The organism is Kitasatospora sp. NPDC058063, assembly GCF_042885395.1.
Classification (GTDB): Bacteria; Actinomycetota; Actinomycetes; order Streptomycetales; family Streptomycetaceae; genus Kitasatospora; species Kitasatospora lactacystinica.
Genome location: NZ_JBHVSD010000002.1, coordinates 57,672 through 113,654, shown reverse-complemented (window position 1 = coordinate 113,654; position 55,983 = coordinate 57,672). Strand labels below are relative to the sequence as shown.

Annotated in this window: 53 protein-coding genes and 1 pseudogene (2 of these 54 running past the window's edge); 19 read left to right on the top strand and 35 right to left on the bottom strand. The window is 74.0% G+C overall.

The genetic code is table 11. From position 1 onward, the window contains the following. Both ACFVUY_RS04260 and ACFVUY_RS04255 read right to left on the bottom strand, forming a co-directional pair. A protein-coding gene (locus tag ACFVUY_RS04260) for a leucyl/phenylalanyl-tRNA--protein transferase (RefSeq protein ID WP_387727219.1) crosses the window boundary here: on the bottom strand, positions 1-616 show its 5' portion. The gene continues 284 nt to the left of window position 1, outside the view; only the first 616 of its 900 coding nucleotides appear in the window; it begins with the start codon at positions 614-616; its stop codon lies beyond the left edge, outside the window. Continuing rightward, positions 613-3,978: an amino acid adenylation domain-containing protein gene (locus tag ACFVUY_RS04255; RefSeq protein WP_387727217.1), complete on the bottom strand. Its 3,366-nt coding sequence runs from the start codon at positions 3,976-3,978 to the stop codon at positions 613-615. The genes ACFVUY_RS04260 and ACFVUY_RS04255 overlap by 4 nt, the downstream gene beginning before the upstream one ends. A gap of 232 nt (positions 3,979-4,210) precedes the next feature. Here ACFVUY_RS04255 and ACFVUY_RS04250 point away from each other — a divergent pair, with 232 nt between their 5' ends. Beyond that, entirely contained in the window at positions 4,211-7,423 is a 3,213-nt protein-coding gene (locus tag ACFVUY_RS04250) for an EAL domain-containing protein (RefSeq protein WP_387727215.1), read from the top strand. Positions 7,424-7,439: 16 nt separating this feature from the next. Here ACFVUY_RS04250 and ACFVUY_RS04245 read toward each other — a convergent pair whose 3' ends face one another. Continuing rightward, entirely contained in the window at positions 7,440-7,673 is a 234-nt protein-coding gene (locus ACFVUY_RS04245) for a helix-turn-helix transcriptional regulator (RefSeq protein ID WP_359913507.1), read from the bottom strand. 100 nt (positions 7,674-7,773) lie between these two features. Next, the gene (locus tag ACFVUY_RS04240) at positions 7,774-8,085 is read right to left on the bottom strand and encodes an ArsR/SmtB family transcription factor (RefSeq protein WP_387689756.1); all 312 of its coding nucleotides are present in this window, start codon (positions 8,083-8,085) and stop codon (positions 7,774-7,776) included. Positions 8,086-8,218: 133 nt separating this feature from the next. Here ACFVUY_RS04240 and ACFVUY_RS04235 point away from each other — a divergent pair, with 133 nt between their 5' ends. Beyond that, on the top strand, positions 8,219-9,799 hold the full coding sequence (locus ACFVUY_RS04235; RefSeq protein ID WP_387727213.1) for an MFS transporter: 1,581 nt from the start codon (positions 8,219-8,221) through the stop codon (positions 9,797-9,799). Positions 9,800-9,964: 165 nt separating this feature from the next. On the opposite strand, the gene ACFVUY_RS04230 is transcribed toward ACFVUY_RS04235, so the two are convergent. From ACFVUY_RS04230 to ACFVUY_RS04220, 3 genes are all read right to left on the bottom strand, one after another. After that, entirely contained in the window at positions 9,965-11,770 is a 1,806-nt protein-coding gene (locus tag ACFVUY_RS04230; RefSeq protein ID WP_387727211.1) for a CocE/NonD family hydrolase C-terminal non-catalytic domain-containing protein, read from the bottom strand. Positions 11,771-11,963: 193 nt separating this feature from the next. Then, positions 11,964-13,190 carry a putative PEP-binding protein gene (locus ACFVUY_RS04225; protein ID WP_387727209.1) on the bottom strand — a complete coding sequence of 409 codons (1,227 nt, stop codon included), beginning with the start codon at positions 13,188-13,190 and terminating at the stop codon, positions 11,964-11,966. Further along, the gene (locus tag ACFVUY_RS04220; protein WP_387727207.1) at positions 13,191-15,179 is read right to left on the bottom strand and encodes an FAD/NAD(P)-binding protein; all 1,989 of its coding nucleotides are present in this window, start codon (positions 15,177-15,179) and stop codon (positions 13,191-13,193) included. Between the two features lie 225 nt (positions 15,180-15,404). Between ACFVUY_RS04220 and ACFVUY_RS04215 the strand changes: the two genes are divergently transcribed. From ACFVUY_RS04215 to ACFVUY_RS04205, 3 genes are all read left to right on the top strand, one after another. Continuing rightward, on the top strand, positions 15,405-16,079 hold the full coding sequence (locus tag ACFVUY_RS04215) for a CPCC family cysteine-rich protein (protein ID WP_387727205.1): 675 nt from the start codon (positions 15,405-15,407) through the stop codon (positions 16,077-16,079). A 240-nt stretch (positions 16,080-16,319) separates the two neighbouring features. Next, positions 16,320-17,417 carry a hypothetical protein gene (locus ACFVUY_RS04210; RefSeq protein WP_387727203.1) on the top strand — a complete coding sequence of 366 codons (1,098 nt, stop codon included), beginning with the start codon at positions 16,320-16,322 and terminating at the stop codon, positions 17,415-17,417. Between the two features lie 33 nt (positions 17,418-17,450). After that, entirely contained in the window at positions 17,451-18,317 is an 867-nt protein-coding gene (locus tag ACFVUY_RS04205; protein WP_387689768.1) for a DUF3592 domain-containing protein, read from the top strand. A 182-nt stretch (positions 18,318-18,499) separates the two neighbouring features. Here the strand turns inward: ACFVUY_RS04205 and ACFVUY_RS04200 are convergent, their stop codons facing one another. Further along, positions 18,500-18,883 carry a VOC family protein gene (locus tag ACFVUY_RS04200; protein ID WP_387689770.1) on the bottom strand — a complete coding sequence of 128 codons (384 nt, stop codon included), beginning with the start codon at positions 18,881-18,883 and terminating at the stop codon, positions 18,500-18,502. A gap of 174 nt (positions 18,884-19,057) precedes the next feature. Here ACFVUY_RS04200 and ACFVUY_RS04195 point away from each other — a divergent pair, with 174 nt between their 5' ends. Continuing rightward, positions 19,058-19,399 carry a hypothetical protein gene (locus ACFVUY_RS04195; protein ID WP_387689772.1) on the top strand — a complete coding sequence of 114 codons (342 nt, stop codon included), beginning with the start codon at positions 19,058-19,060 and terminating at the stop codon, positions 19,397-19,399. A gap of 166 nt (positions 19,400-19,565) precedes the next feature. Here ACFVUY_RS04195 and ACFVUY_RS04190 read toward each other — a convergent pair whose 3' ends face one another. The 5 genes and pseudogenes from ACFVUY_RS04190 to ACFVUY_RS04170 form a co-directional block, all read right to left on the bottom strand. Beyond that, positions 19,566-20,072: a DUF2199 domain-containing protein gene (locus tag ACFVUY_RS04190; protein ID WP_387727201.1), complete on the bottom strand. Its 507-nt coding sequence runs from the start codon at positions 20,070-20,072 to the stop codon at positions 19,566-19,568. Between the two features lie 131 nt (positions 20,073-20,203). Then, positions 20,204-20,545, bottom strand: a pseudogene (locus ACFVUY_RS04185) (GNAT family N-acetyltransferase); the annotation flags it as partial. Continuing rightward, positions 20,542-20,958: an arsenate reductase ArsC gene (locus tag ACFVUY_RS04180; protein ID WP_387727199.1), complete on the bottom strand. Its 417-nt coding sequence runs from the start codon at positions 20,956-20,958 to the stop codon at positions 20,542-20,544. The pseudogene ACFVUY_RS04185 and the gene ACFVUY_RS04180, both read right to left, overlap by 4 nt. Next, on the bottom strand, positions 20,951-22,069 hold the full coding sequence (gene arsB / locus ACFVUY_RS04175; protein ID WP_387727197.1) for an ACR3 family arsenite efflux transporter: 1,119 nt from the start codon (positions 22,067-22,069) through the stop codon (positions 20,951-20,953). The genes ACFVUY_RS04180 and arsB overlap by 8 nt, the downstream gene beginning before the upstream one ends. Continuing rightward, entirely contained in the window at positions 22,066-22,446 is a 381-nt protein-coding gene (locus ACFVUY_RS04170; protein ID WP_387727196.1) for an ArsR/SmtB family transcription factor, read from the bottom strand. Before ACFVUY_RS04170 ends, arsB begins: the two co-directional genes overlap by 4 nt. Before the next feature lie 133 nt (positions 22,447-22,579). Here ACFVUY_RS04170 and ACFVUY_RS04165 point away from each other — a divergent pair, with 133 nt between their 5' ends. The 3 genes from ACFVUY_RS04165 (at position 22,580) to ACFVUY_RS04155 (ending at position 25,136) form a co-directional block, all read left to right on the top strand. After that, the gene (locus tag ACFVUY_RS04165) at positions 22,580-23,017 is read left to right on the top strand and encodes an ArsI/CadI family heavy metal resistance metalloenzyme (protein ID WP_387727194.1); all 438 of its coding nucleotides are present in this window, start codon (positions 22,580-22,582) and stop codon (positions 23,015-23,017) included. Between the two features lie 382 nt (positions 23,018-23,399). Beyond that, positions 23,400-24,080, top strand: coding sequence for a ferredoxin (locus tag ACFVUY_RS04160; protein ID WP_387727192.1), 681 nt, complete (start codon positions 23,400-23,402; stop codon positions 24,078-24,080). Between the two features lie 204 nt (positions 24,081-24,284). Further along, positions 24,285-25,136, top strand: a complete 852-nt coding sequence (locus ACFVUY_RS04155; RefSeq protein ID WP_387727190.1) for a methyltransferase domain-containing protein — start codon at positions 24,285-24,287, stop codon at positions 25,134-25,136. Positions 25,137-25,456: 320 nt separating this feature from the next. Here the strand turns inward: ACFVUY_RS04155 and ACFVUY_RS04150 are convergent, their stop codons facing one another. Continuing rightward, positions 25,457-25,723, bottom strand: a complete 267-nt coding sequence (locus ACFVUY_RS04150) for a hypothetical protein (RefSeq protein ID WP_053111985.1) — start codon at positions 25,721-25,723, stop codon at positions 25,457-25,459. Between the two features lie 95 nt (positions 25,724-25,818). Then, entirely contained in the window at positions 25,819-26,172 is a 354-nt protein-coding gene (locus tag ACFVUY_RS04145) for a hypothetical protein (RefSeq protein ID WP_387727188.1), read from the bottom strand. Between the two features lie 314 nt (positions 26,173-26,486). Between ACFVUY_RS04145 and ACFVUY_RS04140 the strand changes: the two genes are divergently transcribed. Beyond that, positions 26,487-27,440 carry a phosphatidylinositol-specific phospholipase C domain-containing protein gene (locus ACFVUY_RS04140; protein WP_387727186.1) on the top strand — a complete coding sequence of 318 codons (954 nt, stop codon included), beginning with the start codon at positions 26,487-26,489 and terminating at the stop codon, positions 27,438-27,440. A gap of 354 nt (positions 27,441-27,794) precedes the next feature. Next, entirely contained in the window at positions 27,795-29,063 is a 1,269-nt protein-coding gene (locus ACFVUY_RS04135) for an alpha/beta hydrolase family protein (RefSeq protein WP_387727184.1), read from the top strand. Positions 29,064-29,138: 75 nt separating this feature from the next. On the opposite strand, the gene ACFVUY_RS04130 is transcribed toward ACFVUY_RS04135, so the two are convergent. Next, positions 29,139-29,546: a winged helix-turn-helix transcriptional regulator gene (locus ACFVUY_RS04130; protein WP_387727182.1), complete on the bottom strand. Its 408-nt coding sequence runs from the start codon at positions 29,544-29,546 to the stop codon at positions 29,139-29,141. Between the two features lie 24 nt (positions 29,547-29,570). On the opposite strand from ACFVUY_RS04130, the gene ACFVUY_RS04125 reads away from it, so the two are divergent. Beyond that, positions 29,571-29,972, top strand: coding sequence for a YybH family protein (locus tag ACFVUY_RS04125; protein ID WP_387727180.1), 402 nt, complete (start codon positions 29,571-29,573; stop codon positions 29,970-29,972). Between the two features lie 12 nt (positions 29,973-29,984). Here ACFVUY_RS04125 and ACFVUY_RS04120 read toward each other — a convergent pair whose 3' ends face one another. The 7 genes from ACFVUY_RS04120 to ACFVUY_RS04090 form a co-directional block, all read right to left on the bottom strand. Beyond that, positions 29,985-30,521 (bottom strand): hypothetical protein, encoded by a 537-nt coding sequence (locus tag ACFVUY_RS04120; protein WP_387689800.1) that lies wholly within the window; start codon positions 30,519-30,521, stop codon positions 29,985-29,987. A gap of 210 nt (positions 30,522-30,731) precedes the next feature. Further along, positions 30,732-31,034, bottom strand: coding sequence for a hypothetical protein (locus tag ACFVUY_RS04115; RefSeq protein WP_387727178.1), 303 nt, complete (start codon positions 31,032-31,034; stop codon positions 30,732-30,734). A gap of 92 nt (positions 31,035-31,126) precedes the next feature. After that, a complete protein-coding gene (locus ACFVUY_RS04110) occupies positions 31,127-31,522 on the bottom strand; it encodes a hypothetical protein (RefSeq protein WP_387727176.1) in 396 nt (131 codons plus the stop codon). 317 nt (positions 31,523-31,839) lie between these two features. Further along, positions 31,840-32,499, bottom strand: a complete 660-nt coding sequence (locus tag ACFVUY_RS04105) for a hypothetical protein (RefSeq protein WP_387727174.1) — start codon at positions 32,497-32,499, stop codon at positions 31,840-31,842. 169 nt (positions 32,500-32,668) lie between these two features. Further along, positions 32,669-33,409, bottom strand: coding sequence for a hypothetical protein (locus tag ACFVUY_RS04100; protein ID WP_387727172.1), 741 nt, complete (start codon positions 33,407-33,409; stop codon positions 32,669-32,671). Positions 33,410-33,498: 89 nt separating this feature from the next. Next, the gene (locus tag ACFVUY_RS04095) at positions 33,499-34,113 is read right to left on the bottom strand and encodes a PadR family transcriptional regulator (RefSeq protein ID WP_387727170.1); all 615 of its coding nucleotides are present in this window, start codon (positions 34,111-34,113) and stop codon (positions 33,499-33,501) included. A gap of 76 nt (positions 34,114-34,189) precedes the next feature. Beyond that, entirely contained in the window at positions 34,190-36,232 is a 2,043-nt protein-coding gene (locus tag ACFVUY_RS04090) for an FAD-dependent oxidoreductase (RefSeq protein ID WP_387727168.1), read from the bottom strand. Between the two features lie 352 nt (positions 36,233-36,584). Between ACFVUY_RS04090 and ACFVUY_RS04085 the strand changes: the two genes are divergently transcribed. Continuing rightward, positions 36,585-37,970, top strand: a complete 1,386-nt coding sequence (locus ACFVUY_RS04085) for an FAD-dependent monooxygenase (RefSeq protein ID WP_387727166.1) — start codon at positions 36,585-36,587, stop codon at positions 37,968-37,970. Here the strand turns inward: ACFVUY_RS04085 and ACFVUY_RS04080 are convergent. Both ACFVUY_RS04080 and ACFVUY_RS04075 read right to left on the bottom strand, forming a co-directional pair. After that, a complete protein-coding gene (locus tag ACFVUY_RS04080) occupies positions 37,952-38,527 on the bottom strand; it encodes a TerD family protein (RefSeq protein ID WP_387689824.1) in 576 nt (191 codons plus the stop codon). The two genes, ACFVUY_RS04085 and ACFVUY_RS04080, sit on opposite strands and share 19 nt — an antisense overlap. A 187-nt stretch (positions 38,528-38,714) precedes the next feature. Next, complete coding sequence (locus tag ACFVUY_RS04075) at positions 38,715-39,131, bottom strand: hypothetical protein (RefSeq protein WP_387689826.1); 417 nt, start codon at positions 39,129-39,131, stop codon at positions 38,715-38,717. Positions 39,132-39,259: 128 nt separating this feature from the next. On the opposite strand from ACFVUY_RS04075, the gene ACFVUY_RS04070 reads away from it, so the two are divergent. After that, the gene (locus ACFVUY_RS04070; protein WP_380352839.1) at positions 39,260-39,553 is read left to right on the top strand and encodes a hypothetical protein; all 294 of its coding nucleotides are present in this window, start codon (positions 39,260-39,262) and stop codon (positions 39,551-39,553) included. A gap of 140 nt (positions 39,554-39,693) precedes the next feature. After that, positions 39,694-40,104: a hypothetical protein gene (locus tag ACFVUY_RS04065; protein WP_387689828.1), complete on the top strand. Its 411-nt coding sequence runs from the start codon at positions 39,694-39,696 to the stop codon at positions 40,102-40,104. Between the two features lie 82 nt (positions 40,105-40,186). On the opposite strand, the gene ACFVUY_RS04060 is transcribed toward ACFVUY_RS04065, so the two are convergent. Beyond that, positions 40,187-41,782 (bottom strand): glycerol-3-phosphate dehydrogenase/oxidase, encoded by a 1,596-nt coding sequence (locus ACFVUY_RS04060; protein ID WP_387727164.1) that lies wholly within the window; start codon positions 41,780-41,782, stop codon positions 40,187-40,189. Continuing rightward, positions 41,779-42,387, bottom strand: coding sequence for a TetR/AcrR family transcriptional regulator (locus ACFVUY_RS04055; protein ID WP_387727162.1), 609 nt, complete (start codon positions 42,385-42,387; stop codon positions 41,779-41,781). Before ACFVUY_RS04055 ends, ACFVUY_RS04060 begins: the two co-directional genes overlap by 4 nt. A gap of 74 nt (positions 42,388-42,461) precedes the next feature. Between ACFVUY_RS04055 and ACFVUY_RS04050 the strand changes: the two genes are divergently transcribed. The 3 genes from ACFVUY_RS04050 to ACFVUY_RS04040 all read left to right on the top strand — a co-directional run bounded on the left by ACFVUY_RS04050 (position 42,462) and on the right by ACFVUY_RS04040 (position 45,270). Beyond that, on the top strand, positions 42,462-44,030 hold the full coding sequence (locus ACFVUY_RS04050) for an FAD-binding oxidoreductase (RefSeq protein ID WP_387727160.1): 1,569 nt from the start codon (positions 42,462-42,464) through the stop codon (positions 44,028-44,030). Next, on the top strand, positions 44,027-44,935 hold the full coding sequence (locus ACFVUY_RS04045; protein WP_359897648.1) for a diacylglycerol kinase: 909 nt from the start codon (positions 44,027-44,029) through the stop codon (positions 44,933-44,935). Before ACFVUY_RS04050 ends, ACFVUY_RS04045 begins: the two co-directional genes overlap by 4 nt. Before the next feature lie 71 nt (positions 44,936-45,006). Beyond that, on the top strand, positions 45,007-45,270 hold the full coding sequence (locus tag ACFVUY_RS04040; protein ID WP_387689835.1) for a hypothetical protein: 264 nt from the start codon (positions 45,007-45,009) through the stop codon (positions 45,268-45,270). A 47-nt stretch (positions 45,271-45,317) separates the two neighbouring features. Here ACFVUY_RS04040 and ACFVUY_RS04035 read toward each other — a convergent pair whose 3' ends face one another. Continuing rightward, positions 45,318-46,235, bottom strand: coding sequence for a DUF6891 domain-containing protein (locus tag ACFVUY_RS04035; RefSeq protein WP_387727158.1), 918 nt, complete (start codon positions 46,233-46,235; stop codon positions 45,318-45,320). Between the two features lie 198 nt (positions 46,236-46,433). Then, a complete protein-coding gene (locus ACFVUY_RS04030) occupies positions 46,434-47,054 on the bottom strand; it encodes a hypothetical protein (protein WP_387727156.1) in 621 nt (206 codons plus the stop codon). Between the two features lie 459 nt (positions 47,055-47,513). Here ACFVUY_RS04030 and ACFVUY_RS04025 point away from each other — a divergent pair, with 459 nt between their 5' ends. Then, positions 47,514-48,662 (top strand): Cmx/CmrA family chloramphenicol efflux MFS transporter, encoded by a 1,149-nt coding sequence (locus tag ACFVUY_RS04025; protein WP_387727154.1) that lies wholly within the window; start codon positions 47,514-47,516, stop codon positions 48,660-48,662. 44 nt (positions 48,663-48,706) lie between these two features. On the opposite strand, the gene ACFVUY_RS04020 is transcribed toward ACFVUY_RS04025, so the two are convergent. From ACFVUY_RS04020 to ACFVUY_RS03995, 6 genes are all read right to left on the bottom strand, one after another. Continuing rightward, on the bottom strand, positions 48,707-50,065 hold the full coding sequence (locus tag ACFVUY_RS04020) for a DUF2252 domain-containing protein (RefSeq protein ID WP_387727152.1): 1,359 nt from the start codon (positions 50,063-50,065) through the stop codon (positions 48,707-48,709). A gap of 109 nt (positions 50,066-50,174) precedes the next feature. Continuing rightward, positions 50,175-51,779: a multicopper oxidase family protein gene (locus ACFVUY_RS04015; RefSeq protein WP_387727150.1), complete on the bottom strand. Its 1,605-nt coding sequence runs from the start codon at positions 51,777-51,779 to the stop codon at positions 50,175-50,177. Then, positions 51,776-52,249: a hypothetical protein gene (locus ACFVUY_RS04010; RefSeq protein WP_387727148.1), complete on the bottom strand. Its 474-nt coding sequence runs from the start codon at positions 52,247-52,249 to the stop codon at positions 51,776-51,778. The genes ACFVUY_RS04015 and ACFVUY_RS04010 overlap by 4 nt, the downstream gene beginning before the upstream one ends. A 207-nt stretch (positions 52,250-52,456) precedes the next feature. Then, positions 52,457-54,982 (bottom strand): FtsX-like permease family protein, encoded by a 2,526-nt coding sequence (locus tag ACFVUY_RS04005; RefSeq protein WP_387727146.1) that lies wholly within the window; start codon positions 54,980-54,982, stop codon positions 52,457-52,459. After that, a complete protein-coding gene (locus ACFVUY_RS04000) occupies positions 54,979-55,869 on the bottom strand; it encodes an ABC transporter ATP-binding protein (RefSeq protein WP_387727144.1) in 891 nt (296 codons plus the stop codon). The genes ACFVUY_RS04005 and ACFVUY_RS04000 overlap by 4 nt, the downstream gene beginning before the upstream one ends. A 113-nt stretch (positions 55,870-55,982) precedes the next feature. Then, on the bottom strand, position 55,983 holds a 1-nt sliver of the coding sequence (locus ACFVUY_RS03995) for an aminotransferase class IV (protein WP_387727142.1). The gene runs 794 nt beyond the window's last position; just 1 of its 795 coding nucleotides falls inside the window; the start codon falls outside the window, past its right edge — the gene reads right to left on this strand; only part of the stop codon is in view: it crosses the right edge, with 1 base visible at position 55,983.

Genomic DNA, 55,983 nt, shown 5'->3' with positions numbered 1-55,983 from the left:
CGGCGTCCGGACGGCGGTGGAACATCGAGTCCAGGCTCAGCACCGGCCCGACCACCACCCCGAACACGCCGCCGATCAGCTCCTCCCCCTCCCACACCTCGCCGCTGTGCGCCGCCCCCAGCCCGTGCAGCTTCATCAGCGCCGCCGCCAACTCCTCCGTGAGCCAGACCGGTTGACGCCCTTCGGCGCACGCCGCCAGCACCTGCCCGAAGGCCCGGTCCGCACTCGTCCACCACGAGGACCGGTTACGCAGCCGCCGCTCCAGCCGCCCCCCGAGCCGGACGCCGTCGGGCACGATCACCGGCCGCGGGTCGGGCGACCACCAGGCCAGCGCGTACGGGTCCGTCCCGCCCGGCAGCAGCGCCACCTCGCCCGCCTCGACGGCGTCCCCGTACAACGCCTCGCTGTACGCGCTCGCGTACACGTCCGCCGCCGGCAGCGGGAACAGCCCGCGCCGGTACGCCGCCAGCAGTTCTCCGGGCCCGAGCGACCCGCCGAAGGCCACCGGGCCGTCGCCGGAGCCGAGCCGCCCGCCCAGCGCGTCAAAGAGGCCCGCACCGGAAAGGCTCCCCGCGGCACTGCCCCCCTCGGAACGGCTCCCCTCGGAACGGCTCACGGCGACGCCGCCCGCAGGAAGCCCTCCCGCTCCAGCCCCGCCAGATAGTGGTCGATCAACCCGGCCTCCACCGGCGGCAGTTCGATCCCGCTCCCGGCCAGCGCCGCGTCCGCGTTGACCCGCTCGAACAGCGGGAACGTCGGCCGGAAGTACATCTCGCTGATCGACAGTTCCGTCCCCGGCGCGCGGTCCACGAACAGCGGGACGAACGGTGCGATCGGGTGCGTCGGATTCCCGGCGGCGAACCGGACCAGCCGCCGCACCCAGTCCCCGTACGGCAGTGGGGCGATCCGGTGGCCGCGCGCCCGCAGCCGCTCGGCGAGGTCGGCGAGGACGCCCGGCTGCGGGGAGGTGAGGTGGTAGACCTCGCCGGCGGCCGGTGCGTGGGCGGCGATGTGGGCGACGGCCCGGGAGAAGCGGTCGGCGGGGACGAAGTCGAGCAGCAGCTGCACGTCCGGGCAGGTCCCGCTGTCGGCCAGGTAGGCGATCAGCGCGCACAGTTCGGTGCCGGTGTTCATCGCCCCGTCCGCGAGGTCCCCGGTGACGTCGTTGGTGCGCAGCACGGTGACCGGCAGACCGGCGGCGGCCGCGTTGTGCAGCAGCTGTTCGGCGACCCACTTGCTCTCGACGTAGCCGACGCCGAGCCGTTCCGGGTGGGCGAGCGGGGTCCGCTCGGTGACCTTCGGGACGCCGGCCGCGCCGAAGCCGGCCAGGACGGCGAGGGTGGAGAGGTAGTGCACGGGGATGCCCCGGCTGTGCCCGGCGAGCCGGACGACCTCCCGGGTGCCGCCGACGTTGGGGCGGCGCAGCTGGTGGTACGGGTAGAGGAAGTTGACCTGCCCGCCGAGGTGGTGGATCGCGTCGAGGTGCCCGGCCAGCCAGTCGAACCGGTGGTCCGTCAGCCCGAGTGCGGGCCGGGTGAGATCGCCGACCAGTGGCACCACCCGCCGGTCGGCGAGGTCGTGCCGCAGGAAGCGCTGCTGCGCCGCCCGCAGCCGTTCCAGCGCGTGTTCCTCGTCGGGCGCGCGGACCAGGCAGTGGATGCGGGCCCGGGTGGTGGCGAGCAGCGCGTGCAGCAGGTGGGCGCCGCAGAAGCCGGTGGCGCCGGTGAGCAGGATCTCGGCGGGTTCGGCCCGGGAGGGCGCCGGGCTCCAGGACTGCCGGAGGTCGTCGGTGAGCCGGGCCTCCGCGAACCAGTCGACGCCGGCGTCCCGTTCGGCGCCCGCGGGGCCCTCCGTGCGCGCCGCCCGCAGGGCCCCCGCGAAGGCGTGCAGGACAGGTTCGCGCAGCAGTGCCCGGGTGAGCGCCCGCACCTGCCCGACGTCGATGCCGAACATGATCCGGGCCCGCGCCAGCATCTCCATCGCGAGCAGCGAGGTGCCGCCGAGCGCGAAGAAGTCGTCCTCCGGGCCGACGTGTTCGACGCCGAGCAGCTCCGCCCACAGCTGCCCGACGGCCGCCTCGACCGCGTCCGCACCGGACGCACCCGCGCCGGCCGGAACGGCCGGAGCAGTCGGAGCAGTCGGAGCGGCCGGGCCGGGCGGACCGCCCGAACCGACCGGGCGCACCGGCGCGTGCGGCAGCCGCCGCCGGTCGATCTTCCCCGCCGCGGTCAGCGGCATCGCCGCCAGCGGCACGAAGTCGGCCGGCACCAGGTACTCCGGCAGCCGCTCGGCGAGGAACGCCCGGATCGCCCGCGCCCCGCCGGCCGCCCCGGGGGCGAGCGTGTAGTACGCCGTGAGCGTGCGGCTGCCGTCCGCCGCCTCCCCGTCGGCCGCGATCCGGGCCTGCCGGACGTCCGGGTGGGCGGCCAGGACGGCCTCGATCTCGGCCGGGTCCACCCGGTGCCCGCGCACCTTCAGCTGGTCGTCGAAGCGCCCGAGGATCTCCAGCTGCCCGTCGGCCCGCCACCGTCCGGCGTCGCCGGTGCGGTACATCCGCTCGCCGGGCAGCGGCGCGTACGGGTCGGGCAGGAAGGACTCGGCGGTGAGCCCGGCCTGCCGCCAGTAGCCGCGGGCGAGGCCGGGCCCGCCGAGGTGGATCTGCCCCTTCTCCCCGGGCCGGACGGGGCGCAGCCGGGCGTCGAGCACGTGCACCCGTACTCCGGGCAGTGGCCGGCCGATCGGTACGGGCGCGGCGGAGCCGCCCGGTCCCGCCGGGCCCGGGCCGGTGGCGCCCCCGCCGAGGAGGTCGGCCGTGACCTCGCAGAGCGTCGAGGTGACGGCCGCCTCGGTGACCCCGTACGCGTTGAGCAGCCGGGCGCCGGGCAGCCGTTCCAGGCAGCGGCGGCAGTCGTCGGCGTCCACGACGTCCCCGCCGGCCACGACCAGCCGCAGTTCGCGGGGGCCGGGCCCGCCGGGCGGGAGCAGGTCGAGCAGGTGGTGCCAGTAGGCGGGGGTGAGGTCGGCGACGGCCAGGCCCAGCCCGGGCAGCCGGCCGGCCAGTTCGGTGGGCGCCCAGGTGCCGCCCGCGTCCCCGCCGCCGCCCAGCACGACGGTCGCGCCCGCGAGCAGGGCGCCGAACACCTGCTCCAGCGCGGTGTCGGAGCCCAGCGCGGCCAGTTGCAGGACGCGTTCGCCGGGGCGCAGCCGGTAGGCGTGGACGATCCGGTCGAGGGTGAACAGCAGCGCACGGTGGGTGACGGGCACGCCTTTGGGGCGGCCGGTCGTGCCGGAGGTGTAGATCAGGTAGGCGAGGTCGTCGGGGACGGCGCCGTCGTCTCCCAGGAACTCGCCGGAGCCGCCGCCCCCCGGTCCGAGCACGGGCACCTGGGAGGTCCCCGGGAAGCCGTCGCCGTCCGCGACCACCACCCGGGCCCCGCAGTCCTCGACGAGCCCGGCCAATCGTCGCCGCGGGTGGGCCGGGTCCAGTGGCAGGAAGGCCCCGCCGGCCTTGAGCACGGCCAGCCAGGCGGTCACCAGCCCGGCCCCGCGTTCCAGGCAGACCGGCACGACCTGCTCGGGGCCGGCTCCGCGGGCCCGGAGTGCGGCGGCCAACCGGTCGCTGCTCAGGTCGAGTTCGCGGTAGCTCAGCGTGGCGTCGGCGGCGATGACGGCGACCGCCTCCGGGTCGTGCGCCGCCCGCGCGCGGAACAGTCCGTGCACCGTGTCGGCGAATCCGGCCGCCGCCCGCCGTACGGGGGCGCCGTCGGGGAATCCCAGTTCGGCGGGGCGCCACTCGCGTTCCACCCGGTCCCGGCAGTCGGCCCGCCCGGCCGGTCCGTGGACCTGCCGCCAGCCGGCCGGGACGGTCAAGTCCCCGGGCCAGATCGCATACTGACCGTTGTCGTTGCGGACCACGGCGTGACGGTCGGAGCTCACATCCGTACGTACGCCCTGTGCGCTGTCTACTGCGTCGTCCACCGGCTTGACCTCGTGCTGTGGCGGCAGAATGCTGGGGAGTGCGACATTTCCGACTATACGCACTCCTGCCCCGTCGAGGCCGTCCGGTCGCACCCCCACCGGACGCCTCGCTGCTGCGCGAAAGCGCCCACCCCGTCCCGCCCCGGGCCGGCCCGTACGCCTCGCCCGCCCAGTCCTCGCCCGAACTGCCCCGCCCGACCGGCGGGGTGGTGTCGCGGAGGAGGTAGCCTCGTTGACTCGCCGGCGCCAACGCCTGATGGTCTGTTACCTGCTCTGGATGGTGCTGTTCACCGGCATCTACTACGCGAATCCGAGCCAGCGGATCATCTGGTGGACGGGCATCGGCCTCGGCGGCGTCGCCGCGATCGTGGTCGGCGTCCGGCTCAACCGGCCCGCGCACGCGCGCTTCTGGTACGTGCTGGCGCTCGCCAACCTCAGCTTCACCGTGGGCGAGGTGATCCAGGCCGTCCAGTTGGACATCCTGCACCTGCCCAACCCGTTCCCGTCCGTCGCGGACGGCTTCTATCTCGCCGAGTACGTGCTGTACGCGGTCGGCGTGCTGGGCTTCATCCGCTGGCGCACGGCCCGTCAGGACCGCGCCGGGCTGCTCGACGCCCTCATCCCCACCATCGGACTGGCCCTGCTCGCCTGGATCTACCTGATCCTCCCGTACGCCCGGAACCCGGACCTCGACTGGTTCCAGAAAGCCGTCTCGATCGCCTACCCGCTCGGCGACGTGGTCGTGCTCGCCCTGCTGCTGCGCCTGCTGACCCCGCGCGGGGGCAACTCCCGCTCGCTGCAGCTGCTCGCCGTCGGCTCGCTCGGCCTCCTGGTCTCCGACGTGCTGTACGGGCTGGTCCAGCTGCACGGCACCTGGCACATCGGCACGCCCGTCGAACTCGGCTGGGCCGCCTTCTACACCGCCTGGGGCGCGGCGGCGCTGCACCCGTCGATGGTCGAGCTGACCCGGCCGGTGCCCACCCAGCAGCCGGACCTGAGCACCGCCCGGCTGGTGCTGCTCACCCTCGCCTCGCTGATCGCCCCGGCGATCCTGATCATCGAGGCGCTGGCCGGCAACACCGGCAACGCGGGCGTGATCGGCGCGTTCTCCGCGCTGCTCTACCTGCTGGTGCTGGCCCGGCTGGCGGTGGTCGTCTCCGACCGCCGGCAGGCCGTCGCCCGCGAGCGGACGCTGCGCGAGGCGGGCGCCCGGCTGACCGCGGCCGTCACGGTGGAGGAGGTCGCGGACGCCGTCCAGTCCGCCGCGTCGACGCTGATGCCGGCCGAGGCCGGACACGTCGCCCTGCTCGCGGTGACCGAGGAGGGCGTGCTGCACGTGCGGCACGCCGGGAGCGGCTCCGCCCGGCAGGCCCCGCAGGACGCCGCGCCGTCCGAGCAGGTGCTGGAACTCGCCGCCGCCCGGGAGACCCTGCTGCTGCCCGTGGCCGCCCTGGGCCTGGACGCCGCCCCGCCCACCTCGTCGAAGCCCGGCCCGTCCAAACCCGGCGCCAAGCCCGGCGGCGACCGGCGCACCCGCCTCGGCGGCGGCATGCCGTACGCCCTGGTCTGCCCGCTCACCCTCGCCGAGCGCCCCTCCGGCGATCCGCTGATCGGCGCGCTCATCGTCACCGGCACCGAGCAGGAGCTGACCAGCCTCTGGAGCTCGCTGGAGATCCTCGCCGCGCAGGCGGCCCTCGCGGTCGAGCGCTTGGTGCTGAGCCGGGAGGTCATCCGCCGCAACAGCGAGCTGTACTTCCGCACCCTGGTGCAGAACGCCAGCGACGTCATCCTGATCCTCGACGCCGACGACGGCGTGCGCTACGCCTCCCCGTCCGCCGAGACGGTGCTCGGCCACCCGAACCTGGCCGGCACCCTGCTGACCGACCTGGTCCCGCCCGAGGACAGCCGGGAGGTCGGCAAGGCGCTGGCCCGGATGCGCGGGACCGCCGACCAGCCCCGGGCGGAGCAGCCGCGCGAGCACTGGCGGCTGCTGCGCCAGGACCGCACCCCGATCGAGGCCGAGGTCCGCTTCAACGACCTGCGCGCGGACCCGACCGTGGGCGCCCTCGTGCTCACCCTGCGCGACGTGACCGAGCAGCGGCAGATGGAGCGCGAGCTGACCCACCGGGCCTTCCACGACTCGCTGACCGGCCTGGCCAACCGGGTGCTGTTCCTGGACCGGGTCGGCCACGCCCTCTCCCGGGGCGAGCGCAGCGGAGCCGTCACGGGGGTGCTGTTCATCGACCTGGACGACTTCAAGGTGGTCAACGACACCCAGGGCCACGCGGTCGGCGACGAGCTGCTGGTCGCGGTCTCGCTGCGGGTCTCCACCGCCCTTCGCGCCTCGGACACCGCCGCCCGCCTCGGCGGCGACGAGTTCGCGGTGCTGGTGGAGGACGCGCGGCGGCCGGCCGACGTGGACACCATCGCGTCCGGGGTGCTGGCGGTGTTCGCCGAGCCGTTCAAGCTCAAGTCGGGCGCGGTGCGGGTGACGGCCAGCATCGGCGTGGCGACCACCGAGGACAGCGTGGACGCGACCGAGCTGCTCACCCACGCCGACCTCGCGCTGTACTCCGCCAAGGCGGCCGGCCGCCGTCAGTGGCGCCACTACCGGCCGGCCCTGCAGACCGGGATGGTGGAGCGGCACGAGCTGAACGAGCACCTCGACTCGGCGATCGCGGAATCGGCCTTCCAGCTGTACTACCAGCCGATCGTCGACCTGCGCTCGGGGGACCTGGTCGCCTTCGAGGCGCTGGTCCGCTGGCCGCACGACCGCCGCGGCATGGTCCTGCCCGACGAGTTCATCGCCCTGGCCGAGGAGAGCGGCCAGATCGTCCCGCTCGGCGCCTGGGTGCTGGAGCGCGCCGCCCAGGAGGTCGCGGCCTGGCACGCCGCGAGTTCGGCGGTCCGCTCCGCCGCCGGCCGGCCGCCGCTGCGGGTCAACGTCAACGTCTCGGCCCGGCAGTTCCGCGACGCCGGGTTCGTGGACGTGGTCCGCCGGGCCCTGGCCACCACCGGCATCGACCCGCACACCCTGGTCCTGGAGCTGACCGAGTCCGTGCTGATGCGCCGCGACGACCGCATCCACGCCGACATGGCCACCCTGTCCGGCCTCGGCGTCGGCATCGCCATCGACGACTTCGGCACCGGCTACTCCTCGCTGTCCTACCTGCGCGAGTTCCCGATCTCCCTGCTCAAGATCGACAAGTCCTTCATCGACGGCCTCGGCCACTCGCCCCAGCAGTACGCCCTGGTCGAGGGAATCACCCGGATCGCCGACACCCTCGGCGTCCAGGTGATCGCCGAGGGCATCGAGCACGCCGACCAGCGCGACCTGCTCACCGCCATGGGCTGCCCGCTCGGCCAGGGGTACCTCTTCGCCCACCCCATGGATTCCCCGCAGGCCCGCGCCCTGGTCCGGCGGACCTCCTACGAACCCGCCTGAGCGGCGGCCCGCCCCGCTACTCCTTGCGCAGCGCGTGCGACAGCACCGTGAGCAGCGCCAGCGTGGGCCTCGCGTGCCCCGCCTCGACGGCCCGGACGTCGGCCTCCGGGAGGCCCGCCCGGGCGGCGAGGTCGCCGAGGGTGAGGCCGAGGTCGCCGCGGCGGGCACGGACGGCGCGGGCCAGGGCCTCGGCCGGGTCGCCGTCCGGATGGGCGGGGAAGTCCTCGATCAGGGGGCGCGCCAGATCCACCGAATTCTCCTCATCGGCCTGCGGGGCGCACAGTCTGGCACGCGATCAGCGGACGGGGACCCCAAGCGGAGGTCAAGGTTCCTTGACCTCCGCTTGGGGGTCAGGAGTTCGCGCGGACCAGGTCGAGCAGCCCGGGGAAGCGCCGGTCGAGGTCCTCTCGGCGCAACGTGGCCGCCCGGCTGTTGCCGCGGTCGACCTGGCGGATCAGACCGGCCTCGCGCAGCACCCGGAAGTGGTGGGTGAGCGTGGACTTGGAGACCGGCAGCTCGAAGGAGACGCAGGTGCGCGCCGCCCCGTCGGGCTCCCGCAGCAGGGCGGCGACCACCCCGTGGCGCAGCGGGTCGGCGAGCGCGCCGAGCACGGTCCGCAGGTCCATCTCCTCGACCGCGGGGTGGCCTTCGGAGTCCGGCATCGAATCCTCCGTCCTCGGGCATCCTCAGGTACGGGTTGCATCATACCTCGGAGGCGTGCCACCGTAAGGTTCGATCAAATCCGTACCTGACCGTCGGGGCCGACGGTCTGCCCGAGCCTGGAGTCACGCCCCCTTGCGTACGCAGAGCCCGTCCTCCGCCGTCCCCTCCGCCGTGCCGTCCGAGGCCGCGGCACCACCGCGGCCCGGCCGCACCCTGACGGCGGCGGCCGTCCTGCTCGCGGTCCTCGTCGTCCCGATGTCCATCTCCGGCACCGCGGTCGCCCTCCCCCGCATCGGCGTCGACACCCGTGCCGACCCGGCCGCGCTCCAGTGGGTGGTCAACGCCTTCAACGTGGCCTTCGCCTGCTTCACCCTGGTCTGGGGCTCGCTCGCCGACGTCGTCGGCCGGGTCAGGGCCTTCGCGGCCGGCGTCGTCATCTACGCCCTCGGCTCGCTCGCCGGCGCCGTCGCCACCGACGTGCTGTGGCTGGACGCCGCCCGCGGCCTCGCCGGAGTCGGCGGCGCCGCGGTCTTCTCCTGCGGCGCCGCCATCCTCTCCACCGTCTTCGACGGGCCGGCCCGCGCCAGGGTCTTCGCGCTGTTCGGCACCGTCGCCGGCGCCGGGGTCGCCCTCGGCCCGTCGCTGGCCGGCGGGCTGGCGCAGGGCCTCGGCTGGCGCTGGGTGTTCGCGGTGCACGCCGCCGCCCTCGCCCTCGTCCTGCTCGCCCTGCCCGCGCTCGCCCGCGCGGTGCCCGTCGGCCCCGCCGGCGGGCGGGTCGACGTCCCCGGCAGCGCCCTGTTCGTGCTCGCCATGGTGTTGCTGACCACCGCCGTCGTGCAGGGCTCCCAGTGGGGCTGGGGCAGCCCGGGCGTGCTCGCCCTGTTCCTCGGCGCGGCCCTGGCGCTGGTGGCCTTCGCCCTCGTCGAGCGGCGCAGCACCCACCCGCTGCTGGACCTCGGACTGCTGGGCGACCGCCGCTTCCTGGGCCTGTGCCTGGTGCCGGTGGCCGCCTCCTTCGGCTTCGTCACCATGCTCACCTACCTGCCCAGCTACCTGACCGCCGTCACCGGCCGCGGCGCGGGCGCCACCGGTCTGCTGATGCTGCTGCTCACCGTGCCGGTACTGGTCCTGCCGGCGGTCGCCGCCAGGCTGGTCTCCCGCGGCGTGCCGGCCCTCGCCCTGATCCTGCTCAGCCTGGCCTGCCTGGTGGCCGGGGACCTCACCCTCGCCGTGCTCTCGCCCTCCGTCACCGTCCTGCTGCTCGCCGCCCCGATGCTGGTCACCGGCACCGGGATGGGCCTGTCGGCCGGCCTGGTCGACGGCCGGGTGCTGGAGCTGGTCGACCCGACCAGAGCGGGGATGGCGGCCGGCTTCCTCAACACCCTGCGCCTGGGCAGCGAGGCCGTCGCCGTCGCGGTGTACGGCTCCGCGCTCGCCACCGTGCTGAGCGGCCGGGTCACCGACGGCGCCGGCGCGCACCCGGGAGCCTCCCGGGTCGGCGAGGTCGCCGACCGGGCGGCCGGCGGAGACCTCGCGGGCGCCGCCGAAATCTCCGGCGCCACCGACCGGCACGCCTTCACGGAGTTCCTCGCGCACGCCTACGACTCCGCCTTCCACTCCGTGCTGGCCGGACTGGCGGCCGTCTGCGCGGTGCTCTCCGTGGTCGTCGCGGTCCTGCTGCGCGGCGGCGGGCGGCGCCGGGCCTCGGCCTGACCGGTACCACCGGGCGCCGAACACCCCACCGGCCGCCCCGCGCGACGAACACCCCACCCACCACCGCGCACGACGAACGGCCCGCCGCGGCAGCGCCGCGGCGGGCCGTTCCGGTTCGCCTCCCCGCGACACCGTTCCGGGGCACCGACCGGATCACCCCGCCGATCAGCCCAGCGGCAGCTCCAGGCGGGACTCGTTGCCGGCCGGCGAGCCGATGGTGACGGTGCCCCGCTCCGCGGCGTAGGAGTACAGCTGGTCACGGCTGTTGACGACCAGCGCCAGCCGGTGGCCGTCCTCCAGGTCGTACGCGGCGGGCTGCAGCGCCCAGTCGACAGTGGTCTCCTCACCGGGGGTGAGGCCGAGCACGGTGTACGGCTCGTGGGTGATGATCCGCGCGTTGCCGTCCGGGGCGACGTCGAACAGGTACGCCACCAGAGTGGCGGCGTCCTCGGTACTGCTCACGGTCAGCCGGAGCCGCGCGGCGCCCCGGATGCGACGGGCCACCCCGCCGCTGCCGGTCAGCCGGTCGGTCGACCAGACCAGCAGGTTCTCCCGCTCGAACTCGGACAGCACGTACTTCCGGGGGTTTCCCGTCCACTCCTTCTGGCCGGTTTCCATCACGTCGTCCACCGCCGTGGCCCTGGTCTCCACGCCCGCGGTGAAGCTCCGCGACCAGCCGTCGTTCTGCTTGTCGGCCAGCGCGCCGTCACCGTCGCCGTTGACGCCGGTGAGGTACCACGTCTCCTCTCCGGTGGTGACGTCCGCCCACGAGTCGCGCGACTCGCGGCGGGCGGCCTCGGTGATCCGGTTGCCGCCGCCCAGCGCGGGCTTGGTCTTGTAGGTGAACATCACCTGGCTGGTCACCTGCTTGCGCTTCGGCGCCTCGTTGTCGGCGCCCAGCAGGTGGTGGTCCAGGAATTCGTAGGCCTCCCGGAGGGGCTCCGCCAGGCCGGGGAACGGCAGGTGGGTCAGCAGGCCGGACATGCCGGCGCCCTCGGGCGCGCCGTGGTCGCCGATCCACAGGTTCAGCTGCTTGGGCACCGTCAGCCGGTTGTAGACGTCGATCACCGAGGAGGCCGGGAAGAGCGTCTCGTGCCAGGTGTTGGAGACGAAGGTCGGGATGCCCAGCCGGTTGGTCTCGCCGATGTACGTCTCCGGGGAGCGCTTGTTGCCCCAGGCGATCACGTCGTCGAGGTCGCGGTTCTGGTCGAACTTGTCGAGGATGTCCAGGGTCTCCGCGTCGAACTTGTCCTGCCTCTCCCCGCCGGTGAAGCCGACCAGCAGTTCCACGGCCTTGAGGTGCCGGGTGTCGTTGTCGTAGAGACTGGTGGCCAGGTTGCCCCAGGTGCTCAGCGCGACCACGGCGGCCACCCGCTCGTCGGGGTCGTGCGCGGCGACCAGCTGGCTGATCCCGGAGCCGTAGGACACGCCGAGGAAGCCGACCTTGCGCGGTTCGCACCAGCCCTCCGCGTGGGTGATCACCTTCACCCCGTCGGACCGGTCGGCGGGCCCGGCCACGTCGACGCGGCCGCCGGAGGTGGAGATCCAGCCCGGATAGCCGAGGCCCCGCGGGGTGTAGGCCAGGACGTGGTAGCCGCGCAGCGCCAGCTTGAAGTAGCCGTAGACGAAGGGCAGCCAGCCGAGCGGGTTCCAGCCTGCCGGCACGATCACGACCGGGCGCTGCTCGCCGCCCTTCAGCCTGATGCGGAACGCCGACAGGCGGATGTCCTCCTCCACCTCGATCCCGGTGATGTCGACGTCGGCGATCTGCCGCACCTTGGCCACCAACTCGGCCAGTTCCGGCGGGAGCTGTACCGCCTCGTCGCCCCGGGCGGCCGCCTGCAGGGCGTTGCCGAGGTCGATGACGGCCTGGTTGACGGTGGTGCCGGGCCCCCGGAGTCCCTTGTCGGCGACGTCGGCGAGCGTGGCCTCGGTGATCGCCGGGATCGGCTCTCCACTGACGCTGGTCATGCGAACCACCCTTCCGTGACGGATACTGTTCGCATCCTTGATCACGGCGGGCGAAACGAAACTGATGCAACGTCAGATTCACTGAAATGGATGGAGTACCGATCAACTCCTGTTGATGACAATAGAGTTGTAGTATCTGCGCCCGACCTCACCGCGGGCGGATGACGGCCCTGACCGCCACCCGCCCGCCCGGTCAGGGCCGCGAGTCGAGCACCAGTTGCCGGAGCTCGGCGGTGCACATCATGTAGCCGTCCGGGGTCGGCACGTGGGCGAGGTAGTGGGCGAGGTCCGTGCCCAGCGCGAACACCTTCACCGGGGTCCCCGCGGCGCGGGCCGACTCCACCACCCTGCGCAGCCCGTCCAGGACGGCCGGGTGCCGGGTCTGGTAGGACTCCGCCACCAGGTGGTTGCCGCGGTCCGCGGCCAGGTAGAACTGCACCAGGTCCTTCACCCCGACGAACAGCTCGCTGGCACCGGCGGCGCAGATCTCGGCCGTGGCGTGCACCGCCGCCGGCGTCTCGATGAACGCGGACAGGGGCACCTCGGCCGGCAGTTCGAGGTGCTTCCTGAGCTGGGCGAACTCCTCCGCGTCGTTGAGGAACGGGACGGAGAGCTGCACCCGGCCCGCGGCGTCGCCGAGCCGCTCGCGCAGCGAGCCGAGCATGGCGTGCAGCGCCTCCCGGTAGGCGGTCGACCCCAGCAGCCAGCGCGCGCCGTGCAGGCCCAGCTCGGGGTTGGGCTCGACCGCGACCGGGGCCAGCTCGGTGACGCTGGCGGCGTGGTCGGAGCGGAGGTCGAGCATCCTGAGGATCAGCCGCTGGCCGGGCAGCAGCGCCTCGGTGAAGGCGCACAGCCGGTCCGCGAGCGCCCGCCCGTAGACCGCCGCTTCGGCCGGGCCGCCCTCCAGGGAGTCGAGCGGACTCAGGCCCGCCGCCAGGCAGAGGAACTCCTCCCGGATGAAGAAGCAGTCGACCCGCTTCGCGTCCGGCCCGCAGGAGTTGATCGCGCTGATGTCCTGGAGGTCCGCGATGACCGCGCACGCCGCGCCGAGGTCGGCCGGCGAGGGGGCCCCGGCGCCGGCGTCCGGGTCGGTCCCGGCGCCCGCGCCGGACTCGACGACGATCGACTCGCCGTCGAGGTCCAGCACCGCCTCGCCGACCAGGTCGTCGAGGTCCGCCTCGTCGACGCGGAGCACGGGAATTCCCCTGCCCCGGCAGAGCGACTGCATGTGACCGGTCAGCCCGCCCGAACCGCAGACCACCGCGCGCGCCGCCACGATCGCCTCGTACAGGCCGGCGTCGAGGGAAGGGGCGACGAGGATGGATCCCTCGAGCGGATGTCTCGTGCGATTGCAGGTGCCCCGCACTTCGCTCTGTGCACCACCGGTCAGCAGGGATCCCTGAATCCGTCGCCCGTCCACCTATTCCTCCTGTTCTTCGGCGGTCGCCATTCCCAGCTGTCGGCGCAGTTGTCGTGGTGTCACGGAGACATCGGTGAGTCGTTCGACCGCGGCCCGGTTGACGACCACCCTCATCAGGCGGTCGTACCGGGCGGCATCCACCGCAGCGGCCGGACGTTCACCCATGGACCGGATACAGGCGTCCAGCCGGGAATCGAGCAGGTTCCGTTCAAGTCGACCGCGCGAGGCCAATCTCCTGGCCTCCAGTACCACAGCGTCCTCGAATTCCCCCCGGGCCGCTTCCTCCAGATTGCCGACACCCCCGCGGCGCCCGGACACGTTTCCGGCCACGCTTTCGGCCGTGCTTTCGGCCGTCCTTTCGGCCGCGCCTCGAGCCGGACTCCCCACCGAAGTCCACTCCGGAGTCCGGGCCGAACTCCACTCCGCAATGCGAGCCGAAACGTCCTCTTCCACTTCCAGTTGCTCGACCACGTGCGCGGCGACCGCGATCGAATGGTTCTTGATGGCGGCGAGATTGAAGGTGAACGCACCGGTTCGGCCGTTCCGCACGATCTCGTCGCCCTCGCGCAGCGCGCCGACCGCGGACACCGGGCCCGCCACCCCGCCGGGGCTCAACAGCACCCCCCGTCCGTCGACCTCCAGGCCGCGCCCGGTGCGTGCGTGGGGCTCCGCGATCCCCCGCCGCAGGAGGTTCCGCCAGAGCGGCCGGTCGACCCTGCTGTAGTCCGACTCCCGGCCGAAGTTGGACACCACCAGGTCGGCCTCGATGGTGTGCTCCTCCTGCGGGGAGGCGACCGACACGGCCAGCCGGCCCGACTCCGCCGGCCTGACCGCCTCCACCTTGCCGACGACCAGCCGCACCGCCCCGTCCGCCGCGTGCAGGGCGCGCTCGACGACCGCCATCGTGTACTCGAGCACCCCGACCCGCAGCGCGGCCAGCGCGGTGCCGAACTCGTCCAGCAGGCCCCGCAGTTCCGCGGTGGGGATGCGCTCGATGGCCTCGGGGAGGTGCGGCTCCCACGCCTTGACCACCCGCTCGGCGACCACCACCGGGGAGACGTCGGGATGCTCCCGGACGACCGTCGAGCAGGCCGTGTCCCACTCGGCCCGGATCCGGACGAGGAACTCCTCACGGTTCCGGTACGGCTCCAGCAGCGTCTTCGGACAGGGGAGGCGCAGCACCCCGTGCTCGTGGCCGCCGGGGTACGTCCGGAACATCGTCCCGGTCCTGGAGATCAGATGGATTCTCCCGGTGTGGCCCTGGCGCAGCAGCAGGCCCGCCGAGTCGTAGGCGCTCAGCACGGAGCCGACGATGGCGACCGTCGACTCGGACGGGAGCGAGACGAGCTTGCGGATTCCGGCCGCGGAGTAGGGGTCGCGCACGAAGGAGGCGTGGGTGCGGACCTCGGAGGCGAAGACCGGCTCCCGGAGTTCGAGGCCGGTCGCGAGGACGACCTGGTCGGCGTGGAGCATGGTCACCTCCGGGCTCCGGTCTGCTTCGCCCCCGCGGCCCGACGACTGCTCGATCGTCACATCGGCGCCGGTGGCCCGGACTTCCAGGTCCACCGCCTCGCCCTCCGCCTCGACGAGCACCACACCGGGAGGGGCTTCGCGCCTCGCCTCGGCCAGCCGGTCGCTCAGGTAGTCCTGGAAGATCCGCCGGGGCGCCGGCCCCTGCTCGACGAACCGGAGCCCGGCCCAGGGATCCGGCCAGCCGCTGCGGTCGGCCTCGTGGTTGGCCCAGCGGACGAAGTCGAGGACGTCCTCGCGGAACACCGACATCCGGCCCGCCTGGATGTTGAACACGTAGTCCCAGGGGTTGCCGTCCCGGTGGTAGGCGACGCCCGCCGAGCGGTAGTCGGAGCGTCGTTCCAGCAGGACGATCTCCAGCGGTCTGCGCGCGAAGCAGAGCAGCCGGATGGCCGTGGCGGTGCCGGCCAGGCCCGCCCCGACTATGAGGACTCTTGGACGCGTACCCGTTCGACTCATGGTCAAGCCTCCGCATCGAAGGATGGGAACCCGGCTCTCCTGTCCCGAACGCCGGGCACGTGGTCTGCTGAGGACGTGCGGCTCGGACGGAGCGACGCGCTGTCCGAAGTGCCCCAGGATCCTAGAACAGGTGATCCGCCGACCATGACGACTTGTCACGAAATCCGATGGGCATGCTCCGAAACCGGGTCGCCGACGACCGGCCCGGCAGGCCAGACTGCCGAAGTGGACCATCGCCGACCCTGCCCCTGCTGCGGCCGCCTCGTCCTCGACGTCCGGGAAGGGTGGCCCGGTTCGTTCGTCGTCTGCCCGCTCTGCTGCTGGGAGGACGACCCGGCGCAGCTCAGGTGGCCACTGAGGCCGGGCGGCGCCAACTCGGTCCCGCTGCTGCAGGCCCAGCGCAATGTCCGGGAGTTCGGGGCCTGCGACCAGCGCGGCCGGCGGTTCGTCCGACCGGCGACGGCCGACGAGCCGCTCGACCCCGCCTGGCGCCCGATCGACCCGGCCGCGGACCTCTTCGAGGACTGGCAGGACGAGGAGCAGCGCCCCTGGCCCGAGGACCGGTCGGTCCTGTGCTGGTGGCTCCCGACCTTCTGGGACACCACCGAGGACCTGACGCCGGACCCGCCCCACCGCATCACCGTCGACGTCGGCTCCGTACGCCGCGAGAACGACCTCCACACCGTCCTGAAGCGCGAACTGCGTCTCCCCGCGTTCTACGGCATGAACTGGGCCGCGTTCTGGGACTCGATCACCGGCCTGGTCGCGATGCCCGCCGAACTGCGCTTCGTCGGCTGGGCGGAACTGGAGCGCGAACTCCCATGGGCGGCGCAGGCGCTCCGCGGCGAGTTGGCCCGGTACGCCGCGCTCGGCCGGGACTTCACCGCCGTCTACGACTGACGGCGGCGCGGCCGTGGCCCGGCGCCGACGCCGTGAGGCACCGTTCGGCGCTGTTAGGCACCGTTCGACGCCGGGCCGGCCGGTTCGGATCCGGTCCGCCGTGAAGTTAGGGGCAGGGCGGGCCGGTTGGGCCGACGGCACGCGGGTCGCCCCGACTGGTTCCGGCGTTTCACTGGGACGGCGCAAGCTTCTCGGCTCCGGGCCTGTCCGCCGTCGCTCCCGCCCGGCACAATCACCGGTATGACGATCACCACCGGTGCGCCGCCCACGCGCAACACGCCGGTCGCCCTCGCCCGCGGCTTCCTGACCGGAGGCGTGATCGGAGGATCGCTCGCCGCGATGGTCGTCGGCGTCGTCGTCGACAGGGCGCTGCTGTTCATCGCCGGCCTGGGCGCTCCCATCGCCTACGGCCTGCTGATCCTCCTCGCCGGCCTGCCGCGGCGGGCCCGGGAGGCGGCCGTCGTCCCGCGGACGGCGCTCGCGATGATCGAGAGCCTGGACGTCCCGAAGGGCGAGGTGACCGACCTGGCGGTGCGGTTCGACCTCACCGTCATGCCGGACGAAGGCCCCGCGTTCCGGGTGGAGTTCACCCAGGACATCCACGTCGCCGACCTCCCCGACTACCGGCCGCGCGGCGTCCTGGTGGTCCGCTACCCGCCGGACCGGCCGGCAGCCGTGCGCATCGTGAAGCGGCCGACCCCGGTGTGGGAGGAGCGGGCGGCCGGGGCGCGGCTCGACTCCGCGCCCGCCTCGACCAAGGTGAGCGAGCCGTCCGACAGTTGCGCCGTCCCCTTCCTCGGGTTCCTCGGTCTGCTGCTCGCCGCGGCGGCCGTCGTCCTCCTGTTCCGGGTGGACCTGTTCGAGGACGAGCCCGCCGGCCCGCCGTCCTCCTCCGCGAGCCCCTCGGCCTCCGCCTCCTCCTCGTGGTCGACCAAGGTGGTGACGGCCGGGTCCGGCACCGTCGTGCTCGGTTCCGGGCAGTCCTTCCTCGACGAAGGCGAGTTGGGGCGGTCCGTCAACTCCTTGACGCGGAACGGCGAAGCGGGCCCGGTGACGACCCTGCAGGTGACGGACAGCCTGCTGACGGTGACGTTCTCCTCGGCCGACTCGAAGGCCCGGGAGTTCGATCCGGCGTCACTGCCCTACGAGCGGTTCCCGGCCCTGGTCGACGAGGCCAGGACCACCCTCGGCGTCCACGCCCCGCAGGCCTGGAGCATCACCGTCCTCCGCACCAACGGCTCCGTCACCATCACGGTCACCGTGGCCGGGCCCGGGGGCGCCGCCGTGCTGGAGGCGGACGGACAGGGCCAGGTGCTGCGGCGCACCTCGGCGCACTGAACCACGGACAGGACGAACGGGAGCGGGGCACACATGAACTGGCACGGAATCCTGGCCCTGTGGTGCGGGGTGTTCGGCGCCGTGGCGCTGGTCGGGTACGGCCGGTCGCTGGCCGGCCTGACCGGGGCGCAACGGGCCGTACGGGTAAAGGGGCGGATCGAACGGGTGAGGGAGCCGCGCAACGGGAGCTCCCCGAACGACGGGATAGCGGTGGTCGTCCGCTTCCAGGACCCGTCCACCGGCGAGGAGTTCGTCGTCACCAACGACAGCGGGACCGGCGACCGGATCAGCACGGCCTGGGTGGGCCGGGAGGTCGGGATCCGCTACCCGCGCGGGAGGCCGCACGCCTTCCGGTTCATCAGCGACCTCCAGGCGGGGCGGCGGGGGCTCGCCTGGCCCCACACCGCGGTGTTCCTGATCTACGTCGGGCTGGTGGTCGTCCTCTCGATCGACCGGGGCTGGCCGTGGGCCCTGGTCGCGACCTGCGGTCCGGCCACCGTCCTCGGCGCGTTCTACCTGCCCGGGGAGAAGCAGACGACGAAGAAGCGGCTCGCCGAGTTGTCCGCCATGCTGCCCGTCCCGGGGCGGGTCGTCGCCGTCCTCAGGAACGTCGAGACCGACGGGGAGGGCGGCACCCAGAGCAGCCGGAGGCCGGTCGTCGCCTTCACCACCGAGGACGGGACGGCCGTCACCGCCTACTACCCCTCGGGCCTGCCGGACTCCGCCGTCCCGGTCGGCGGGGACCTCACGATCCACTACTCCCCCGCCGACCCGGCCGACTTCACGCCGGACCTCGCGGCCACCCGCCGGTCCGTGACGGGAAACGTCGGCTGCGCGGTGGCGGTTTTGGTCGTCGCCGCGGCGACGACCGTCACGGGCGTGGTCCTGCTCCGCCTGTAGGGCCCGACGGCCCGCCAACGGCCCACCGCCGGAGACGCGGTGGGCCGCCGAGGAGGGCTCCCCGTCCGCACCGCCGTCCGTCCTGCCGCCCCTCCGGCCGTCCCTCCGGCCGTCCCTCCGGCCGTCCCTCCCGCCGTCCGCACCGCCCCGGCTCCGTGCGCGCGTGGCCCGCCCCGGCACCCTCAGGGGTGCGCGGCCGCCCGGTCGGATTCGCTGCGCAGCACGCAGAACTCGTTGCCCTCGGGATCGGCGAGGACCGCCCAACCCGAACCGTCGGGGTTCCGGTGGTCGCCGACGAGGCCGGCGCCGAGGGCGAGCAGTCGCTCCACCTCCTGGTCGCGCGAGGTCTCGGGCCGCAGGCACAGGTGGACCCGGTTCTTGACCGTCTTCGCCTCGGGCACCTGGTTGAAGTACAGGACCGGGCCCTCCGCCAGCAGCACCTGGGTCTCACGGTCCCCCGGCCGGCAGTCCGGGTCCAGCGGCCTGCCCGTCACACCGCTCCAGAAGCGCGCCAGCTCATAGGCGTCCGCGCAGTCGATCGCCACGTTCTGCAGTACCGAAACCATGCGCGCGAGTCTCCCCGATCCCCGCCCCGAACTCCACCGGGTCGTGCCGATCTCCCGCACGTGTGTGCCGACCTCCCGCACGTGCGGCCCGGGCGGCGTCACGGCCCGCGTGCAAGCCGTCACGGACGTGCCTACGGTGGAGGTAGTAGCCCAGAGCGTCCGGGAGGTTACACCATGACTTCCGAGAAGAAGCCAGTCCAGCTCACAGCACGTACGGTCAGCGGCCACGTGGTCGCCCACGCTCCGATCAGCGGCGACTTCGAGGCCACGCTGACCGACACGGACGGCAAGCCGATCGTGGGGCGGCAGATCACCTTCTACAGCACGGCGAGCGGCCAGCGGGTCGGCTCCGCGACCACCGACCAGAGCGGGATCGCCGAGCTGAACTCCGGCTCCAAGATCCTCGACCCGGTCATCGTCGCCAGCACCCTCGCCACCGGCTGCGAAGCCAGGTTCGAGGGCGACGACGAGTACCAGGCGGCCTCCGCCCACGCCGGCACCGCGGTCGGCGTCTGACCCATCTCGACCGGCCGTGCGCGCACCGGCCGGCCACGGCACCGCGCGGCATGCACCGTGCACCGCGCACTGTGCACCGCGCACTGTGCACCACGCACCGTGGCCGGCTGTTGCGGACCGTCGGTGGGAAACGACGGTCCGGGGACGGTCGGCGAGCCGGAGGCCGTCAGCCCCGAAGGAGCAGGTCCGCGAACTCCCGCACGCGGCCGGTGGTGATCCCGTCGCGCTGCTCGACCGCGAGGGGATGATCGGTCGGTTCCAGTTCGATCAGCGGACGCCGACCGACCGCGCGGGTGTGGACGTGGGTCCTGAGCAGAAGGGTCGAGTCCGGATAGACGGGCAGCTCGGTGGAGAGCCAGCCGAAGTACGGGGGCTCCTGCTCCCGTGCCGGGTCGTCCCACAGGTCGTGCGTCCGGGCGAAGTTCTGCTCGCTCAAGGAGACCCACACGCCCCACGAGAACGTTTCGCCGCTGTCACGCACCGGTATCTCGATCAAGCCGTGGACGTAGAAGTGCCGGCCCTTGACCACGCACTGGTCGGCGGTCAGCTCGCTGTCCCGGCGCCGGGAGTACCGCGGCTTCCAGCCCACCGGCGCCGGAGCCCCGTAGGACAGCGGCGGGCCGTCGTGGCGTTCCGCGCAGCACGTGCACGTGTGGTGGTCGTCGGCAGTCATGGTGCGAGCCTAACGGGCTGGTCAGAGGCGGTTCGGGGGTGGTCCGGCAAGCTGTCCGAACAGCGGCCCGGTGGGCCGTTCGGTCAGCGGTCCGGTCAGCGGTCCGGTCAGCCGACCGCCGGGCTGCGGCGCTCCAGGAGGGCGGCGCCGACGCCCCGCCCCCGCGCGTCGGGGTGGACGTGGACGGAGTGCTCGACCACCCCCGCGTACGCGCTCCGCTCCGACACCCGCGCCACCGCGGCCCAGCCGAGCACCCGGTCCAACCCCTCGAACCCGCCGGACCCACCGGACCCACCGGACCCGTCGAGGGCGACGAGGCGGTGCTCGGCCATACGCGCCGCGTCGAACGCCTCCCAACCCGGCACACCGGTCTCGAAGGTGGCGTCGCCGCCGTCGATGCCCGACCGGTAGATCTCCAGGACCTGCGCGGCGTGCGCCGGGATCATCGCGGCGACGTTCACCACCCCGCTCATGCGGCGGCCTCGATGCCGAGTTCCGCCATCAGGGCGCGGACACGCTGCTCGATCGCGTCGCGGATCGGGCGGACGGCGTCGACGCCCCGGCCCGCCGGGTCCGCCAACTGCCAGTCCAGGTAGCGCTTTCCGGGGTAGTACGGGCAGGCGTCGCCGCAGCCCATGGTGATCACCACGTCCGAGGCCCGGACCGCCTCGACGGTGAGCACCTTGGGCGTCTCGGCGGAGAGGTCGATCCCCACCTCGGCCATCGCCCGGACCACGGCCGGATTGACGCCGTCGGCGGGCGCCGACCCGGCCGACCGGACCTCGACCCGGTCCCCGCCGAACCGGGTGAGGAAGGCGGCGGCCATCTGGGAGCGGCCGGCGTTGTGCACGCAGACGAACAGCACGGACGGCTTGGACTCAGACACGGGCGGAACCTTCGGATTCGGGGGCGGTGGCGGTGACGGGGGTAGTGGCGGGCCGGGGGAAGTACCGGCGGGCGGCGAGGGCCACGTGGACGAGGCCGATCAGGACGGGCACCTCGATCAGCGGACCGACCACTCCGGCGAGGGCCTGGCCGCTCGCGGCGCCGAAGGTGGCGATGGCGACGGCGATGGCCAGTTCGAAGTTGTTGCCCGCTGCGGTGAACGCGAGGGTGGTGGCCCGCGGGTGGTCGAGGCCCACCGCGCGGCCCAGTGCCAGGGAACCGGCCCACATGACGGCGAAGTAGACCAGCAGCGGCAGCGCGATCCGGGCGACGTCCAGGGGCTGCGCGGTGATGGCGCGGCCCTGGAGCGCGAACAGGACGACGATCGTGAACAGCAGCCCGTACAGCGCGAACGGGCCGATGCGCGGCAGCAGCGCCGTCTCGTACCAGGCGCGGCCGCGGGCCTTCTCGCCCAGGCGGCGGGTGAGGTAGCCGGCGGCGAGCGGGATGCCGAGGAAGATCAGCACGCTCCGGGCGATCTCCCACACCGGGACGTCGAGCGCGGTCCGCTCCAGGCCGAGCCACCCGGGCAGCACCGACAGGTAGAACCAGCCCAGCGCGCCGAAGGCGACCACCTGGAAGAGCGAGTTCAGGGCGACGAGGACGGCGGCGGCCTCCCGGTCGCCGCCGGCCAGGTCGTTCCAGATGATCACCATGGCGATGCAGCGGGCGAGGCCGACGACGATCAGCCCGGTGCGGTACTCCGGCAGGTCGGGCAGCAGGAGCCAGGCGAGGGCGAACATCACGGCGGGCCCGACGAGCCAGTTCAGCAGCAGGGAGGGGAGCAGCAGGCGGCGGTCGCGGGTGACGGTGTCGAGGCGGTCGTAGCGGACCTTGGCGAGCACCGGGTACATCATCACCAGCAGGCCGAGCGCGATCGGCAGGGAGACGCCGGTGACGGTCACCTTCGCGAGCGCGTCACCCAGGCCGGGGACGAGCCGGCCGAGGCCGATGCCGATGACCATCGCGGCGAGGATCCACAGCGCGAGGTACCGGTCGGTGAACGACAGCCGGCCGGCGACCGGGGCGGGCGCCCCCGCTTCGGCGCTCACTCGGCGGCGCCGAGGGACGCCCGGCGGGTGAGGATGCCCGCGAGGCGGTCGGTCGTCTCGGGGACCAGCCGGTAGTACACCCAGGTGCCGCGGCGCTCGGAGTCGATCAGCCCGGCCTGCCGCAGCAGCTTCAGGTGGTGGGAGATCGTCGGCTGGGACAGGTCGAAGGCCGGCGTCAGGTCGCAGACGCACACCTCGCCGCCGGCGCCGGAGGCGATCATCGACAGCAGCCGCAGCCGCACCGGATCGCCCAAGGCCTTGAAGAGCGGCGCCAGTTCGGCGGCCTGGTCCGCGTCCAGCGGGGCGCTCAGCAGCCGGGGGCAGCAGCCGTCCGCGGCGTCGTCCCGATCGAGCTGCGGGAGTTCCTGTTTCGACATACTTCTATGTTGACGAATATCGATCCAGAGTGCAAGGCTGAATCGACAGACATCGATACAGGCTCGTTCGGTCCTTTTGCTCCCTTCCAGCCCTTCCAGCCCTTCGAGCCCTTCCTGCCCGTTGGAGGCCACCGTGTCCCGTGTCCAGCTCGCCCTGCGCGTCGCCGACCTCGAAGGCTCCATCGCCTTCTACTCCAAGCTCTTCGGCACCGAGCCCGCCAAGCGCCGCCCCGGCTACGCCAACTTCGCCGTCACCGAGCCCCCGCTGAAGCTCGTCCTCATCGAGGGCGAGCCCGGCGAGGACACCCGCCTCGACCACCTCGGCGTCGAGGTCGCCTCCACCGAGCAGGTCACCGCCGCCACCACCCGCCTGCGCGAGGCCGGCCTCGCCACCTTCGAGGAGAACGACACCTCCTGCTGCTACGCCGTCCAGGACAAGGTCTGGGTGACCGCCCCCGGCAAGGAGCCCTGGGAGGTCTACGTCGTCAAGGCCGACGCCGACAGCCTCGGCAAGAGCGCCGCCGGCGCGCCGGAGGCCTGCTGCACGGGCACCGGCGAGGCGTCCAGCTGAACCGCCCGGAGTGGGAAGTCGGCCCGGCCGACTTCCCACTCCGCCTCCCGGGCCTTTCCTTCGACCCGAGGGTTCCACGCGTCGGACTTCCGGCAGTACGTCCGCGACGCCCCGCGGCATGGCTTCCGCCGACGACGGCGGTCACCTTCACATCGAACACTTCCCCGGGCACTTCTACCTTGCCGAAGGGTCTCTGCCGCTGGTGGTCAACAGCCCGCACGGAAGCATGCCCCGGTGATCCGCACCGCGTCCGTCCAGCAGGGCCCGTGCCACCGCCGGACAGAGGAGTTGAGGGTGTTCGGGTCGGTCGTCACACACTGATCCTGGACACCTCGACCCCTGGGGGTCGGAACGTCGGATCCACCCGCCTAGAGTGAGCCGCATGGGAAAGACGCAGGTGGGCGGGCTGGGCGGCCGGTGGGCCCGGCTCCTGGACCGGGTGCGGGGCAGCCGACGGGCCCTACCGCTCTCGCACGAGGCGGAGTTGCGGCAGGCCGCCGCGCGGATGCGCGGAGAACTGCTCCGCTACCCCGTGGAGGGGCCGTGGCAGGAGCGGGGCTACTGGGATCCGCTGCCGGCCGCGCGGGAGATGACCGGTTCCGTGGGCGACGGCCGCTGGGAGCAGCGCAGCCGGCTGAACGTGCCGGGCCCGTTCTACGCCGGTGAGACCGACACCGGACTGAACGGCCCGTACTACCTCCCCGAGCACGTGCTCTCGGGCGACGAGCACTGCGAGTTCGTCCACCGCCAGCCCGCCAACCCCCGCGAGGTGGCCGCCCTGGTGGAGATCGCCCACGGCGAGCCGCAGGGCGGCTACGCCTGGGACGGCGACCTGTACTGGACCCCGCAGGCGGTGCGCGACTGGTGGTCGCGCCGGGACGAGGTGCGGGCCTGGATCACGGGCGAGCTGAAGCTGGGCGACGACGGCCGGAACGAGCCGGAGGCCCTGCGGCAGTACGCCGCCTACCTGGACGACGGGCTGGAGGCCTACCTGCGCGGCTACCTGTTCTGGCTCACCGAGGGCCGCGAGCCGCAGGCCGGGGAGGCGCTCCCGGACCTCTGAAGGCCCGCGCCCAGGGCTACCGCGACTTCCTGCTCGGCGTGGGCCGGGACGGCAGCACCGTCGCCGTCGTCGGACGGGAGGGCAACCGGACCCGGCCCGACGTCCCCGCTTTCGAGGAAACCGCCAGGGTCGCCGTGAACACCTTGCGCCGATCCCCGAGACCACGGTGAGGTGATCACTGACGGATCGTCACATTCCTTTAGGGTGACGGCCACGAGCGACCCCCACCCGACCTCGGCCTTCAACGCCGCCAACACCGACCCGGCCGTCACCGACCGGCTCGTCGCCGTGCTGGACGCCCAGGCGTCCAACCCCGGGGTGCGGCGGCTGCGCGCGTGGGCGCACGCACAGCTCGCCGTACGCCCCGGGGAGCGCGCGCTGGACGTCGGCGCCGGCACCGGGTCGGAGACCCAGGTACTCGCGGCGGCGGTCGCCCCGGGGGCCGGGGCGACGGATCGCGCCACCGGCAGCGCGATCGGCCTCGAACCCAACCCCGGGCTCCGGGCCGTCGCCGAGCAGCGCGCCGCCGAGGCCGGCAGCGCGGCCCGCTTCCTGGACGGCGACGCGCTCGACCTGCCGGTGCCCGACGGGGAGTTGGACGTGGTCTGGTGCGAGCGCGTCCTCCAGCACCTCCCCGATCCGGCGAAGGCCGTCGCCGAGATGGCCCGGGTGCTGCGTCCAGGCGGCCGGGTCGCGCTGCTGGACACCGACTGGGCCACCTTCGTGCTCCATCCGGCCGCCCCGGAGATCCGCCCCGCACTGGCCGCCGTCGCCGAGGGCACCGCCGCCACCCCGGACGCCGGGCGCCGCCTCGCGGGCCTGCTGGTCGAGGCCGGACTGGCCGTCGACCACCTCGGCGCCGACGTCCTGCTGCACGACTCCCGCACGGTCACCCGGCCGATCGTCCGCGGGATCGGCGCGGCGGCCGTCGGCCGGGGCCTGATCACCGAGGAGCAGTGCGACCGGCTCTACGCCGACCTCGACGCGGCCGCCGAGCACGGGACGTTCCACCTGTCGGTGGCGATGTTCGCCGCGGTCGCCCACCGGCCACGCTGACCGGCGGCGTCCGCCGGAGGCGCCCGGCTGGCTGAGCTCCGCGAGGCGGCCTCCGCACGGGCGGGCCGCCCGGTCGACTGGCAGCAGGTGCACGACCGCGCGCGGCAGCCCGTTCAGGACGAGTCGGCCGGGCCGCTGGCCTGCGCCGGTCTCGTCCTCGCCGGGCTGCTGCTCTTGGGCTTCGCGGTGCTCGGCGTCGTCACCTTCGTCCGCTGGTGGCTCCGACTCCGGCACCCCGGTACCCCGGCCGTCCGGCGCTCCGGCTCCCCGGTACCCCGGCCGTCCGGCACTGCGGCGCTCCGGCGCCCCCGGCCCTTCGCTCAGAGCCGGTGCAGCGCCGCCTCGCAGAGCCGGCACCGCTGCTGCTCCAGCTCGGGCGGGTACCACGGCTCACCCGGCCGGGCGGGACGGTAGTGGGCGTGCTCCATCGGGGCGGTGTCCAGCCCGCAGAGGGTGCGCGCCTGCGGATCCTCCGGGACGTCCGGATCCTGGCCGGCGGCGTGCACCGCGACCACGCCCGGGCCAACGCCCTCGGGTCCGAGGGCCTGGTCCGGGGCCAGTTCGAAGAGGACGACGATCGCAGCCACGGTCCCACCGTGGCGGGCGGCGGCCGTCCACGCATTTCGATCTTCACCCCGCCGAGGGGTCCCGGTGGCGCGGGACCCGGGCCGGGGCCGGTCCGCTAGCCGCGGTAACAGGCGCCGCCCGGCTCCGTGTCCGGGGAGCCCATCCCGAAGACGTACAGCAGGAACAGCAGCACGGCCGCCACCACCAGCACCACCCACTTCACCTCCGGCTCGGTGCCCTCGGGCAGCACCGCCGCCAGGACGGCCTGCAGGAGGACCAGCAGCACGGTCATTCCGATCCAGCCGACCGGCAGGCTCAGCGCCATCGACGCCCGGGTCGGCATGTCCATCCCCCGCGGGCAGTCCGCCCACCTGCGCGCGGCCAGCAACGCCCCCAGGACGGTGACCGCCGCCGCGAGCAGCGGTCCGGCGGCGTACCACCCGCAGCCGTGCGATCTGTTGCGCTCCACCGATGCCGTCATCCCCGCCGGTCCCCTCGCCCACGCTCACGCCCACGTTCCCGGACGCACACGCCTCCGGAGCCCCGCGCGGTTCCCGGGTACGAACGCGCGCGGACCGAAAGCACGTGGGCCCGACGACACACAGCCCCGAATTCCGGCGTCACGGACCTGTCAAAGCCGTGCCCTCGTACTCCAGGATGACAACGCCCCTCGCACGACCGACCGCACTGCGCCACACCGCATCGCACCGCACTGCACTGCACTGCACCGAATCGCACCGCACTGCACCCCACCGCACCGACCGGACCCCGAGGAGCCGCACCATGGGCATCGCACGTCGTGAACTACTCAAGTGGGGCGCGGGAATGGGCGCCGCCGCCGTCACGGGCATCGCCCTGCCGGGCACCGCGTGGGCGGCCGTCGGCGCCACGACCCCGCGCGGTCTGCCGACGGACAGCTGGATGAGCCGCCTGAGCGGCGACCTCTCCCTGCTCGACCTCACCATCCCCGGCACCCACGACTCCTGCTGCGAGAACCCCGCCTACGGCACCGAGTGGTCGCACACCCAGAACTGGGGAATCCCCCAGCAGTTGACCGAGGGAGTCCGCTTCCTCGACATCCGCTGCAACGGCCTCCAGGGCGCGCCCGACGAGCTCGGGATCTACCACTCCGACGCCTACCAGCACCTCCGACTCCAGGACGTGCTCGACCGGTGCCGAGCCTTTCTCCAGTCGCACCCCGGCGAGACCGTCCTGATGCGCCTGCGCAACGAGCGCGCCGGCGGCCAGTCGCTCGACGACACCGAGTTCATGCGGCGGGTCAACCACTACTTCGACGACCTGGGCTACCGCGGCCTGTTCCACTTCTACGGGTGGCCGACGCTCGCCACCGCCCGCGGGAAGGTCGTCCTGATCGCCGACTTCGCCAACCCGTGGGGCCTGATCGACTGGTCCAGCGGCGAGAACGGCTGGTTCGACACCCAGGACCTCTGGCAGACCGGCGGCCTCGACCCGCTGGGGACGAAGGGCCGGAGCATCGTCGCGCAGTTCGACAAGGCCTTCCTCAACCCGGGCCACTCGAAAATGTTCGTCAACTTACTCTCCTATGCCGGAGGTTACTGGCCGAAGACCAGCTCGCAGGCCCTGATGGACCGCACCGTGTACCCGTACCTGAACGCCCGCACCCAGCAGCGCGCCCGGTTCGGCATCGTGCCGATGGACTTCCCGGACTTCCACGTCAACGTCCTGCAGATGCTGATCGACAAGAACTTCATCTGAACAAGCGGCAGTTGAAGAATTCGTGTCCCACCCGCGCCCCGATGTGATGCGTTCCCCCGCGCTGCGACCGCTCCGCCTCCACCGACGCACGCGGACCGGCGGAACAAGGAGCAGTCACAGGGGATCCGGTACGAAGCAGGCCAGGAACGCCCGACCGGTGGTCACGGCCGGCAACGCGGCGTCGCCCCGGCGGCGCCGCGTTGCCGTCTGCCGGTGCCGACTGCTGCTCGTTGGTGCTCGTCGGTTCCGTCCGCATCAGCCCGGGGATGTAAACCCGTGGGCCAATACGACATGACGAAGGATCAATCGACGGACTGATGTCGCCCACCCGGCCCGCGTGACAGCGTTCCGCGCATGGACACCACGCCGCTGGACACCACGCCGACCGCACGCCGTACCGGACCGACCCGCCGCCGCATGCTGGGCACCGCGCTCGCCCTCGGCGCCGTCGCGCCGCTGGGCCTCGCCCGCACCGCCTCGGCCGCTCCCGCTGCCGCCCCGGCCGCCGCTCCCGTCCCCTCCTCCGGCGCCGCATCCCCCTCCCGCCTCACCCTGACCGCGCCCACCGGCCCCTTCCCGGTCGGCATGGTGCCGCTGCACCTGCGCGACGAGTCCCGGCCGGACCCGAACGCCCGGCCCGGCAAGTTCCGCGAGCTGATGGCCACCGTCTGGTACCCCGCCCGGACCGCGGACGCCGCCGCCCACCCGCTCGCCCCCTGGATGACCGAGGGCGCCCTCAAGGCCTTCCTCGACGACGTCGGCTTCCCCCTCCCGCTCTCGCTCGCCCCGCTCACCGCCGGCCACCAGGGCGCACCCGTCCACCGGGCCGGCCGGCCGCTGCCGGTCATCCTCTACTCGCACGGCGCGGGCGGCCACCGCGGCGACCACACCATCGTGGTCCAGGAGCTGGCCAGCCACGGCTTCGCCGTCGTCACCGTCGACCACACCCACGACGGCATCACCGAGTTCCCGGACGGGACCGTCGTCACCCGGGACGGCGTCGCCCCGGGCCTGTACCCGAGGGACTACGCCGCCGACCTGCTCTTCCTGCTCGACCGCGTCGTCGACCTCGCCAACGGCCGCAACCCCGACGTCGACGGCCGCACCCTGCCGAACGGCCTGCTCAGCGGCCTCGACGCCCGGAACATCGGCGCCTTCGGCTGGTCCAAGGGCGGCACCGCCGTCGGCCTCGCCATGGTCGCCGACCAGCGCATCCGCGCCGGCCTCACCCTGGACGGGCGAATGGAGTCGAACCCCGCCATCACCACCGACATCGACCGTCCGTTCATGATGATGACCGCCGACTACACCCGGGCGACCAGCCCCTACATCGCGACCTTCTGGGGCCACCTGCGCGGCTGGCGCCTCGACGTGCAGGCCACCGGCGCCGTGCACAACTCGTACGGCGACAACATGACGCTGATCCCGCAGGCGGGCCGGCTGATCGGCATGACCGAGGAGCAGATCCAGTCCCAGGTCGGCACCCTCGACCCCGACCGCGGCGTCCTCATCCAGCAGGCCTACCCGCGCGCCTTCTTCGACCTCCACCTGCGGGGCCGCCACTGCGGCAAGCTGCTCGACGGCCCGTCGAAGGCCTTCCCCGAGGTCGTCTACCACCCGTAGGGCCTCGCGCACGAGCGGGCGCCGTAAGCCCGGCACGGCGGCGGGCGGCCGCCACGGGGGTGCGGCCGCCCGACCCTAGCCGCGCCCCTCGCCGCGCCCCGCCAACGCCACACCCGTCCGGTACAGCTCCACCAGCAGCGGCCGCAGCGCCTCCCCGGCCGGCGTCAACCGGTACGAGGTCCGCACCGGGAACCCGCGCCGCCGCTCCCGCACCACCAACTCCCGCTCACACAGGGCCTGCAGTCGCTCCGCGAGCACCTTCGAGCTGATCTCCGGCAGCCGCTCCCGCAGCTCCCCGTACGAGGCGGGCCCGTGCATCAGCTCGCGCAGCACCAGCGTCGTCCACCGGCCGGCCACCGCCGCGAGCGCCACCTCCACCGGACAGTCCGGCTCCGGGCGGGCGGTGCGGCCGCGCCCGTCCGGCACCAGCTCCTCGTCCCAGCCCCGCTCACCCCACCCGTCACTTCCCGTTTGGTGACCCACGCCGGGCCGGTCTTCACTGCTCGCATGACTCACCCCGCCACCCTCCCCCCGAGCACCGACCCGGCACAACACCCGGCCGTCTTCGCCGCCGCCTTCAACTCCGGCCGCCCGGAACTGCTCGCCCGGGTCTACGAGCCCGGCGCGGTCTTCGTCCCCACCCCCGGCGCCACCGCCACGGGGCCCGAACTCCACCGCGCCAACGCCGAGTTCCTCGCCCTCGGCCTGCCCATCACCGTCCGCCCCCGGCACACCTACGTCGCCGACGACATCGCCCTGCTCATCGTCGACTGGGAGATCACCGGCACCACCCCCGACGGCACCGACATCCACCTCACCGGCACCGCCACCGACGTCGCCCGCCGCGACCCGGCCGGCCACTGGCACTACGTGATCGACAATCCCTTCGGCACGGCCGCCCGGACGTGAACGGGCGACCGCTCAACCCTCGGTCCGCACCTTAGGGTTGATCGTGCAGAAGTAGACCCGGCCGGTCTGCTTGTCGAAGTAGAAGCTCCCCGAATACTGGGTCCGGGTGATCGACTCGTCGAAGGCCCTGCTGTGGAGCCATCCGGTCTCGCCACCCACCTCGGTGGCGATCTCCTTCGGGACACCGCACTCGATGACGGCCTCCTCCCACGTTCCGCTCGACGTGATCGCCGCCAGCGTCGCCGGCTCGACCTGCGCCACCCCGTCCAGGCTCACGTCAGTCGGCCCGGGAACCCAATCCACGGAGTTCTGGGTCAACACCCGGCTGACCCACGTGGCCCCGGACAGCGAACCCAACTGCGGAAAGCGGCGCTTCAGCGGGTCGAGGTCCGTCCGCACCGTCGGCGTAGGCGCAGGTGCCGGGGGCTCCGCCGCCGCACAGGACGCCACCAGCGGCAGGCCGGCGATCAGAGCCAGGGCCGGAACGACCAGCGCGGCCCGGGGCCTTGAACGCTGCTTCACACGAGGGCGATCCATGAAACCGATCATTCCACCACGGTGCCGATCACATGTCCCTCTCGCCGGAGGAACGGCTCCCCGGTGAGGTCCCCGCCTCCACCTGCAACCAATCGGAGCACCTCTCCTTTTCCCCGCCCCCCAACAACACCCTGCCAACGGGCAAGCTCAGGGAGCGCCCCATCCGTTCGCCGGATGGGGCGCTCCCTGAGCTTGTCCTACTGCACCCTGACGGTTGGTGGACTACTGCCGGACGAAGGGCTCATCGGCGATCGAGACCCCGGTCAGCTGCAGCCGCTCCTGCCCCTCGTACGTGAAGTACTGGAAGTACCTCTCGCACGTCGGATAGCCGGCGACGGACGTCAACGTGGCCCACGCTCCGGTCCCGGCGTCCTCCAACTTGCCGTGCTTCCACGTGCCGGTGAACTGCACCGGCGTGGGCGACTTCTCCCCACGGCATGCGGCAGGCAGCAGGCTCACCTCCCCGAGCTTGCCGCCCTCCAGGAACTGGATCGACCCGAGGCCCGACTTCCAGACCCCGACCACGGGCGGCTTCTCGTCGGGCCCGGCCGAACACCCCACCGCCAACGGCAACACCGACGCCACGGCGACGGCCAGGCCGCTCCCGCCCCGACGCACTACACCCTTGAGAACGATCGCTGTTCACTCCCCCGCGACTGTGCGGCCAGACCAGCCACCTGCCCGCTCTGTTCTTCCTGCAGGTAGATCTGGCAGTCCCGCCCTCTGTCATAGTTCCGCAGGGTCACGAAAACCCCCGTCCCGGCATCATCGACGCTCCCGATCTTCCAGGTTCCCTGGTACTCGCCGAGCGGTTCGGCGCCCGCCACGGGCTCCTTCAAACAGAAGTAGCCGTCGAGCCGCACCTCCCCGAGCGCCCCGCCCTCCCGCAGCTCGATCACCTCGTCCCGCGCGACCCAGCGGCCCACATAGTCCTTGGCTTCCGGCCCACCCGGCCTGAGCTTCAGATAGCCGGTGGCTCCGGCGATCAGCACGAGCCCCACCACCAGGACCACCCCCTCCCGCGACCTCGGAAACCACCTTCCGGCAGCCATGTCTCCCGCCCCCTCCCTCAAACCAGGTCCCGATGACAGCCGGGTCAGGCGCCTTCCCCACTGTGCACGCAGTCGCCAGCGGCAAGATGCCCGCCAGGGAGTCAGGCAGGACGCACAACCCGCCGTGGGCTCGGTCCCGTCCGGGCTCCAGAGCCGTCATCACCCGATCACCGCATTCCCCCCAAGGACCACGGTTCCCGGTGAACCGCGCCCCATCATAGGAAGCGGGGTCCCGCATCCCGCACGGGGAGGCGGGGTCCCGCAGACGGTCCGACCGGTCAGCACTGCACGCGGTCGTCGACCTTCCCCATGTCGAGCGTCACACGGTCCTCGGCAACCGCGCCGTCGCGCTGGACTGCCACCCGGTACTCGCCCTGGAGGCTTCGCGGTACCGACACCGTGTAGACGGTGCGGAGTACCCCGTCGACGGTGATCGAGTACCCCTTCCGCGCCGGAAAGCTCCGTCCTTGGCAGGAGATCTGATCGATCGTCTCACCACTGGACATCAGCATGACCGACCACTGGCCGTTGTACATGCTGGCACCGATGAAGATTCCGACTCCGGGGAGCGGCCTGGCAGCGATGTCCGCGAGCGGAACGCATCCACGCGAAACCACCCTCGGCGACGCCGAGCAGATGGCGCCGGTGGTCTCGGCCTGCCAGATCAACTCCGGGCCGTAGCCGCTGTCGTACCGCAAGACCGTGAACGCGCCACCGGCCGGGGCGTTCCCGTTCTCCTCGGCCAGCCGCAGGATCTGCCGTCTGGAATCCTCCGGGACCGTCGGCTCCGGAAAGCCTCCGCCGGCAGCACCGGACGGCCCGGCCGCGGCTGCGTCGGAGGCAACCACCGCATCCGACACGGCACCGTGTCCACCGGGCACTCCGGTGCAGGCGCAGACGCCGAACAGCAGGCCTGCGAGAACGGTACGGAGTTTCACCGGAAAGCACCTCATGTCTTTTCCCCCTCCTCCGTGGCTCCTCGACCACCAGAGCCTCCGGCGCGTGCAGCCGCCGCCCCCTTGGGCGGTGGACCACGGCGGCCCCTCGCCGAACGTACAGGACGTTCGGGGAGGGGCCGCGGTGTTGTGCGGAGTGTGCGGGGGCGGGTCAGACGCGCTGGCCCTCGGTGGGGGCGGCGGTGGGGGTGGTGGTGCTGCCGGCCTGGGTGCCGAGGGTGCGTTCGACCTTGGCGACGGCGGTGCGGTACTGCATGGAGGCGGCCTGCTCGGAGGTGGCCTGGCGTTCGAAGAAGCCGAAGGCCATGGCGACCGTGCCGAAGCGCTCGATGCCGACGTAGCCGTTGAGTTGGACGCCGGCCAGGGTGCCGTCGAGGTGGACGGCGGGGGCGTCCTTGCGGTCGCCGAGGGTGACCGGGGTGACGGTGAAGGTGACCTCGTCGTCGGTGCCGCCGTTGAAGGTGATGCTGTGGCAGGTCTTCAGGGCGTCGGCGGCGGTGTTGAAGTCGGCGGTGAGCCGGTCGGGCGCCTCGGCGGCGAGGACCTGGGTGGTCATCGGGTTGCCGTCCGGGCCGTCGAGTTCGACCGCGGCGTGCGGGACGTCGGTGCCGGTCTGGGTGGCGCGCATGTTGATCATGGCGCTGAGCGCGGCGCAGCCGGTCACCGGGGTCGGGTTCGCGCCGGGGCTGGGGCTCTGCGTCACCGGGATCTCGGTGTAGCCGGGGCCGAGGTCGGCGGCGGTCAGCAGGGCCGATTTCAGCTGGTCGGCGGAGGGCAGTTGCTGGGCGTCCTGGGCGGGTGCGGCCGATGCCGGCAGGGTGGCCGGGCCCAGGGCGACCGCCACGGCTGCGGCCGCGGCGGCGAGGGCGTGGATGGGCCTGGAGCAAGTCATACGGGCCCCCGGTCGAGGGTTCGGGCAGGGACAGCCACCAGTGTCCCACCGGGGGCCGGGCGGGGCGCGCGGGCGGGGATCTCCGCTGGTCAGGACCCGTTCGCGGGATCGGCGGACGGAGCGGGCGGGGCCGAGGGAGCAGAGAGGGCGGAGGGAGTGGACGGAAGGGAGTCGAGGGTCTCCAGGGCTTCGAGGGTCTCGGCGAGCCACTGCACCCAGAAGGCCTCCAGTCCGATGCCGGCCCGCAGCACCGCGTGCTGGAGCCGGTTCCCGGGGTCCGTCCGTTCGGCCGGGAAGTCGCGCCGTTCGATCTCCCGGTAGTCGGCCAACTGCTCGCGGTGCTGGGCGAGATGGCGCCCCAGCTCGGCCGTCAGCCCGTCCGTGCCGACCACCGCGGCCGCCCGCAGCCGCAGCAGCAGGGGCTCCCGGACGGCGCGGGGCGCGGCGCCCTCGGCGGTCCAGCGGGCGAGTTCGGCGCGGCCCTCGGGCAGGACCTCGTACTCCTTCTTCTGTCCGCGCACCGGCCCTTCCGGCTGGAGGGCCCGGATGTGTCCGGAGGCCTCCAGCCGGCCCAGTTCGCGGTAGATCTGCTGGTGGGTGGCGGGCCAGAAGAAGCCGATCGACTTGTCGAACCGCCTGGTCAGCTCCAGCCCCGAGGACGGTTTCTCCAGCAGGGCGGTGAGGATGGCGTGCGGCAGCGACATGGGGTCGATCGTACGGGGCCGACCGCGGGCGGCGGTCCCGGCTCGGCCCCGGACGCCGGCCGGGGTACGGACCGGGTCAGAGGGTGGCGGCCAGTTCGGTGCCCTGCTTGATGGCCCGCTTGGCGTCCAGTTCGGCGGCCACGTCGGCGCCGCCGATCAGGTGCGCCGGCAGGCCGCGCTCGCGCAGTGCCTCGTACAGGTCGCGGCGCGGCTCCTGGCCGGTGCAGAGCACGACGGTGTCCACGGGCAGCAGTTGGCGCTCGCCGTCGACGGTGAGGTGCAGGCCGGCGTCGTCGATCAGGTCGTAGGTGACGCCGGGGACCATCACCACGCCGCGGTGCTTGAGTTCGGTGCGGTGGATCCAGCCGGTGGTCTTGCCGAGGCCGGCGCCGACCTTGCCGGTCTTGCGCTGGAGCAGGTGGACGCTGCGCGGGGGCTTGGGCCGCTCCGGGGCGCGCAGGCCGCCGCGCTCGCGGTAGTCCGGGTCGATGCCCCACTTGGCCTGGAACGCGGGCGGGTTGAGGCTGGCCGCGTCGCCCGGGTCGGTCAGGAACTCGGCCACGTCGAAGCCGATGCCGCCCGCGCCGAGGATGGCGACCCGCTCGCCGACCGTCGCGCCGTCGCGCAGCACGTCGAGGTAGCCGAGCACGCTGGGGTGGTCGATTCCGGGGATGTCGGCGGGAGTTCGCGGGATGACGCCGGTGGCGAGGACGATCTCGTCGTGGCCCTGCTCGGCCAGCTGTTCGGCGGTGACGGTCGCGCCGAGCCGCAGCGTGACGGCCAACTCGGCCAGCCGGGTGCGGAAGTAGCGCAGCGTCTCGTCGAACTCCTCCTTGCCGGGGATGCGCCGGGCGATGTTCAGCTGTCCGCCGATCGTCCCGGCGGCGTCGTACAGGGTGACGTCGTGGCCGCGCTCGGCGGCGGAGACGGCGAAGGCGAGGCCGGCCGGGCCGGCTCCGACGACGCCGATGCGCTTGTGCGACCGGGTGGGGCCGAGGACGAGTTCGGTCTCGTGGCAGGCGCGCGGGTTGACCAGGCAGGAGGTGATCTGGAGGTTGAAGGTGTGGTCGAGGCAGGCCTGGTTGCAGCCGATACAGGTGTTGATGGCCTCGGCACGGTCGTCCCGGGCCTTGGCGACGAAGTCGGCGTCGGCGAGCAGCGGGCGGGCCATCGAGACCAGGTCGGCGCTGCCCTCGGCGAGCAGACGCTCGGCGATCTCGGGGGTGTTGATGCGGTTGGTGGTGACCAGCGGGATGCCGACCTTGCCCATCACCTCCTTCGTGACCCAGGCGAAGGCGCCGCGCGGCACCGAGGTGGCGATGGTCGGGATGCGGGCCTCGTGCCAGCCGATGCCGCTGTTGATGATGGTCGCCCCGGCGGCCTCGACGGCCTGGGCGAGCTGCACGACCTCGTCCAGGGTGGAGCCGCCGGGCACCAGGTCGAGCATGGAGAGGCGGTAGACGATGATGAAGTCCTCGCCGACCCGTTCGCGGACCCGGCGGACGATCTCCACCGGGAAGCGCATCCGCCGCTCGTACGGGCCGCCCCACTCGTCCTCGCGGTGGTTGGTCGCGGCGACGACGAACTCGTTGATCAGGTAGCCCTCGGAGCCCATGATCTCGACGCCGTCGTACCCGGCGCGGCGGGCGAGTTCGGCGCAGCGGGCGAAGTCCTCGATGGTCTGCTCGACCTGCTCGGCGGTGAGCGCGTTGGGCGTGAAGGGGCTGATCGGGGCCTGGATCGCGCTGGGGGCGACGAGGTCGGGGTGGTAGGCGTAGCGGCCGAAGTGGAGGATCTGGAGGGCGATCCTGCCGCCGGCGGCGTGCACCGCGTCGGTGACGGTCCGGTGCTTGTCGGCCTCCTCCTCGGTGGTCAGCATCGCGCCGCCCTCCCAGGGGCGCCCGGCCTCGTTGGGGGCGATGCCGCCGGTGACGATCAGGCCGACGCCGCCGCGGGCCCGTTCGGCGTAGAAGGCGGCCATCCGCTCGTAGCCGCCGGGGGCCTCCTCCAGGCCGACGTGCATGGAGCCCATGATCACGCGGTTGGGCAGGGTGGTGAAGCCGAGGTCGAGCGGGCTGAGCAGGTGCGGGTAGCGGCTGCTGCCGGGGTGGGCGCTCATCGACGTCTCCTGGGGCGCGGGCTGGGGGTCGTTGTTACCGCAGGGTAGGGGACGGGCGGCGGAGTATGCAACTAGTTGCATAAGGCTGGACGGGGTTGCCGGACGGACCCTCCGGACACCACTCCGGACGCCCCCGGAGGCGCCCGACCGACCGACCGAAGACCCCTCCGGCGTCCCTCCGGACGGCCCCCCGGACGGCCCTCCGGATGGCCCTCCGGATGGCTCGAACACGCCGCCGGAACCCGGTCGGCGGCGTATCGTCGTGTCCCGGACATCGCGGGGGCGACGCAACGGCGTCCCGGACATCGCCGCGGCGCCGCGGGGACGACACGAGCTCGGGAGAGGAGCGGCCGTGCGGGGTGGCTCGGTGGCCGTGGTCGGGGGCAGCATCGCCGGAAGCGCGTTCGCCGGCGCCGCCGCCCGGCTCGGCGCGGAACGCGTGGTGGTGCTGGAACGCAGCCCCGGCCGGCTGGAGGACCGCGGCGTGGGGCTGTGCACCCACAACGACCGCTTCGACGAACTGGTCCGGACCGGGCACCTCGACGCGGACACCCGCCGCCACCGCCTCACCGTCCGCCGCTGGGTCGCCCGGGGCGCGGCCGGCGAAGGCGACGGACCGGACGGCTGCGGTCGGCTGCTCTGGGCCCAGCCCTTCCCGTTCCACTCCCACCACTGGGGCGTGCTCTGGCAGGCGCTGCGCGAACGGACGCCCCGGCAGGTCGAGTTCCGGCTGGGCACCACCGTGACGGCCGTCGGCAACGGGCCCGACGGCGCCTGGGCCGAAGCGGGCGGCGGCCGCGAGGCGTACGACCTGGTGATCGGCGCCGACGGCTACCGCTCGGTGGTCCGCGCGGCCGTCTGCCCCCGGGCCGAACCCGAGTACGCCGGGTACGTGTGCTGGCGCGGCAGCTACGACGCCGCCCTGCTCGCCGAGCTGCCCGGCGGCGCGGCGCCCTGGCCCGAGGAGCAGTGCATCACCGCCTGCTACCCCGGCGGCCAGGTGGTGATCTACCGCATCCCCGGGGTCGAGCCCGGCCGTACCCAGGTGAACTGGGTCTTCTACGCCCCCACGCCCGCCTGGCTGCGGCTGGACGGCCCGACCAGCATCCCGGCGGGCAGCCTCCTCGACGGACAGCTGGACGAACTGCGGCAGCTCGCCGAGCGGTACCTGCCGCCGTACTGGGCCGGCCTGGTCACCCTGACCCCGCGCGAACGGACGTTCCTGCAGCCGATCTACGACCTGGCGGCGCCGCGCCGCACGGCCGGCCGGCTGCTCATCGGCGGGGACGCCGCCACCGTGGTGCGCCCGCACAACACCAGCGGCGCGGTCAAGGCGATGCAGGACGCCCACGCCTTCGAACTGGCGGGGCGGGAGGCCGGCTCCTGGTCGGCCCTGCTGGCCGCCTACGACCGCGAACGGACGGAGTCCGGGCGGGAGTTGGTGGAGCTGGGCCGCACCCTCGGCCGGGCCCAGGTCACCGGGGCGCCGGACTGGTCGGGGATGGACGAGCCGGGCATGGCTGCCTGGTGGCAGCACCAGTTCACCGGCGGCGGGGGTTTCGGCGGCCACGCGCTCGGCCGTACCGGCCGAGCGCTCGCGGCGACCGCCGAACCCACGTCAACCCGCGCGGGGCGGACGGACGTCGACGACGTCGACGGTGGTGACGTCCACCATGGTGGCGCGGACGGCACCGGTGGCGACGCCGCCGGCGGCGACGATCAGACGTTCACGCCGTAGTCGGTCGCGATGCCGCGCAGGCCGGAGGCGTAGCCCTGGCCGATCGCGCGGAACTTCCACTCCACGCCGTTGCGGTACAGCTCGCCGAAGACCATCGCGGTCTCGGTCGAGGCGTCCTCGGTCAGGTCGTAGCGCGCGATCTCCAGGCCGTTGGCCTGGTTGATGATCCGGATGAACGCGTTGCGCACCTGGCCGAAGTTCTGCAGCCGGGCGTCGGCGTCGTAGATCGACACCGGGAAGACCACCTTGGCCACGTCGACCGGGACGCGGTCCAGGTCGACCTTGATCTGCTCGTCGTCCCCGTCCCCGCCGCCGGTCAGGTTGTCGCCGCTGTGCTCGACCGAACCATCGGGGCTGCGGAGGTTGTTGAAGAAGACGAAGTGCTGGTCCGAGACCACCTTGCCCAGCGCGTTGCACAGCAGCGCGCTGGCGTCCAGGTCGTAGTCGGCCCCGGTGGTGGTGCGCACGTCCCAGCCGAGACCGACGATCACGGCGCTCAGACCGGGCGCCTCCTTGCTGAGCGAGACGTTGCCGCCCTTGGCCAGCGAAACTCCCACAATGCCCTCCTCGGATCTCTCCCTGTGGACGAATCTACAACACTGTAGAGATCACGAGAATCCGTCCGGCGGCGGGCCCGCCCCGGGTTTTTCTCCGGGTCGCGCACGGGAACCGTGCGCGGGAGCCGCCGCAGGGCAGGTCACGGCGTCATTGCACGGCGTCACTGCACGCCGTAAAGGCGCGCCGTCACTGCACGGCGTCGATCTCGATCCGCAGCGCGCCGTTCTCGGCCGTCGCCCGGCGGCCCCAGTCCAGCAGCAGGCGCAGCACCGCGCGCTCGGCGGCCGGGAGCCGGGCCAGGTCCACCTGCTCGATCTCCCGGACCAGCGCGGCCGTCGCCGGCTGCCGGATCCGGCTGACGAAGTCGAGGTCGGGCTCGTGGCGGGCGAGGGTGGGCAGGGTCCGCGCACCCAGGCGGCGCAGGACGGCCCGCAGCGCGCCGCCGTCCGCCCAGGCCTCCAGGCGCCCGGGCTGCGGCGCCGGGCCGGCCTTGCGTCCCGTCCTCGCCTTGACGGGCACCCGGTACAGGCCGAGGACGTACTCGTCCTCGGCCACCTCCTCGTCCGGCCCGTACGGCCGCAGGCCGCCCGCTGTGCTCCGCATGCCGAGCACCCTAACGACCTCCCGTCCTAGACTGGCAGTGGATTTCCCCTCGTCGGCTCTTCCCCGCTTCCCCTCGTCGGCTCTTCCCCCGTTTCCCCTCGTCGCAGGCCCGGTCGCCGGAGGTCCCGATGCGCCAGCGGTACAGCTTCCACCTCGACCGGGGCGGGCACTCGGTGACCGTCAACGTCCGGTCCGGCTGGATCACCGAGACCGAGTTGCTGGTCGACGGCAAGGAGTGCGCCTTCCACCGCGTCCACGGGCACGGTGTCTACCCGCTGACCCTCGCCGCCCAGGTCGCCGAGGAGCCGCCGAAGCCGCTCGCGGTCCGGCTCGACCGCACCGGCCGGGCCGAGCATCCGCTCGCCTGCGTCCTGGAGCTGTCCGGCGCCGAGCACCCGATGCCCGAGCGCACGGCGCGCTGAAACACCCCGTTCGGGTGGTTTGCCCCCGAATATCGGAAAACCGTACGATCCAGGGTCGGCCCCGGACGAGCCGCCTCCACGAGCCGGACTCCCACGAGCCGCGCCCCACGAGCCCCCACACAGACGACGAAGGCCTGCGCATGACCACCCCCGCGACCCCCGACACCTTCGACGAGCTGCTGCGCGAGGTGATGGCCGACGCCGAGCGCTTCGGCCACCGCCAGCACGTCCGGCTCACCTGGCTCGCCGTGCGCCGCCACGGCGCCACCGCCGCCCTCGACCTGATCGGCGAGGGCATCCTGCGCACCGCCACCAAGGCCGGCGCGCCGCAGAAGTTCCACGTCACCATGACCCGGGCCTGGGTCGAGCTGGTGGCCCTCCACGCGGACGACGACGCGACGGGCTTCGAGCAGTTCGCCGCCCTGCACCCGGACCTGCTCGACAAGGACCTGCTCGCCCGCCACTACCGTCCGGGGACGCTCGCGACCGAGCAGGCCCGGACCGCCTGGGTGGAGCCGGACCTCGCCCCCTTCCCCCGGGCCGCGGCCTGACACTCCCCGGGCCCCGGCCCGGACCGCCGCGCCGACCGGTCGGCGCGGCGGGTGAACCACCCGACGCCGACCGCCCGACGCGTCAGCCCCCCCGAACCTCCCCGAGGCACTGCGCCACGATCTCCTCGACCGCCTCGCGGGCCCGGTCCGCGTCCTGCGCGACCAGCCCGATCCTGGTACGGCGGTCGAGCACGTCGGCCGCGTCCAGCGCGCCCTCGTGGCTGACGGCGTGGGCGATCTCGGCGCGGGTCACGTCCAGGCCCTCCGCGATCGGCGTCAACTCCCCCGCCGCCAGCACCTCGTGGGCCGCGCCGCCGTGGCGGGCGAGCAGCGAGGCGGGCACCTGGCCGACGGCCCCCGCGCCGGCGGGCAGCGGGCGGCTGTCCCCGTGGCCGGGGGCGCCGATCAGCGGCAGCCGGGCCGTCCAGCAGGCGCGGGCGGGCAGGCCGCGCAGCCGGACGGCGGTGTCCACCGCGTCCTCGGCCATCCTGCGGTAGGTGGTGAGCTTGCCGCCGACCACGGTGATCACCCCGGACGGGCTCTCCAGCACCGCGTGCTCGCGGGAGATGTCGGCGGTGCTGCCGTCCCCGGTGTCGATCAGCGGGCGCAGACCGGCGTACGCGCCGCGCACGTCCGCGCCGGTCAGGGCGGTGGCGAGGGCGGCGTTGACGGTGTCCAGGAGGAACGAGCGCTCGGCCTCGGTGGGCTGCGGCTCGTCCTGGATCGGACCCGGGGCGTCCTCGTCGGTCAGGCCGATCGCGACCCGGCCGAGCTGCTGCGGCAGGGCGAAGACGAACCGGCTGGTGGAGCCGGGCACCGGCACGGTGAGGGCCGCGGTCGGGTGGCCGAGCGCCTCCGCGTCCACCAGCAGGTGGGTGCCCCGGCTGGGCCGGAGCTTGATCGAGGTGTCCACCTCGCCCGCCCAGACGCCGGTGGCGTTGACCACCGCGCCGGCCCGGACGGCCAGCTCCCGCCCGGTCAGGGTGTCGACCAGCCGGGCCGAGGTGCCGTCGACCTGCTCGGCGCGCACCCTGGTCAGCACGGTCGCCCCGTACTGCGCGGCGGTCCGGGCCAGCCCGACCACCAGCCGGGCGTCGTCCACGAGTTGGCCGTCGTGGGCGACCAGCGAGCCGCGCAGCCCGTCCGTCCGCACCCCCGGCACCAGCCGGCGGGTCCGGTCGGCGTCGATCCGGCGCACCCGGGGCAGCAGCGCGCCCGGGGTGCCGGCCGTCAGGCGCAGCGCGTCCCCGGCGTGGAAGCCCGTGCGGATCAGCGCGGCCTGGCCCGGGCGCAGCAGGTCGGGGAGCAGCGGCACCAGTTGGGGCAGCGCCCGGATCAGGTGCGGGGCGGTGCGGGTCATCAGCACGCCGCGCTCGACGGCGCTCTCCCGGGCCACCTTGATCTGCCCGGAGGCGAGGTAGCGCAGGCCGCCGTGCACCAGCTTGGAGCTCCAGCGGCTCGTTCCGAAGGCGAGGTCGCGGGCCTCGACGAGCACGGTGCGCAGGCCGCGCGAGGCCGCGTCCAGGGCCACTCCGGCGCCGGTGACGCCGCCTCCGACGACCAGGAGGTCGATCCGGGGGTCGTCGCCGAGCGCTTGGAGTTCCAGCGTGCGGCGGGCGGCGTCGAGCCGGCCGGTGCCCGCGTACGGGCCGGCGTGCGGGCCTGCGGTGGGGGTCATGGCGCGAGGTATCCGTTCAGTGCTCTGGCCAGTTCGCGCCGCCAGGCCGCCTCGGGCAGCAGGGAGGCGACCATGCGGTGCGACTGGACTGTGGACTGGGCGATCAGCAGGACCATGGCGGCCAGTTCGAGCGGCTCGCCGGCCCGGATCGAGCCGTGCGCCTGGCCGTGCTCGATGCCGGCGCGCAGCGCCTCCAGCAGGCCGCGCTGGCTGGCGCCGAGCCGCTCGACGACGTACTGGAGCAGCAGGTCGGAGTCGTCGGAGTGCAGCAGTGCGCCGAGCACCGGGTGGTCGCGCAGCCGGACGGCGATCTCCACGACCCGCTCGACGAGGGTCTCCCGGTCGTGGACGTCCAGCCCGGCGCCCTCCAGGGTGGTCAGGATCTCCCGGGTGAGCAGCGCGCCGATCACCGCCCGGACGTCCGGCCAGCGGCGGTAGACGGTCGGGCGGCTGACCCCGGCGCGGCGGGCGATCTCGGACAACTGGGTCCGGCGCACGCCGAGATGGACGATCAGGTCGGCGGCGGCGTCCAGGATCGCGTCGTCGGTGCTGCGCTCCCCGGGGGCCGGGGGCGGCGTCTGAGGCTCGGCGTTACTACTTGACATGATGTGTGAAACTGTAACGCATGGCACCTGAGACGCAAGCGGGACCGGCCGGCGCCGCACTTCCGCTCCCCCCGATGAAGTGGGACGCCTGGGGCGACCCGGCCCTCGCCAAGGAACTGTCCGCCGACATCAAGGGACTGCTCGCCGCCGCCCTCGGCGTCACCGGCGACGCCGCCCCCGGGCCCGGCGCCGACGAGGTCGTCCTGCGCCCGTCCCGGATCTGCGCCGAGGACCTCAAAGCACTCGCCACCGCCGTCGGCGAGGCCCACGTCAGCGCCGCCGACGCCGACCGGCTGCCGCGCGCCGGCGGCAAGTCCACCCCCGACCTGCTGCGCCGCCGCAGCCGCGAGGCACAGGACGCCCCCGACGCCGTCGTGCTGCCCGGCAGCGAGCAGGAGGTCGCCGCCGTCCTCGCGGTGTGCGCCGAACGCCGCATCGCCGTCGTCCCGTTCGGCGGCGGCACCAGCGTGGTCGGCGGCCTCGATCCCGAGCGCGGAGCCTTCGACGCCGTCGTCTCCCTCGACCTGCGCCGCTTCGACCAGCTGCTCGACCTCGACGAGACCTCCGGCGAAGCCGTCCTCGGCGCGGGCCTCACCGGCCCGGCCGCGGAGGCACTGCTCGCCGAACGCGGCTGGGAACTCGGCCACTACCCGCAGAGCTTCCGCTACGCGACCATCGGCGGCTTCGCGGCCACCCGCTCCTCCGGCCAGGACTCCGCCGGGTACGGACGCTTCGACGAGATGGTGCGCGGACTGCGCGTCGTCACCCCCGCCGGGATCCTCGACCTCGGCCGCGCCCCCGCCTCCGCCGCCGGCCCCGACCTGCGCCAGCTCTTCCTCGGCTCCGAAGGCACCCTCGGCGTGATCACCGCCGTCCGGCTGCGCGTCCACCCGCTGCCCGCCGTCAAGGCGTACGAGGCGTGGAGCTTCCCCGACTTCGCCACCGGCACCGCCGCGCTGCGCGCCGTCGAGCAGCAGGGCACCGGCCCGACCGTGATCCGGCTCTCCGACGAGGCCGAGACCATGATCAACCTGGCCATGACCGAGCAGATCGGCGGCGCCCCGGCGGTCACCGGCTGCCTGGCCGTCACCGTCTTCGAGGGCACCGCCGCCCAGGTCGCCGCCCGCCTGCAGCTCACCCGCGACACCCTGCTCGCCGCCGGCGGCACCTCGCTCGGCGAGGTCCCCGCCCGGGCCTGGGAGCACGGCCGGTTCAACGCCCCCTACCTGCGCGACTCGCTGCTCAGCGCGGGCGCGCTCTGCGAGACCCTGGAGACCGCGACGAACTGGAGCCGCCTGCCGGCCCTGCGCACCGCCGTCACCGAGGCGCTCACCGGCGCCCTGCCCGGCTCCCTCGTGCTCTGCCACATCTCGCACGTCTACCCGACCGGTGCCTCGCTCTACTTCACCGTCGTCGCCGCCCTCGGCGAGGAGCCGCTCACCCGCTGGGGCGCCGCCAAGCGCGCCGCCGGGGACGCCATCCTCGGCGCCGGCGGCACCATCAGCCACCACCACGCCGTCGGCGCCGACCACCGGCCCTGGATGACCGAGGAGATCGGCGACCTCGGCGTGCGCATCCTGCGCGCCGTCAAGGCCGAACTCGACCCGGCGGGCATCCTCAACCCGGGCAAGTTGATCCCGTGAACGAGGTGAGAACCGTCCGCAGGGTCGCCGTTCTCACCAACCCGGCGGCGGGCGCCGGCCATGCCGAACCCGCCGCCCACCGGGCCACCGCCCGGCTGCGGGCCCTCGGCGTCCAGGTCGAACCGCACGCCGGGCGCTCCCCCGAGGACGCCGTCCGCCTCGCCCGCGAGGCGGTGGCCGGCGGGGTGGACGCGGTGGCCGTCGTCGGCGGCGACGGCATGATCAACCTCGCCCTCCAGGCCCTGGCCGGCACCCCCGTCCCGCTCGGCGTGATACCCGCCGGCACCGGCAACGACCACGCCCGCGAGTACGGCCTGCCGCTCGGCGCCCCCGAAGCCGCCGCCGACGTCATCGCCGCCGGACGCACCCGCGGCATCGACCTCGGCCGGATCACCGGCCCGGACGGCGCCGTCCGCTGGTACGGATCCGTCCTCGCCACCGGCTTCGACTCCCTGGTCAGCGACCGCGCCAACCGGCTGCGCTGGCCGCGCGGCCGGATGCGCTACAACCTCGCCATCCTCGCCGAGTTCGCCAACCTGCGCCCGCTGCCGTTCCGCATCACCCTCGCCGACGGCACCGTCATCGAACGCGACCTCACCCTGGCCGCCGTCGGCAACACCCGCAGCTACGGCGGCGGCATGCTGATGTGCCCCGCCGCCCTCCCCGACGACGGGCTGCTCGACCTCACCCTCGTCGACGCCATGCCCCGGCTGCGCATCGCCCGCTTCTTCCCGACCCTCTTCAAGGGCACCCACGTCACCTACCCGGAGGTCACCACGCTGCGCACCGAGTCCCTGCGGATCGAGTCCCCCGGCATCACCGCCTACGCCGACGGGGAGTTCATCGCCCCGCTCCCGGTGGACGTCGCGGTCGCCAAGGACGCCCTGCGGGTGCTGGTGCCGTGAGAGGCTGATGCCGCGGTCCGGTCCCACGGGCCGGACCGCGGCACCGGTCACCGGCGGGAGGGCTGACGGACATGCACCTGGCACTCACCGTGACACCCCACGGCATCCCCGTCCTCGGCGTCCTGGTCGCCGCGGCCATGCTCGCCGTCGCCGTCTGGGACGCCCGCCGCTTCCCCGGCGAGCCCTGGTTCCGCTGGCTGCTCCCCCTCGGCCTGGTCGTCGAGTACGCGGCCGTCGCCACCCTGTGGCTCCCCCTCGTCCCCGTCGGCGCCGTCCTCCTCGGCGCCGGCCTCGGCCTCACCAACTACTGGCGCTGGACCCGCCGTCGCACCTGACCACCCACCGGCTGCCGCACCACCAACCGGCTGCCGCACCCCCGGTCTCACCCGCCCAGGCGGCGGCGCCACAGCAGCGGGCGTATCTCGATCGCGTGGGACGGGTCGCCGTCCCAGACCGTCGGCAGGCCGGCCTCCGTCAGGGCGGCGACCACCTCCTTCCCGACCGCGACCGTGGTCGCCGGGGAGCCGTCGAAGCCGCCGTACAGCAGGGACAGGCCGTGGCCGGCGGCGGCGGACTCGGTGCACTGGGCGTGGAAGCAGACGAAGCCGCGCGCTTCGGGGGCGCCGGCCGCGGCGATCTCGGCGTCCGCGCAGGAGCGGCAGCAGCCGAAGTCCTCCCGGGCCGTGAGGCCGCCCGCCTCCAGGGCGGCGAAGGCCCTGGTCAGGCGCTCCGGGTCGGTCTCGCCGATCCAGCCGCTCTGCTCGCCGACCCGCTCCAGCCAGAGCCGGTCGGCGAGTTGCTCGGCCTGCGGGCGCGAGAGCGGGCGGCGGTCGCCCGCGACCAGGTACTCCTCGGCCTGTTCGGCGAGCCCGGCACGGTCGGTGTAGCCGCAGGCCAGCGTCAACCGCAGCCGCTCCTCCAACTCCCTCCGCTCGCCCGCCTCCAGGTCGATCGGCGGCACCGGCTCCGGCGCCGGGCCCAGGTCGAGCGGCCGCCAGTCCAGGCCCTCGTCCCAGCCCGCCGCACCGCGCGCCCAGCCCGTCATCGCCTCGACCACCGGCTCGGGCCCGTCCAGCCGCACCTCGAAGTGCCGCTCGGCGGAGCCGTCCCGGTGCTCCAGCGTGTACTCCTCCCCGTCGGCGTGCCACACCTGCACGTACACGTCCGGCAGGTCCGGTATCCGCTCCACGACGAGGAAGCGGTCGTCCGGCGCACCGATGCGCCGGACCATCCCCGCCAGTTCGTCCGCCGACACCCTCAGGTGCCGCGTCTCGTTCGTCTGCACCGCGATCGCCAGCATGACGTCACCCTTGCACACCCCACTGACAATCCCCGCGGACGATCCCGCAGTTCAGGCCCGGTGCGCCCGCCCCCGGCCGGCCACGAAGGCCACGGCCGCCGCCATGGCCGCCGTCTCCAGCAGCACGCGGCAGGGACTGCCACGGGCACAGCACCCGCAGCACCGGCTCCTCGGCGGCGAACGTCCCGTCGTCCGGGCTCAGGCCCTCTGGACGAGGGACTTCAGCTCGCCGACACTCTCGGTGAGGCTCGGTTCGCCGGAGCCCGGGTCGACGGTGAAGACCCGGTAGCCGGCGTCGGTGGTGACGCGGACCCGGCCGGATCCGGCCCACTCCGCCGAGATGAACTCCCCCTGGCCGCGGAAACCGCCCGTGTGGAGGGCGAGGACGTCCCAGCGGCGGGTCGACAGGCCGGTGCCGGTCTCCAGCCGGACGAAGTAGCGGCCGTTGTAGCCCTCCGGATCGTCGTGGTGGGCCACCGTCAGAACGTGGTCCGCCCGCTCCGGGGAGGCGGTGCGGCTCACCCCGTGGACCTTCGGGCCGAACATCTGGAGGACGTGGCCGCCACCCGTCAGCAGCAGCCCGAACACCGCGAACGCCGTCGCCAGCCCGCCGACGACGTCCCACCGGCCGCGGACCACGACCGCCGCCAGCAGCAGGACGGCGGCCAGACCGAGCATCGCCCACGGCCGGTTGAGGACGTCGGCCAGCACCGCCCGCCCGCCGTCGCCCGACTCCATGCGCCCCACCGCCCACAGCGCCGGCGGCAGCAGCAGCGCGGTGGCGGCCACGATGCCGCCGGCTCTCCCACGGTTCGTCATCGAACCCCCTCTTCGGTTTCCGGACATCCTAGAGGTGGCCGTCCCGGCCCGGCCGACAGGTTGTCCGGTGCCCTGTTCCCCCTGGCGGTGGTCGAGCCGCACATCGTGGCCGCCGGCCGGGAACCTGGACGGACGCCCCCACCGCGAACAGCAGCCCGAGGAACCCCGACCGCCGTCACCACCCCGCCGACCGTGTCCCGACGACCGCGGACCGGGCCCGTCCACCTGGAAAACCGGGTGCTTCGACGGCGGAGGGTCGGGTAGCGTGCCGGGTATGTCGAGCCCTGAGGCATCCAGGGTGGGGGCTTTCGGTCACGCGCCGTCAGCCCCCTGAAACCCGGAAGCACTGAACCACCGAGGTCCGAGCGAGCGCCACATCCGCGCCGCCCGGGGGTTGAGCGTGCGGTGACGAGACGTCCGTCCTTCTCGTTCCCCATCGCCCCGCTTCGGAGCCTCTCGATGCCCCTTCCGCTCTATCTGCTCGCCCTGGCCGTGTTCGCCATGGGCACTTCGGAGTTCATGCTCGCCGGGCTGCTGCCCGGACTCGCCGCCGACCTCGGCGTCACCGTCGGCACGGCCGGCGCGCTGACCTCGGCCTTCGCGGTCGGGATGGCGGTCGGTGCGCCGCTGACGGCCGTACTCGTCCGCAGCCGGCCCGGGCGCGGCAGCCTGCTCGGGTTCGTCCTGGCCTTCGCGGCGGCGCACGCGGTCGGGGCGGTCACCGCGAGCTTCCCGGTGCTGCTGGCCACCCGGGTGGTGGCCGCGCTCGCCAACGCCGGGTTCCTGGCCGTGGCGCTGACCACCGCCGCCGCGCTGGTCCCGGCGGACCGCAAGGGGCGGGCGCTCGCCGTGCTGCTGTCGGGGACGACGGTGGCGACGGTGGCCGGTGTCCCGGGCGGGGCGGTGCTGGGCGCGGTGTTCGGCTGGCGGGCCGCGTTCTGGGCGGTCGCGCTGCTCTGCCTGCCGGCCGCCGTCGGCATCGCCAGCGGTCTGCCGGCCGTCGCCGCTCGGGCCGACCGGTCCGCGACGACGGCCCTGCGGGCGGAACTCGCCGAGCTGCGTCGCCCCCGGCTGCTCCGCGCGATGCTGCTCGCCGGGCTGGTGAACGCGGCGACCTTCGGCGGGTTCACCTTCCTCGCCCCCGTGGTGACCGGAGCCGCCGGGTTGGGCGAACTGTGGGTACCGGTCGCGCTGGTGCTGTTCGGCGCGGGCTCGTTCACCGGGGTCACCGTCGCGGGGCGGCTCGCGGACCGGCATCCCGGTCCGGTCCTCGCGGTCGGCGGCCCGCTGCTGCTGGCGGGCTGGCCCGCGCTCGCCGTTGTGGCGGACACGCCGGGCGCGCTGCTGCCGCTGGTGTTCCTGCTGGGCGCGCTGTCCTTCGCGGTCGGCGGCACGCTGATCACCCGGGTGATGTACGAGGCGGCCGGGGCCCCCTCCCTGGCCGGCGCCTGTGCGACCGCCGCCCTCAACCTCGGCGCCACCGCCGGCCCGCTGCTGGCCGCCGCCTCTCTCGGCACGGCGGCCGGCCGGCTCGGCCCGTTCTACGCGGGCGGCCTGCTGGTCGCCGCCGCGCTGCTGGTGGCGGCAGCGCGTCGGAGGCTCGGTTGAGCCGGGCGTCGAGGAGTTCGAAGACCCGCCTCAAAGCGCCCGGCTCACACCCCGGACACCGCCGCCAGCCGCCCGTCCGCGATCGCCGCCACCAGTTCGCCGTGGTCGGCCTTCGTGCGGTCCGCGTAGCGGAGGGCAAAGTCGGCGACGGCCTCGGCGAAGGTGTCCGCGCTGCCGAGGTAGCCGGCGATGGCCAGGCGGTCGCCGGTGCGGGCGTGGGCGCGGGCGAGGGTGCGGCCGCAGAGCTCGGCGTAGGCGCGCAGGCCGGAGGGGGTGAGGTCGGCGATCTCCGTCGAGCCCTTCATGTCGCGCAGTTGGCGGCCGTAGTAGTGGCGCCCGCCGGGGCCGGTGGTCCAGCCGAGGAAGATGTCGCTGGCGGCCTGCATCAGGTGCTGCCCGGTGACGACCCGGCGGCCGCCGTGGTGGGCGGAGACCTCGGCGTCCACCCGCAGCGGCGGCAGGTGTTCCTCCAGCACCGACCGGCCGGCCTCCTTGAGCTGGAGGAACAGCGGGTCGCGGCCGTCCCGGCCTTCCAGCAGCAGGATGTAGCAGCGGGTGCCGACGCTGCCCACGCCGACCACCTTGGTCGCCGCGTCGACGAAGCGGAAGCGGTCCAGCAGTACCCGGCGGGACTCCGGGAGGGTCGACCGGTAGTCGCTGAACACCTGGCCGACGGCGCGCAGTTCGTTCCGTTTCAGCGGTTCGATCAGCGGCGGTGCGCTGATGATCCGGCGCCGCCCGTCCCGGTCCTCGGTGAGTTTGCCGAAGGCCTGCAGGCTGGTGCGGCTGCGGGCGCGGGCGAGGCCGGACTCCAGCTGCTTGCGCTGTCCCGGCTTGCCCAGCAGCGCCGGGAGGTCGGCGGTGTCCACGCGGGCGTACCAGACGTCGAGTTCGCCCTTCCCGGCCAGTCGCCGCATGGCGTCCGCGTACCCCTGGACGGCGGTGAGCGCGGCCCGGCGCGCCCGCCGCTCGTCCTGGCCGTTGTCGCGGGCGGCGACGGCGACGCTGGCGGCGAGCCGTTTGACGTCCCATTCGAAGGGGCCGGGGTGGGTCTCGTCGAAGTCGTTGACATCGAAGAGCAGTGCGCGTTCCGGCGAGGCGTACAGGCCGAAGTTCAACAGGTGGGCGTCGCCGCAGAGTTGGACGGTGAGGCCGGTCTCGGGGAGGGCTCCGAGGTCGGCCGCCAGCACGGCGGCGGCGCCGCGCAGGTAGGCGAAGGGGCTCGCCGCCATCCGGCCGCGGCGGATCGGCAGCAGCCGGGCGATCCGGTCCTCGCACTGCCGTTCCAGCACGTCGAGCGGGTCGGGCCGGTCGGCGGCGGGGATCCACCGGCCGTGGGCGGAGCGGGAGATCCGCTCCCGGGCGGCCCGGCCGCGGCGGCGGCGTTCGGCGGGGGTGGTCATGGCGGCGGCTCCGTCCGTCGGCGGGTCCTCTTCCCGCGACGCTAGGGCAGGAGTGCCGGAGGGCGCAGCGCACGCCCCCCGGCACTGCGCCGTCCGGGTGGCCCGCTCCTCAGCGCACCGTGAAGTCCGCCATCATCGCCATGTCCTCGTGCTCCAGGTTGTGGCAGTGCAGCATGTACGCCCCCGCGTAGTCGGTGAAGCGCACGAGCACCTCCACCGCCTCGGCCGGACGCAGGTCCACGGTGTCCTTCCATCCGGCGTCGTACGGGCCCGGGTCCGCGCCGTTGCGGCCGATCACCTGGAAGTGGTCCAGGTGGACGTGGACCGGGTGGTGCAGGTCGGTGGAGAAGCGCCAGAGCTCGACCGCGCCGAGGGCGGGCGTGGCGATGCTCCGGCCGGGGGTGTACGGGCGGCCGTTGATGGTCCAGCCGTCGCCGCGGCTGCGCCGGAAGGTGAAGTCGCGGGTGGTGACGGCCGCGGAGGCGTCCAGGGCCTCGACGGTGGCGAGCCGGTCGGGCACCGTCGCGTCGTCGGCCGGCTGCTTCGCGGTGACGTCGAAGCGCATCACCTCGGCCGTCCGGCCGCTGCCGAAGCGGTTGACCAGCCGGACCCGGGTGCCGGGCGCGTAGCGGGAGAAGTCGACCACGACGTCGAAGCGTTCGGCGGGGGCGATCTCGATGCCGTCGTGCCGGACCGGGGCAGCGAGCAGGCCGCCGTCGGAGCCGATCTGGACCAGGGCGCCGCCGCCCTCGGGCTGCGGGTCGAGTTCGAGCCGGTAGAGCCGGGCGTTGGAGGCGTTGAGCAGCCGCAGCCGGTAGTGCGCCCGGTCGACGTCCAGCCGGGGCCAGGGCGCGCCGTTGACCAGGATGACGTCGCCGAGCACGCCGTTGGCGTAGGCGTCGGTGACGCCCGGCTCGGCGAGCTTCGGGTCGACGGCGGGGTAGCGGAAGGAGCCGTCGGCGGCGAAGGCGCGGTCGGCGATCATCAGCGGCAGGTCCCGTTCGCCGCGCGGCAGCGGCAGCGCGGCCTCCTCGTCGTCGTGCACGAGGTGGAAGCCGGCCAGTCCGCGCCAGACGCCGGGGCCGGTGAAGCCCATCCGGTGGTCGTGGTACCAGAGGGTGGCGGCGCGCTGCTTGCCGGGATAGGTGTACGTGCGCTCGCCGACGGCGGTGCGGGCCACCGGGTGGTCCGTCCCGGACATCCCGGCCATCCCCGCCATGCCGGGCATGCCCGCCATTCCGGCCGTACCGGACGTGGCGTCCGCCGAGGACCCGACCGGAAGCAGCAGGTCGACCGGGTAGCCGTCGCTGTCCGCCGGGGTGTGTCCGCCGTGCAGGTGGGTCACCGAGGGCACCGGCAGCTCGTTGCGGTGCTTGACCACCGCCGCCCGCCCGGCGCGGGTGACCACGGTCGGCCCGGGGAAGCCGCCCCCGTACGTCCAGGCCTCGGTCCGTACCCCGGGCAGGATCTCCAGCCGGGCGACCTGCTGGGTGATCTCGTAGTAGTCGCCCGTCGCGTCGCTGCGCACCGGCTGCAGCACGGGCGGCACCGGCAGCGCGGTCCGGAAGGCCTCCGGCAGGTCGAGTTCGCTGCTCAGCAGTTGCCCGGGGCGGCCCTCGGCGAGCAGCCGGGCGGCGGAGGGGACGGCGACGGCGGCCAGGGCGCCCGCGCCGAGGACGGAGGCGCCGACGCCCAGGAACCGGCGCCGGTTCACCGGGACACCTCCACCGGTCCGCCGGGGCGCGGCAGCCGTCCGGTGCCGTCGGGGCCGCCGACGCCCGGGGCGTGCCTGGCGGGCAGCGGCAGCCGCCAGGCGCCGACCAGGCCGAACAGCACGCCGCTGACCAGCAGGACGCCGAGCGTGACGTGCACGCCGAGCGCCCGGGCGTAGCCGGCCGTGATCTGGCCGACGACGGCGGCGGTGAGCAGGAGGGTGGTCCACAGCGGCCAGAGCGGGCCCCGGCCGGGCCACCGGACGGCGACGGCCACCGCGAGCTGGATCACCACCACGGTGGCCAGCATCATCGCGTTGCCCTCGTGGTCCTTCAGGGAGTCGTAGGTGCCGTTCAGGAAGCTGCCGGCCAGCATGACCTGGAGCAGTGACAGCAGGGCCAGCAGGGTGGTGGAGGTGCGCAGCAGGATCAGCGGCCAGCGGGGCGCGGGGGCCGCGGGGGGACTGCTCATGTCGGGCTACTCTCTGCGTCGACGGTCTGGCGGGGCGGGCGCGAGCGTAGCTGATCCGACATCACGATCAGCCCTTGTCAAGGTCATTGGAAGGTCATGCGGTTCCCATGGACCCCCCGCTCGGGCCGTCGTTCCCATCCGAAGGAAGGGGGTGCCCTTGAGTCGTCCTCAAGGGCACCCCCTTCCCCGAGGCCCCGCCCCGGCCCGCTACTGGCGCACCGCGCCCAGCGCCGCCGGCCGGGTCCGCAGCAGTGCCCGGACCGGCATCCCGGTCGCCGCGAGGCAGAGCAGCACCGCTCCGGCGGCCAGCGGCAGGGCGAGCATCGGCGGCACGTACGGGGCGGAACCGGCCACGCCCCGGGCGACCGGCACCAGGGTGATCCCGGCGATGGCCGCGCCGACCGCCAGCCCGGTCGAGGCCACCAGCAGCGCCTCCCAGCGCATCATGCCGCGCACCTGGCGCCGGGTGGTGCCGGCCAGGCGCAGCAGCGCGACCTCGCGGCGCCGGTCCAGCACCGTCATCACCAGGGTGTTGGCGGCGCTGACGGCGGCGAACCCGCCGAGCACCGCGGCCATCACGGTGTTGGCCCAGCCGTTGAGCTCCAGGTCCTTGTCGGACTGGGCGACGAACCCGGCCCGGTCGGTCACCGCGGCCCCGGCCAGCGTGCCCAGCCCGGCGGCCACCGCCGCGGGGTCGGCGCCCGGCGCGTCGGCGACCAGCACCTGGCTGTCGTACCCGGCGGTGACGTGCGCGGCCACCGCGGCCCGGGGCAGCAGCGCCTGGCCGACGCCGAGCCCGCGGTCGTACACCGCGACCACGACGGGCCGGACGGCGGTGCCGTCGCCGAGCCGGAGCGGGACCCGGTCGCCGACCCCGGCGCCGAGCGCGTCGGCCAGGGTGGCGCTCAGCGCGATGGTGTCGGGGGCGCGGCCGAGGTCGGCGAGCGTGCCGCTGCGCACGCCCAGGTCGAGCACCTTCGGCAGCCGCGCCGGGTCGCCGTCGACGCCGAGCACGGGGGCGGAGCCCAGCTGGCCGCCGTTCTCGTAGACGACGCCGGTGCGCAGCACGCCGACGGCGGTGTCCACGCCGGGCACCCGGGCCGCCCGCTCGGCCGTCCCGGCGGGCAGGCCAAGGCCGGTGGCGCCGACCACGTGGTCGGCGGTGACGCCGGCCCGGACGTTCTCGCCGGCGGTGTGGCGCACGGTGCTCTGCAGGATCAGCAGGGTGCCGCAGAAGGCGGTGACCAGGACGATCGGGGTGATCGCGGAGGCCAGCCGGCGGGCGTTGGCGCGGGTGTTGTCGGCGGCCAGCGAGCCGGGGGCGCCGCCGGCCCGCAGCGGGGCGCCGAGGATCACGGCGGCGGCCCGGGCCAGCCAGGGGCCGAGCAGGGCGACGGCCATCATCAGGCACATCACCACGCCGAGCGCGGTCTGGGCGGCCTGGACGCCGTCCAGGGAGTTGGCGACGGCGGCGGCCGCGGCGCCGCCGGCGGCGAAGACCAGCCCGAGGACGGTGCGCACCCGGCCCGGGTGGGGTGGTTCGACGGAGGCCTCGCCGAGCGCCTGGGCGGCCCGCATCCGGGACGGCCGGCGGGAGGCCAGGAAGCCGGCGGTCAGCGCGGCGAGAGTGCAGGCGAGGACGGCGACGAGCATCGGCAGCGGGCCGATGTCCAGGCGGACGTCCGCGGGGACGGCGCCGCGCTCGACCAGCTGGCCGAACCACCAGCGGGCGAGGGCGAGTCCGGGCAGGATGCCGAGCGCCGCGGCGAGCGGCGCGACCAGCATCGCCTCGGTGGCGATGGTGCGGCGGATCTGGCGCGGGGTGGCGCCGACGGCGCGCAGCAGGGCGAACTCGCGGGCGCGCTGGCCGGTGGCGAGGGCGACGGTGCTCATCACCACGAAGACCGCGGTCATGGTGGCGTAGCCGCCGAAGGTGCCGCCGAGGGCCATCAGCAGGCTGCGGGCGCCGCCGAGGGCGGGGTGCTCGACGGCGCCCCGGTCGTCGCCGGTGAAGGTCCTGGCGTCGCCGCCGACGGCCTGGCGGACCTGTGCGGCGAGCGCGGCGGTGCTCACGCCCGCGCGGGGCTGGACGGCGACGGCGTCGATCCGGCCGGGGTGGCCGGAGAGGCGGTCGGCGGTGGCGTCGGCGAACCAGGCGGTGGGCCCGGCCTGCTGGGCGGCGGCCAGGCCGGAGACCCGGTAGTCCGCGGTGCCGCCGGGCGCGGTGAGCGTGAGGCGCGCGCCGGGGGCGAGGTGGGCGGCGCGCGCCGTGTCGGCGTCCAGCACCACCTCGTTCGCGCCGGGCGCGCGGCCCTCGACCAGGGTGTCGCCCGGTCCGGCGATGCCGAGCGCGGCGAAGCCCCGGCCGGTCAGGGCCGGCGCCGGGCCGGTGGCGGGCAGCGGGAAGGCGGTGTCCGGGCGGGCGGCCGCGACCCCGGGCAGCGCGGCCAGCCGGCCGACCAGCGCGGCGTCCGTCCGGGCCCGCTCCGGGGTGGCCTGCTCCACCGTCTCGGTGTCCTTGCCGACCTTCTTCTGGATCTTCACCGCCTGCTCGGCCGCGACCACCACCGGGGCGTCCGCGTACCGGGCGGGCTTCAGGCTCGCGGTCAGACCGGTCTGCAGCAGCACGCCGCAGGCCACCACCACGACGGCGCCCAGCAGCAGGGCGACCAGGGTGCCCGCGAAGGACGCGGGCCGAAAGCGCACCGAGGAGCGCGCGAGTCCGTTCGTCACGCCGCCGCTCCCACCGGGCGGGCGGTCAGCGCGACCATCCGGTCCGCGACGGTCTGCGGGCTCGGGTGCGGCAGGTCGTCCACGATCTCGCCGCCGGCCAGGAACAGCACCCGGTCGGCGAAGGAGGCGGCCACCGGGTCGTGGGTCACCATCACCACGGTCGCGCCGAGCGAGTCCACGGCCTGGCGCAGCAGCGCGAGCACCTCGTGCGCGGTCCGGGTGTCCAGGGCGCCGGTCGGCTCGTCGGCGAACACCACGTCCGGGCGGGTGATCAGCGCGCGGGCGATCGCCACCCGCTGCTGCTGGCCGCCGGAGAGCTGGCCGGGCCGGCGCCGGGCGTGCTCGCCGAGCCCCACCCGGCCCAGCAGCTCCCGCGCCCGGGCGCGGTCCTGGCGCTCCCCGGCGAGCCGCTGCGGGAGCAGCACGTTCTGCTCGACGGTCAGCGAGGGCAGCAGGTTGAAGGACTGGAAGACGAAGCCGATCCGGCTGCGGCGCAGCTTGGTGAGCCGGTTCTCGCTCAGCGCGGTGATGTCCTCGCCGCCGAGCCGGACCTGACCGGAGTCCGGGCGGTCCAGGCCCGCCGCGCACTGCAGGAAGGTGGACTTGCCGGAGCCGGACGGGCCCATCACCGCGGTGAAGCTGCCGTGGGCCAGCGCCAGGTCGATCCCGCGCAGCGCCTGCACCGTCGCCTCGCCGCGCCCGTAGGTGCGGCGCACCCCGCGCAGCTCGATCGCGGGGGCCGCCTGCGGGGCGGTGCCGTAGGGGGTGCCGTATCCGGGGGCGGCGGGGGCTGCGTGGGCGGCGGGGTCGGCGGGGGCGTACCCATCGGTGCCGTACTGGTCCGTCCCGAACTCGTCGGTCCTGCGGCGGTCTTGGCGGCGTGCCATGGGTGGGCCTTCCTTCGGTTCCGCGTCGTAGCGTCGCTCGTCGTCAACGTGCTCCAACCTAGGGAGGACGGACTCCGCGAACCATGCAGGCCACCGGCGGACCGGAGGTGGGGT

Coding starts and splice junctions, on each gene's coding strand:
- ACFVUY_RS04220 (WP_387727207.1), bottom strand. CDS start 15,179: ATGAGTCGAACGGGTACGCGTCCAAGAGTCCTCATAGTCGGGGCGGGC.
- ACFVUY_RS04125 (WP_387727180.1), top strand. CDS start 29,571: ATGACTCACCCCGCCACCCTCCCCCCGAGCACCGACCCGGCACAACAC.
- ACFVUY_RS04160 (WP_387727192.1), top strand. CDS start 23,400: ATGGGAAAGACGCAGGTGGGCGGGCTGGGCGGCCGGTGGGCCCGGCTC.
- ACFVUY_RS04040 (WP_387689835.1), top strand. CDS start 45,007: ATGCACCTGGCACTCACCGTGACACCCCACGGCATCCCCGTCCTCGGC.
- ACFVUY_RS04010 (WP_387727148.1), bottom strand. CDS start 52,249: ATGAGCAGTCCCCCCGCGGCCCCCGCGCCCCGCTGGCCGCTGATCCTG.
- ACFVUY_RS04190 (WP_387727201.1), bottom strand. CDS start 20,072: ATGACTGCCGACGACCACCACACGTGCACGTGCTGCGCGGAACGCCAC.
- ACFVUY_RS04240 (WP_387689756.1), bottom strand. CDS start 8,085: ATGCCGGACTCCGAAGGCCACCCCGCGGTCGAGGAGATGGACCTGCGG.
- ACFVUY_RS04210 (WP_387727203.1), top strand. CDS start 16,320: ATGACGATCACCACCGGTGCGCCGCCCACGCGCAACACGCCGGTCGCC.
- ACFVUY_RS04170 (WP_387727196.1), bottom strand. CDS start 22,446: ATGTCGAAACAGGAACTCCCGCAGCTCGATCGGGACGACGCCGCGGAC.
- ACFVUY_RS04195 (WP_387689772.1), top strand. CDS start 19,058: ATGACTTCCGAGAAGAAGCCAGTCCAGCTCACAGCACGTACGGTCAGC.
- ACFVUY_RS04050 (WP_387727160.1), top strand. CDS start 42,462: ATGAAGTGGGACGCCTGGGGCGACCCGGCCCTCGCCAAGGAACTGTCC.
- ACFVUY_RS04135 (WP_387727184.1), top strand. CDS start 27,795: ATGGACACCACGCCGCTGGACACCACGCCGACCGCACGCCGTACCGGA.
- ACFVUY_RS04060 (WP_387727164.1), bottom strand. CDS start 41,782: ATGACCCCCACCGCAGGCCCGCACGCCGGCCCGTACGCGGGCACCGGC.
- ACFVUY_RS04030 (WP_387727156.1), bottom strand. CDS start 47,054: ATGACGAACCGTGGGAGAGCCGGCGGCATCGTGGCCGCCACCGCGCTG.
- ACFVUY_RS04095 (WP_387727170.1), bottom strand. CDS start 34,113: ATGTCGCTGCCGCACGCCATCCTCACCGCCCTGCTGGAGAAACCGTCC.
- ACFVUY_RS04140 (WP_387727186.1), top strand. CDS start 26,487: ATGGGCATCGCACGTCGTGAACTACTCAAGTGGGGCGCGGGAATGGGC.
- ACFVUY_RS04200 (WP_387689770.1), bottom strand. CDS start 18,883: ATGGTTTCGGTACTGCAGAACGTGGCGATCGACTGCGCGGACGCCTAT.
- ACFVUY_RS04230 (WP_387727211.1), bottom strand. CDS start 11,770: ATGACCAGCGTCAGTGGAGAGCCGATCCCGGCGATCACCGAGGCCACG.
- ACFVUY_RS04055 (WP_387727162.1), bottom strand. CDS start 42,387: ATGTCAAGTAGTAACGCCGAGCCTCAGACGCCGCCCCCGGCCCCCGGG.
- ACFVUY_RS04035 (WP_387727158.1), bottom strand. CDS start 46,235: ATGCTGGCGATCGCGGTGCAGACGAACGAGACGCGGCACCTGAGGGTG.
- ACFVUY_RS04120 (WP_387689800.1), bottom strand. CDS start 30,521: ATGATCGGTTTCATGGATCGCCCTCGTGTGAAGCAGCGTTCAAGGCCC.
- ACFVUY_RS04025 (WP_387727154.1), top strand. CDS start 47,514: ATGCCCCTTCCGCTCTATCTGCTCGCCCTGGCCGTGTTCGCCATGGGC.
- ACFVUY_RS04000 (WP_387727144.1), bottom strand. CDS start 55,869: ATGGCACGCCGCCAAGACCGCCGCAGGACCGACGAGTTCGGGACGGAC.
- ACFVUY_RS04205 (WP_387689768.1), top strand. CDS start 17,451: ATGAACTGGCACGGAATCCTGGCCCTGTGGTGCGGGGTGTTCGGCGCC.
- ACFVUY_RS04100 (WP_387727172.1), bottom strand. CDS start 33,409: ATGACTTGCTCCAGGCCCATCCACGCCCTCGCCGCCGCGGCCGCAGCC.
- ACFVUY_RS04070 (WP_380352839.1), top strand. CDS start 39,260: ATGCGCCAGCGGTACAGCTTCCACCTCGACCGGGGCGGGCACTCGGTG.
- ACFVUY_RS04090 (WP_387727168.1), bottom strand. CDS start 36,232: ATGAGCGCCCACCCCGGCAGCAGCCGCTACCCGCACCTGCTCAGCCCG.
- ACFVUY_RS04020 (WP_387727152.1), bottom strand. CDS start 50,065: ATGACCACCCCCGCCGAACGCCGCCGCCGCGGCCGGGCCGCCCGGGAG.
- ACFVUY_RS04065 (WP_387689828.1), top strand. CDS start 39,694: ATGACCACCCCCGCGACCCCCGACACCTTCGACGAGCTGCTGCGCGAG.
- ACFVUY_RS04075 (WP_387689826.1), bottom strand. CDS start 39,131: ATGCGGAGCACAGCGGGCGGCCTGCGGCCGTACGGGCCGGACGAGGAG.